Here is a 55226-nt window from a genome sequence, read left to right on the forward strand (position 1 = left end):
TCTGCCCGCCCTGCTCGTGATGGGGACGGGCATGGTCATCATGGTCGCTCCGCTGAGCGTGACGCTGCTGGCCTCGGTCGAGGCCGCCGACGCGGGCCTGGCCAGCGGAATCAACAACGCGGCCGCACGCGCGGCCGGGCTGGTCTCCGTGGCCGCACTGCCGCTGCTGGTCGGCATGAGCCCGGACGCCTACCGCTCCCCCGGCTCCTTCGACACGGCGTTCAACCGGGCCATGCCCCTGTGCGCGGGCCTGCTGGCCATCGGCGCGGTGATGGCCTTCGCCCTGCTGCGCGAAACCGCCGACACCTCTGACGCACGGCACGGCCGGGCTCACGGCTGGCTGATGGAGCCGCCGCTGGTGTCGCGCTTCGCCCATCACCGGGCTCTCGACTAGGTCGAGAGCCGAGATCCCCCGGCCGGGGCGCATTTGCCAGCCGGTTCCCGCCCCTTCCCCGGCGGGAACCGGCTCCGTCCGTAGGCCGGGCCGGTCCTGCGGGTCGGCAGAACATCAAACCCCGCCCCCTCCGTCGCAGGACAGATGAAGCACCGCCACATCGTCCCGTAGCCCACCGAACGGGGCGGCCAGCAGCGATACGCCGCCTACCAAGGCATCGACGAACGTTTGCGCCTCCAGATGCGCAAGCCGACCGGCCAGCCTCAGCAAGCCCTCCTCCCCGAGCCGTCCGCCGGCCGTACGACCTTCGTAGAGTCCGTCGGTGAACAGCACGATGCCGTCCCCGTCCGACATCGCCATCTCGCTCTCGCGCCAGTCCCCTTGCCCGGGGAAGAGTCCCAGCGGGAGACCTGGCGGCGGCTCCACCCAACGGACCTCTCCCCTGTGCCGGTGCAGAAAGCCCGGATGGCCGGCGGTAACCGTCCGCAGGGTGCGGCGGTGGGGCGACAGGACCAGGGACACCACGGTCGCGTAGGTCTCCTCCTCCGCTCGTTCCTCGGTCAGGATGCGTTCGAGCAGACGGAGTTGTTCCAACTGGCTCTGCCCGCACAGCACGGCCGTGCGCCATGCCAGGCGCAGGTGGACACCGAGGGCGGCCGCGGCGGCACCGTGCCCGGACACATCGCCCATGACCACGTGGGCGCTGCCGTCGTCGCCGCGCACCACATCGCAGAAGTCACCGCCCAGCAAAGTGTGCGCCCGACCCGGCGCGTAGTGGAAGGCGGTCGTGAAGCCGTCTGCCTGCAGCGTCAGGTCGGGCAACAGGCCCCGTTCCAGCAGGGCGTTGTCCCGCGCGATCTCCTCGCCCGCCACGGTGCGCCCCGCGACGGCACGTTGCAGCGCCACCCAGATCTTCCGGCAGAACTCGTCTGGAGCGCTGCGGCGGTGATCGGCCCAGCCCTGCACCGAGCCGGCGACAGAGCGGAAGGCGTGGGACGCATACGTGCCCTCAAGAACGAACACGGCCGCGGCGGGGGCGTGGCGGCGTACCCGGGTGACGACGTCGGCCAAGGTCCGTCCGGCCGGTGTGCTGCCCACCAGAACGCACAGCGGGCCGTGGGTGCCGGACGTGCGGCATCCTTCCTCGACGCTCGTGTGCCAAACCAGCGCATCGGCCAGCCGGTCCGGAAGCAGCCGCCGGACGTGGACCGCGTCCTGTTCGTCCTGGGACAGCAGAACCACGCGGAGGTCGCGGCAGAAGGAGAAGTCCCCACGGGGACGGGCCTCGCGAGCCCGATGTCCTCCACAGCGATCGACGGCCGGAACGTCCGGCCGCGGAATGGGGATGCTCATGTGTGGTCTTTCGTGCGGCGAGAGGCGATGGCGGCTCCACGCACGAGTGTCGGCGGCTCGCGGAACGCACACCCTTTTTCTCCTGCCTGGCCCGATCTGTTCGCTCATGAGACAGAGGCACACACGTATCTGTGACACCAAGATCTCCATCCACGAGCCGCGCCACGGCAGTTAAGGGGGACAGCTGCAACAGGCCGATTCGCTGTCACGAACCGGGGCGCTGTCCAGTCAATGAAGAAAGGGCGGAACTCCTCGCGGAGCCCCACCCACCTTTGCCGCCATCGCCGCCGGCAGAGAACGGAGATGAGACCTCATGTTCAGCACGCCCAGAGACTCCCGCATCTGGTTGGTCGGGCTGCCGTGCCGGTCGGACGACTCCCGGATCGTCTGGCTGTACTACGTCGTCCGCGAGGCGCCGGACAGCGCCGAAGCCCTGTGCGCAGCGGTGCGCCGGGCCCACAGCGCCTCCGAGTGGGACGCCCGCGGCCAGGGGCCCGTGGAACCCGATCGCGCCGAGGTGCGGCGAATACGACACCACATCCTGGGCGACTTCGCCCTGGAGGCCTGCTGAACCCAGGACGTGTCAGCCCCGGCCCCGCCCCGGGCCACCCGCCCCCCTGTGGGTACGACGCCTCCGGCTGTCACAAGCGCGCCCCCTGTCCGGTCAGTACGGGGATTGGTGTCCGACATGATCCGAGGAGGATCGGGAAGATGTCCCAAGGCGTTGATCTTCAGGCGGACCCCGCCACGGTCGCGGCGTCGCTCACGGCCGAGGCGACGGCTCTCGAGGGGCGGCTGCGCCAGCTCCGTGAGGCCGTTCACGTCGTGAACACACGTATCGCGTCGATCGCCGAGTCCCTCCAGACCCTGCGCGGCACCGCGACGACACACGGCGCAGGTGAGCGTCACTCCGGATCCCCGGAGGACGCCCTCCCTCGCGATTGAACACTGCACGAGCCTCTCAGGCCCGCGCCGGTACCTCCTGAAGCACCCATTCGTTGCCGTCCGGGTCGCTGAACTCGGCGTAGGAGTGATAGTCACGACGCTGCGGGTCGGGTCCCTCGACCCGCTTCTCGTCGGTGCTGCGGTGGAACACACCGCTCGTGTCATGGAAGATTCCGCCGGTCACCACGCCCCTCGCGTCGAGTTCCCGGCAGGCCTGCTCGATGTCGGAGACGACGAGGTGCAGGCCCCGCACCGAGCCTGGGGCGGCCGTGGTGACTCCGGTCCCGAACAGGATCGAGCACGCCGATCCCGGAGGCGTCATGTGCACCACGCGATAGGAGGCGTCGATGGCATGGTCGGCATCCAGTCGGAACCCGACGGCCTCGTAGAACGACTTCGCCCGGTCGACGTCCGAGACGGGCAGTACCAGGACGGCCAGCTTGAGCTGCATGACGTCGGCGCTCTCGCCGGCGGGCAGGTTGCCCGCCTCGGCTGACGCGCCCTCGCCCGCAGCGCGGGTGTCGGCCTGCGCGGTGTCCTCCACCTCCTCGATCTCCACCCTGTACCGGTGGATCCCGGTCCGCAGGCCGTTGGCCACGACGGTCCAGCCTTCCACCACGCGCCAGATCGCGTCGGTGCCTTGCAGGTACGTGCCGTCCGGCGCGGCGGCAGCTTGCAGTTCGGCATCCAGTGCCGGCTGCCGTTCGTGCGGCACGTGGAGTTCCAGGACGAAGCGGCGCAGCGACCGTGTGCCGTGCGCGGCTTCCGCCGCGGGCAGTGGTACGGCGGCCATCTCGCGGAGCCCGCCGAGCAGGGTGACATGCAGTGTCGTCATGAGACCGTCACCGGTTCCCTTCCGTGCCGGCCCGCACGATCACGAGTGCTCCTCTTCGTTGACCCAACTCATCAGCTTGCGTAGCTCCTTGCCGGTGGTTTCCAGCAGCAGTTCGGAGTCCTGCCGCTTGTACTCGGCGTACTTCTTCAGACCGCCGTGGTACTCGGCCATCCAGTTCCCGGCGAATGAGCCGTCCTGGATCTCGGCGAGGACCTTCTGCATCTCGGCCTTGGTGGCGTCGGTAATGATTCTCGGGCCGGTGACGTAGTCGCCCCACTCGGCGGTCTCGGAGATCGACCAGCGCATCTTCTCCAGGCCGCCCTCGTACATCAGGTCGACGATGAGCTTCAGCTCGTGCAGGCACTCGAAGTAGGCGATCTCCGGCTGGTAGCCCGCCTCGGTCAGCGTCTCGAAGCCCGCCTTGACCAGGGCTGACACGCCACCGGCGAGCACGGCCTGCTCACCGAACAGGTCGGTCTCGGTCTCCTCGGTGAAGGTCGTCCTGATGACACCCGCACGGGTGCCACCGATGCCCTTGGCGTACGACAGGGCCAGCGGGAAGGCGCTTCCTGTGGCGTCCTGCTCGACCGCCACCAGACACGGAACGCCGCGGCCCTCCTCGTACTGGCGACGCACCAGGTGGCCCGGGCCCTTGGGGGCGACCATGCATACGTCCATGTTCGCCGGCGGCTCAATGAAGCCGAAGCGGATGTTGAAACCATGCCCGAAGAACAGCGCGTCGCCGTCCTTCAGGTTCGGGGCGATGTGCTGCTTGTAGATCTCGCCCTGGAGCGGGTCCGGGACGAGGATCATGATCACGTCGGCCTCGGCAGCGGCTTCCGTCACCGTTACCACACGCAGGCCCTGCTCCTCGGCCTTCGCCCAGGACTTGGAACCCTCGTGGAGCCCCACGCACACGTCCACACCCGAGTCACGCAGCGACAGCGCGTGGGCATGACCCTGGCTCCCGTAACCGATGACCGCGACCTTGCGGCCCTGGATGATGGACAGGTCGGCGTCGGTGTCATAGAACAGCTCGGCCATGGCAATCCCTCGCTCGTAGCCGCCCGCATCGCACCGCGGGGAGAAACACCCGCCGTCGAGCGACAGCCCAAACACTATCTCATTCAATGTTGTCACACGTATTGCACTGTGCGAGTTCAGCAAGTAGGCGACGCATCCTCGAAGGAGCGGCGGAGAACCCGCTGAACTCCAGCTTCGGGGGCCGACGGGCGTGCCGACGACCCCGACACACGGTGCTTTCCAGCGCCGCGTTGCCACCACCCACGTCGCGTTGACGAGCAGGCGAGGGCGATGCTGATGTCTTGCGTTCGAGCCAGGACCGTCGTCGCACTGCCCGTCTCCAGGACCGTGCGCAGCGGAACGCCGGTGCGGTGCAGCACGGCCGCCATGCGGGCGTCGTCGGGGTGGATGACGCCGTAGACCTCAGGTACGCCCAACACGACGGCGGACCGGCCGAGTTCTTCCAGGAGCCGGGTGCCCAGCCCCCTGTTCTGCCAGGTGTCCTCCACCAGCAGCGCTGCCGCCAGGTGCACCGAGTGGGGTCGGGACAGCAGCGGCCCCAGGTAGGTGTCGGGGTCGCCCATGGCCCGGTGGTAGCGGTGCCACCGGGCGGCGGCGGAGCACCGGCGGTGCAGAGCGGCCACACGGGGCTCGTCGTCCTGGTCGACGCGTACGATCCGCAGTCCCTGTCGCATGTCCCTCTCCCTCGCCCTCGGCACACCGCCTGTCGGCTTTGGCCCAGTCATCAGACCGGGAGACACGGGCCGTTGTGACGTGTGCCGGTGCCAGGGGCGCTGCCACTTTTCCGCGGGGCTGTCACATACGCCTGCACCCCTCGGTCTTCTCTGCGAGAGCGGGTCGGGCCCGCGGGACCGCCCGGGACGCGCGGCTCTCACGCGTCCGCCCTCAGCGACTTCGAGAAAGGCGGTTCCATGCCGATCGGCTCATTCACCGTTCTGGACGCCGGACCCTTCGACGGGGTGGACCCCGACGACTACGTCAGGGCGGCCATGCAGTGGCACTTCGCTCCCGAGACGGGGTCCCGGTACTGGCTGGAACGGGTCGACCGGCTCGGTTTCGACCCCCGCCACGACGTCAAGGGCGTGGCGGACCTGGCGCTCTTTCCCGATCTGACGGACGAGCTGCGCGATGTGCAGGTGTCCGATCTCGTCCCCCGCGGCTACGGTCCGCAGGCCCGACCACTGCACGTGTTCGAGAGCGGCGGCACGACCGGGGCGCCCAAGCGGGTCGTGCAGATGGACGACTGGGCGCGGCACGGCAGCGAGCAGGTGACCCGCCAGCTCCGGGACCACGCACTGCCGGTCGGCGCGCTGTGGCTGACCGTGGCGCCGACCGGCCCGCACCTCGTGGGCGATGTGCTGCAACGGGCCGCGGCAAGTCTTGGCAGCCCGGGGCTGGGGGTCGACATGGATCCCCGCTGGGTCAAGAAGCTCGTCGCCGCGGGCCGTCGCGACGAGGTCGACGCCTACACCGACCATCTCGTGGACCAGTGCCGGCGCATCCTGCTCGGCCAGGACATCGGTGTCATAGCCGCCACCACCCCGATGCTGGAGCGCCTCGCCCGGGACAGCGACCTCGTGGAGGTCATCAACGGCAAAGCCCAGGCGATCATCTGGGGCGGCACCCACATGGATCCCGACACCCGGGACCTGTTGCGGACCGAGGTGTTTCCCGACGTGCCACTGATCGGCATGTACGGCAACACCATGATGCTCACCGCGCTTATGGAGCGGGTCGGTCTCACGGCGTCGGAGCCGTGTGTGTTCGACCCCGTCTCGCCGTACGTCTTCCTGAGCATCGTGGATCCCGACACCGGGCAACAGGTGGCGGAGGGCGAGCGGGGCCAGGTGGTGGTGAGCCACGTCAGCAAGTCCATGCTGATCCCCAACAACAGGGAGCGGGACACCGCGTTGCGGGTCCGCCCGGCTGACGGCCACGCCGGGGACGCCGTCGCCGACGTCGCGCCGGTTCCCGCGGTCAAGGGTGAGACGGTCATCGAGGGTGTCTACTGATGGCCCCCGTACCGACCTCCGAGCCGCTGCACCTCGACGCCCTGGGCCCGCGGGGCACTTACCGCACACGCGTGCCGAGCACAGTGACCGACGTGGCCGGTGCACCGATCGCGCGGCTGAGTCTGGTTCCCCCGCTGTACGTGGCTCGGGCGATCGACGCCCTGCGCCAAGCACCGCCGATCGCCGCGGCCGACCTGGAGACCGTGTTCGCCACCGCCGGGGAGGCCTTCGCCGCGGGCACCGTGGGGGGCTTGAGCGTCCGGGAATACGAACGTCACGTCAGCCGGACCTCGGGTACACCGCTCGCCGTGGTGCGCGCCGCGACCCGGGGCACGGCGCACTTCGTTCGGCACGCCGCCTCGTCCGCCGACCGTGGAAGGCCGCGCGGCGCCGCCCGCGACCTCAGCGACCCCGTCCTGCATGAGACGCACACGGTGTGGGCGCGTCAGGGCGACGTGTTCGCCGTCAACGCGTCCGGCAACCATCCCGGCGTACACCGTGTCTGGCTGGAGGCACTGGCGCTGGGTTACCGCGTCGCCGTGCGCCCGTCCCGGCGCGAGCCCTTTACCCCCTACCGGCTCGTCGCGGCACTGCGTCAGGCGGGAATCCGGGACGACCAGCTCATGCTGCTGCCCACCGACCACGCGACCGCCGACACGCTCGTCCACGGCGCGGACCGGGCCGTGGTCTACGGCGGCGACGACGTGGTGACCAAGTACGCGCACGACGCGAGGATCCTGCCGCAGGGGCCGGGACGGTCGAAGATCCTCATCACCGCGGACACCGACTGGCGTGACCATCTGGACGCCCTCGTCGCGTCCGTCGCCGGCGAGAGCGGCACCGCGTGCGTCAACGCCACCGCCATCCTCGTCGAGGGCGACCCGGCCCCGCTCGCCGAAGCCCTCGCGGCACGTCTGGCCGTCCTGCCCAGCCTTCCCCCACAAGACGAGAGGGCCCGTCTGCCGGTGTGTCCGAAGGAGCGGGCGCGAACCCTCAGCGCGTTTCTGAAAACGGTGGCGGCCGGGACGCACGCCTGGCTCGGCAGCAACGGGATCGCCGACCATCTCGGAGACGGCAGCGCCGTGCTGCGCCCCGCCGTGCACCAGACCGCGAGCGCCCGCGCCCCTCAACTGCGCACCGAACTGCCCTTCCCCTGCGTGTGGATCGCCCCCTGGACCCGCGCGGAGGGCATGGCACCGCTGCGCAACACGCTGGTGCTGTCGGCACTGACCCGGGACCGGGACCTGTGGGAGGCCCTGGTCGCGGAACCCAGCATCGCCAACGTGTACTTCGGCGATCAGCCGACCCACTGGATGTCGCCGGGCGTCCCCCACGACAGCTATCTCTCCGACTTCCTGATGCGGAGCAAGGCGGTGTACGAGGGCCCGTCCTGAACGGCGCTCGCCTCCTCGGCGCGGGCCTACCGTGAGCGGTGCCCGCCCCTCGGTAGGGCGACGACCGTCGCTCCGACCGTCCGGCGCGGTGGTCCGCGGTCACTCAGCGCATGACCGCGGGCCACCGCGCCTTCGCCGTGCCGGGCGCGCGCCCGTTTTTCTTCCCCGCGCTCAGTGGGGCAGGACCAGCATCACGGCCGTCCCGAGCGCCATCGCCCCTTCACCCACGTGCCGTGACGGCGTCGCCGCCGCGGCACGGCGCGCCGCGCTCACGGCCGAGCGCAGCGAGGGCATGGGGCGGGTCAGCGACCACAGCGCATACGCCAGCAGACAGGACGCCAGCGACAGCGTGATCACGGAGCCGCCGAGGGGGACACCAGCGCCCAGAGCGCCGGGCCCGGTGGAGTGCGCAGCCGACCCGAGGTGTGCGTGCGCCGGTCCGGTCCCGGAGTGCGGCACGCGCAGCATCCAGGCCATCGCGGCCATACCGGCCGCGTGCGGCAGCCGGTGGGTCATCGCCGCCCTCCTCCCGGCCTCCCGACGGCCGACAGGCAGGAGAAACCACACCGCGCCGGCGGTGAAGACACCGCCGGCGACGGCGGCGGGCCCCGCGCGGACGTCGATCCAGGGCATCGCCGCCATGGACACGGCCATGGCGGCGGCCAGCAGCCGGTCCACCCGGACACCGAACCCGGTCCCGGGGGACCCGACGCCCCGCGCCAGCCCATGCAGGAGCACCGCCACAAACAGCAGCGTCAGCAGGCAGTGCACCAGGACGACGGGCGTGCCCATTCCGGCTCCGTGCCCGGTCAGGCGGTGGGGCGCGGTGCCCGCAGGTGGGCGCGCTCCGCCAGTTCCTTCTCGTCGACCAGTTCCAGCATGGGCTTGCCCGGAGCACACATCATGGTCACCACGAACCGGGTCCGCGCGTCGGAAAGCGCGTTGCCGTCCTGGTAGTGGATGGCGTCTCCGCCGGGCTCCCAGAAGGTGCCGCCCGCCTCCACCACGCGCTCGGGCTCGCCCTCGAGCTCGAAACGGACCGCGCCCTCGACGACGTAGCCGAAGGCGGGGCCGGAGTGCCGGTGCGGGGGCGTGCCCGGGTCGCCCGGCTCCCACTCGACGAGAATGGTCATCGCCGACGCCCCCTCCGGGACGGTGATCGGTGCGGCGTCCTGGAGCACCTTCGCCGCCGTCATCCAGCCGGCGGTCCCCTCCTGATCGCCGTGCCCGTGGTGGCCGTGGGCGGAGTGGTCGTGTGCTGTCATGCTGTCCGACACTGTGTTGCACCTTCCGTAGGCGTGAACATCGTTCGTCACTGGTGACCGGGGACCGGGCGCATGTGTGACAACCGGCCTCTCACACCGTCCTTACACCTGTCGATCGCGGTCTTCCGAAGCACGGGGCGGGCAGTGGTCCGGGAGGGCAAACCTGGCGGATCGGGCGCGACGATTGCCACCGTGTGACCGGGGATCGCGAAAGAGATAGCGTGAGCAGATGCGGCCCGCAGCGCGTACCCTCCCCCCTCGCGCGTAGCATGTAGGGCGCAAAGCCAGAAGGGACGACCCATGCGCGCTGGCGCCCACCCCGACACGTTCGACCGCGGTCTCGACGACTTCCTCTCAACCAAACCCCGGTTGTTCGGCATCGCGTACCGCATCCTCGGCAGTGCCGTCGAAGCCGAGGACATCGTCCAGGACGCCTGGCTGCGATGGCAGAACACCGACCGCGCGCAGATCCATGAACCAGCCGCCTTCCTGACCACGGTCACCACCCGGCTCGCGATCAACCTGGCCCAGTCCGCGCGGGTACGCCGGGAGTCCTACGTCGGGCCTTGGCTCCCCGAGCCGGTCGACACCACCCAGGACCCGCACCTGGGGGCGGAACACGCCGAGGCGGTCGAGCTGGCGGTGCTGTTGCTGATGGAGAAGCTCAACCCGATCGAACGCGCCGCCTACGTGCTACGGGAGGCGTTCGACTACCCCTACCAGCGGGTCGCCGACATCCTGGAGACCAGCGACGCGAACGCTCGGCAGCTGGTCAGCCGGGCGCGCAAGCACCTGGGCGCCGAGCGCAAGGAGCGCGTCAGCCCCGCGGCCCACCGGCGTCTGCTCGAAGGCTTCCTCTCCGCCGCGCGCACGGGAGATCTCTCCACCCTGGAGGACCTGCTGACCTCGGACGTCGTCAGCTATTCGGACGGCGGCGGCATCCGCGGCGCGTCCAGGATCCCCGTCATCGGCCGCGATCACGTCTCGCGATACCTCGCTGCCTTCGCCCCGCGGTTCTGGCCGGATGCCGAGACCCGGTTCGTCGAGGCCAACGGCCGGCCCGCCGTGCTCGTCGCACGGGACAACGCCCCGGTGGCCCTGTTGTGCGTGGACGCGTCCGAGGCCGGCATCGAGCGCATCATGTGGGTGATGAACCCGGTCAAGCTGAACCCCTACGTCCTGTCCCTGGGGGCCTGACCCGCCGCACGCCCCGGGCCCGGCCCGCCGCACCGGGCCCGGGCGGTTCACCACGGGAACCACAGGTCGGCGTCGACGGCCTCCTCCTTGCGGGCGGCGAATCCGGACAGGTCGTTCTTGACCGCGTGCTGCGGGGGCAGAGCCGCGACCACCCGATGGTCGGCCCGCGCGGCCCGCCCGGTGCCCTCCCCCGGCGCGTCGCGGAAGTACTCGGCGTTCACGGACCGGTACTGCGCCCACTGTGCCGGCAGGTCGTCCTCGTGGAAGACGGCCTCGACCGGGCAGACCGGCTCGCAGGCGTGGCAGTCGACGCACTCCAAGGGATTGATGTACAGCGTCCGCTCGCCCTCGTAGATGCAGTCGACTGGGCACTCGATCACACACGCCCGGTCCTTGACGTCGACGCACGGCTCCGCGATGACGTAGGTCATCGTCCCCACCTCCTCTTCGCCGGCCGCCGGTTGCGGACCGCACGGCCTTCGTGCGCCCGGCCGGTGTGCGGTATGACCGGCCCGGCCGCCGGGGTGTGACGCCGACAGGCGGGCCCGGGCCAGGGCGGCGGTGTCACAAACCGTCACTCCACCTGGTCGTAGCAGGTGACCACCCCGAGCGATGGGAGCAATCGTGGTTGCCACCGAACAACGTCTTTCCACCACAGTGCTGGTGATCGGCACCGGCGGAGCGGGCCTGCGCGCGGCCATCGAGCTGGCCGAGGCCGGCGTCGATGTCCTCGCAGTCGGCAAGCGCCCCAAGGAGGACACCCACACCTCTCTCGCCGCCGGCGGGATCAATGCGGCCCTGGCCACGATGGACCCCGAGGACACCTGGCAGCAGCACGCCGCCGACACCCTCAAGGAGAGCTACCTCCTCGGCGACCCCCGCACCGCCGAGATCGTCACCCGGGGAGCCGCCCTCGGCATCGACGACCTGGAGCGCTACGGCATGGCCTTCGCCCGGGAGGAGGACGGCCGGATCTCCCAGCGCTTCTTCGGCGCCCACAAGTTCCGCCGCACCGCCTTCGCGGGCGACTACACGGGCCTGGAGATCCAGCGCACGCTCATCCGGCGCGCGAACCAGCTGGACATACCGGTGCTCGACAACGTCTACATCACCCGTCTCCTGGTCCACGACGGCGCCGTCTTCGGCGCCTACGGCTTCGGCCTTGCCGACGGCAGGCGCCACCTCGTGCATGCGGACGCCGTCATCCTCGCGGCCGGCGGCCACACCCGGATCTGGCGGCGCACCTCCTCACGGCGCGACGAGAACACCGGCGACTCCTTCCGGCTGGCCGCGGAGGCCGGAGCCCGGCTGCGCGACCCGGAACTCGTCCAGTTCCACCCCTCCGGCATCATCGAGCCGGAGAACGCGGCCGGGACCCTGGTGAGCGAGGCAGCCCGCGGCGAGGGCGGCATCCTGCGCAACGCGCTCGGCGAGCGGTACATGAACCGCTACGACCCCGTACGCATGGAGCTGTCCACACGCGACCGGGTCGCCCTCGCCTCCTACACCGAGATCAAGGAAGGCCGCGGCACGCCCAACGGCGGGGTGTGGCTCGACGTCTCCCACCTGCCCCGGCAGACCATCATGAACCGGCTTCCCCGCGTCTACCAGACACTGCTGGACTTGCAGATGCTGGACATCACCCGGGATCCCATCGAGGTCGCGCCCACCGCGCACTACTCGATGGGCGGTGTGTGGGTCCGCCCCGAGGACCACAGCACGGACGTGCGGGGCCTGTACGCCATCGGTGAGGCCTCCAGCGGACTGCACGGCGCCAACCGGCTCGGCGGCAACAGCCTCATCGAGCTGCTGGTGTACGGCCGCATCACCGGGCAGGCGGCCGCCGCCTACTCGGAGTCCCTGACCGCGCAGCCGCGCTCGGCCGCCGCGGTGGCCCAGGCGCGTGCGGAGGTCGACGACCTGCTCGCCGCGGACGGACCTGAGAACGTGCGCGCCCTGCAGCGCGCGATCCGCAACACCATGACCGAGCACGCGGGCGTGGTCCGCGACGAGGAGGGGCTGCGCACCGGGCTGGCGGAGCTGGACGCCATCGAGAAGCGCATGGAGAACGTCGGCGTCCATCCGGACATCGCGGGCTTCCAGGACCTCGCCCACGCCTTCGACCTCAAGTCCTCGGCACTGGCGGCGAGGGCCACACTGGAAGCGGCGCTGGAGCGGCGCGAGACGCGCGGATGCCACAACCGCAGCGACTACCCCGACATGGATCCCGCGCTGCAGGTGAACCTCGTCTGGTCCCCGACCGACGGCATCACCCGCGAGCCCATCAGCCCTGTCCCCGACGAGATCGCGGCCCTGATGGAGGACGTCTCGGCGGACGGAAAGCTCGTCGAATAGGAATCACCCTGCCCGGGAGAAGATTTCCGAAATTTGGAGAAAGGTGTCACAGCGCCGATCAATTCCCGGTCATACCTCGTGCAGGCGGCAGATGAGAATGAGTGAAAGGAACGTCCCCATGAAGGTCGTAGTGATCGGCGGCACCGGACTGATCGGCTCGAAGGTCGTCAGCAAGCTCAACGAACACGGCCACGAGGCGGTGGCGGCCGCCCCGAACACCGGCGTCAACACGCTGACGGGCGAGGGCCTGGCCGAGGTGCTGGAGGGCGCGGCCGTCGTGATCGACGTCTCCAACTCGCCCTCCTTCGCGGACGACGCCGTCATGGAGTTCTTCCGTACCTCCACCACCAACCTCCTCAAGGCTGAGGCGAACGCCGGTGTCACCCACCACGTCGCCCTGTCGGTGGTGGGTACGGAACGGCTCCAGGAGAGCGGCTACTTCCGTGCCAAGCAGGCGCAGGAGGAACTGATCAAGGCTTCCGGGATCCCGTGGTCGATCGTGCATGCCACGCAGTTCTTCGAGTTCATGAAGGGCATCGCCGAGTCGGCGACCGAGGGTGACACCGTCAAGCTGGCCCCGGTGAAGATCCAGCCCGTCTATTCGGACGACGTCGCCGCCACTGTGGGCCGCACCGCCGTGGGCACGCCGGTCAACGGTGTGGTCGAGGTGGCCGGTCCCGACACCTTCCAGCTGGACGAGCTGATCCGCAAGGGCCTGGCCGCCAAGAACGATGCGCGTACGGTCGTCGCCGACGTGCACGCCCCGTACTTCGGCGCCGAGTTGCAGGAGACCACGCTGCTTCCCGGCCCGGACGCCCGCATCGGCGAGACCCGTTTCGTCGATTGGCTCGCCCAGCAGCGGTAGGCGCGTCTTCCTGGGCCTGTCGTTCCACACCCCGTGCAACGACAGGCCTATTTTTTGTACGGCGCCGTAGATCAGCCGGCGCGCATGGCCGATTCCGCATCCACGTCGCTGAAAGTGCTCCAAAAAGCACTGTCACAGCGTCCTTGGTCCCTCGGTCTTGAGGGGGAAACGATCGCCGGGTCTGTGAGCGCCTCGTGGCCGCATTCCGACAACCCGGGCCCCGGAGGAATGGAGTCAGAGGGACATGTATCCAGAGACACCTCCCGCGGACAGGAACCTCGCCGAGGCCGTCACCACCTTCGTGGAACTGCGGCCCCGGCTCTTCGGTATCGCCTACCGCGTCCTGGGCAGCGCGACGGAAGCCGAGGACGTCGTGCAGGAGGCGTGGCTGCGCTGGCAGCGGACCGACCGTTCGGCGGTGGTCAGCCCTGCGGCGTTCCTGTCGAGCACGACGACGAGGCTGGCCATCAACGTGGCGCAGTCCGCCCGCGTGCGCCGCGAGACCTACATCGGGCCCTGGCTGCCCGAGCCCATCGACACCAGCATTGACCCGGTGGCCGGCGCTGAACGCGCCGAGGCCCTGGAACTCGCCCTGCTCCTCGTCCTGCAGAAGCTCACGCCCGTCGAACGGGCCGCCTACGTGCTGAGGGAGGCCTTCGAGTACGGCTACTCGGAGATCGCGGAGATACTGCGCCTCACCCCGGTCAACGCCAGGAAGATCGTGAGCAGGGCGCGCAAGCACCTCACGGACGACGAGCGGGACAGTGTCGACGTCCAGGAACACCGCAGGCTGCTCGATGCTTTCGTCGCGGCCGCCCAGGAAGGGGACGTCGCCTCGCTGGAAGCGCTCCTGACGCCCGACGCGGTCAGTCTGTCCGACGGCAACGGGCTGCGCGGCGCGGCCCGCGTACCCGTGGTCGGTCGTGCCCGGGTGGCGAACCTGTCGACCGCCTCGTCACGCTTCTGGCCGACGGTCGAGGTCGCACCCGTGCAGGCCAACGGGCGCGCCGGGGTTCTGCTGTACCGGGACGGCCTGCCCGCCACCTTCATGACCATCGCCGCCACACGGCGGGGGATCCACCGGGTTCTGTGGGTGTTCACCTCCGACAAGATCGCCGCCTTCCTCGGATCCCGCGCCCACTGCGCGCCCCTGCCCTCGCGTCCCGTGGACGCCGTGGCGCGTGAGCTCACCCGGGAAGGGAACGGTTCCAGCTACGCAGCTTGTCGGGGTTGAGAACCGCCCAGACCTGAACGACCAGCGAGTCCGCGATGTCGAGGGTCAGCACCGCGGCGACCTGGTCGTCGCACCGGGCGACGAGGCCGGTGCGCCCGTTGACCGATCCGGTGCACAGCGTCACACGCCGCTGTTCAGCCAGCAGGACCAACAGGCTGCGGGCGACCTGTTCGTCGCCGCGGACGGGCCGGGTCAGCGCCCGGATCTTGCCGCCGCTGTCGAAGAAGGCCGTCGCATCGGGGGCCAGCAGCGACCGCAGTCGGGGGCCGTCCTGATCGCTGCACGCCTGCCGCACGGCAACAGTGATCTCATCCTCGCGACGCGCCGACACAGGCCGCGCACGCCGCGCACCCACACTCAACAGGGCCCGCTCGACCGGTTCCACGTCCTCGTCGCACAACGCCCGCAGGGCCTGGATCTCCCGTTCCTCCCCGCCGGGCCAGGCCGACGCCGGTCGCATCAGACACGCCTCGTCCACGACCTGGGTGAGCCAGACGCGGGGGGACGGCATCCGGACCCGCTCCGGATCGGTAAGGCGGTACCACCGCCGGTAGGCCTCGTCGACGACGCGTTCGGCCGCGACGCGGCTGCCGAGCGCGCGGCAGGCGACGTCCAGCAGGTACCGCCGTTCGTCAAGCGACTCGGCGAGCGGTACCGCGCCAACGACATGATCCATGGAGCGACCCCCACGCCGACGAGAATCCGGAGCCGCAGCCGCCGCGACGGCATGACTCAGACGTTACCCGCCCCCGTCCGTACCCGGCTGGTCGACCGGCCTGATCAAGACAGAAGCTGCGGCATGACTTCACAACACACCGATGGTGTGCCACTTAGTGTCACGTCTTCGTCGGTGCAGAGACGCCCGACGGGTCCGCCATCCGCAGCTGGGCGGGGGGCGGATGCGGCAGGGCCGCGCGGTCACGGGCCCGCAGTCCGTCGAACGCGATCTCCAGGAAGCGTTCCCACGCCCGCGGTTCGCGGTCCAGCAGCGGCTGGGCGGTCTGGTGGATGCCGCCGAGGAGCAGCACGATGTCGGTTCCGGTGATGTCACCGCGGACGGCTTCTTGTTCTCTGGCCCGGGCGGTGAGGTCCTCGACCGTGTCGCAGAGCCGGTCGATGGCCTCGCGTACGTTCGCATGCTGCAGCGAGGGCCGACCGATGACGTCGCAGAACGCGCGGTCGGCGGCGAGCAGGCCGATTCCCTGTCCCATGAAGTCCTTCAGCGCACGGCCGGCGTCATCGGCGCGCAGGAGCCGGTCCGCCGTCTCGAGCAGCCGGTCGAGCAGCTGCATCATGATCGCCGCGAGAAGGTCGTCCTTCGTCGGGAAGTGCCGGAACACCGTGCCCTTGGCGACGCCGGCCCGCTGGGCGATCGTGTGCATCGACACATCCACCCCGCATTCGGCGAAGGCCTCGGTGGCCGCTCGCAGGAGCAGCCGTCGATTGCGCACGCTGTCGGCCCTGGCCTGCGCTGCCGCTGTTCTCCCGGCCATGACGCCTCCCTCTGAGTGTCACAACATTAACACTGAACATGACTCGCGGGTCATTTTCAGTGTTACGCTGGCACAACATGACCCCTCGGTCATCTTCTCGGGCCGCCCTGTCCTGTCCTCTCGCACACGACACGGCCTGCCCGTCTCACCCCACTACCCCTTTCGGAGTTGACATGAGTTCCGTTCTCGACCCCAAGGTCGTCCTTGTCACCGGCGCCTCGTCCGGCATCGGCAGGGCGACCGCACTGGCGCTGTCGAAGGCGGGGGCCACCGTGGCCGTCGGCGGCCGCAGGACCGACCGGCTCGAAGCACTGGCGCAGGAAGCGCCCGGGGAGATCCTCGTCCTGGACATGGATGTCAGCGACCCCGAGTCGGTGCGCAAGGCCGTCGACCGGACCGTCGAACGCTTCGGCACCCTCGACATCGTCGTGAACAACGCCGGCATCATGCTCACCGGCCCCGTCCTTGACGCCAATCCCGCGGAATGGACCCGCATGGTGGAGACCAACCTGCTGGGCTCCATGTACACGGTGCACGCCGCGCTGCCCCACCTGCTGCGCTCCCGCGGCGCGGTGGTCCAGATCTCCTCCACCTCGGGCCGTATCTCCTCGGCTGGCGCCGCGGTCTACTCCGCCACCAAGTTCGGCGTCAACGCCTTCACCGAGGCGCTGCGCCAAGAAGTGACCGAGCAGGGGGTCCGCGTCGTCGTCGTGGAGCCGGGCTTCGTGTCGACCGAGTTGGCCGACCACATCACGGACCCCACCAGGCGTGCCGCGGTCAAGACCATGGCCGAGTCGATGCGGACCCTTCAGCCGGAAGACATCGCGGCCGCGGTGGTCTACGCCGTCACACAGCCCGACCACGTCGCGGTCAACGAGATCCTCGTACGCCCCACCGACCAGTCCCGCTGATCCCCCCTGATCACCCGCGGGGCGGCAACCGCCGCCCCGCACCCCCTGCTTGCAGCCGAGTACGGGCACGCCGGCCGTCACAGTCGGGCGCCCCGCACGGTCTGAGCTTCGGGAGGCACAAGCCGTGCCTCTGCCCGTACCTCGGCTGAGAGGCAAGCATGAACACGCGCATCGTTACCGTGGCCGAAGGAAAGCAGCTCGCGCGCTCCGTGGCGATCGGTACACACCGCCTGACAGCCGACGAGCCGGAGCCCGTCGGCAGCGACACCGGCCCCACCCCGGGCGAACTCCTCCTGGCCGCGCTCGGAGCGTGCACGTCCATGGCGGTGCGGGCCTACGCGCAGCGCCACGAATGGCCGCTGGACCGGGTGGACGTCGCGGTCCGCTTCGACGCACAGGGGCAGGTGGTCAAGAACATCGGGCTCGTCGGGGAGTTGACGCCCGCGCAGCGGGACCAGCTCCTGGCGGTCGCGGGGCGCTGTCCTGTCCATCGGCTGCTGGCCAAGGACGTCACGATCATCACGGTGCCCACCCTGCTCGCGGAGCCCGCACCGCTGCCGTGACGGGTCGGGCTCACACAAGAACGCGGGGTGCGGGGTCCGGCCGTGAAGCCGGACCCCGCACCCCGCGTCCGTCAGGCGCGGGCCTCCGGCGCTCAGGCGGTCGCCTGCGCCGCCTCGTTGATCAGACGGGCCACGTCACCGGGGCGCGAGACGCTGACCGCGTGGGAGGCGGAGACCTTCATGACGGAAGCCCCGGCCCGCTCGGCCATGTAGGTCTGCACCTGCGGGGGGATGTTCCGGTCCTCGTCCGCCACCAGCACCCAGGAGCGAATGTCCCGCCACGCGGGCGCGGACGCGCCCTCCGCCAGCGCGGCATCGGCCACCGGCCGCTGTGTCGCGGCCATGACGGCCGTGGTCTCCTCGGGGACGTCAGCGGCGAACTGATCGTGGAACTTGGCCTGTTCGATGTACAGATCCATGACCTGCCTGCCGTCGGGCAGCGTCACCGGCACGGGCCGGAGCGTGTCGCCGAGGGTGCTGCCGGGGAACTTGCCCGACAGGGTGACGGCGCTCTCGCCCTCCTCCGGCAGGAACGCCGCGACGAAAACGAGCGCCTTGACCTCGGGCAGTCCCTTGGCCGCGTTGCTGATGACGGACCCACCGTAGGAATGGCCGACGAGGACGACGGGGCCCTCGACGGACGTCACGATCTGCCGGACGTAGTCGGCGTCGGTGGTCAGTCCGCGCAGCGGATTGGCGACGGCGATCACCGGATAGTCGTGCGCGAGCAGCTTGTCGACGACGCCGTTCCAGCTGGAGGCGTCCGCGAACGCGCCGTGTACGAGGACGATGGTGGGCTTGTGTGCGCTCATGGAAAATGGCCTTTCGACGTGCCGGGGAAATGTGGTCGGGTGTGCGGTGTCAGTCGGTTCCGAGAGCCTTGCGCAGCACGTGGATGGCCTGCTCGATCGCGGCGGTCGACGCCTGGGTGCGGCGGACCGTGTTCAGCATCATGAAGTCGTGCAGGGAGGCGTTGTAGCGGATGCTGGTCGTCGGTACACCGGCCTGGATGAGCTTGCGGGCGTAGGCCTCGCCCTCGTCGCGCAGCACGTCGTTCTCGTCGACGACGACAAGCGCCGGCGGCAGGTCCCGGAGGTCTCCCAGCGTCGCCCGCAACGGCGAGGCGGTGATCTGGGCGCGCTCGGCGGGGTCGGTGGTGTAGGCGTCCCAGAACCATTCCATGGCCTTGGCCGTCAGATGCGGGCCGTGCGCGAAGGTCCGGTAGCTCTCGGTGTCCTGGGCCGCGTCGGTGACGGGGTAGTACAGCGACTGGTGCACGAAGGCCACGTCGCCCCGCTGCTTGGCCATATGGGTCAGCGCGGCGGTCATGTTGCCGCCGACCGAGTCACCGACGACGGCCAGGCGGGAGGCGTCGAGGCCTTCGCCGGCGCCCTCGGTGGTGATCCACCGGGCGGTCGCGTAGGCCTGCTCGATGGCGACCGGGTACTTGGCCTCCGGGGAGCGGTCATACTCGACGAAGACCAGGGCGGCGTTCACCCCGACGGTCAGCTCGCGCACGAGCCGGTCGTGCGTGCCGGCGTTGCCGAGGATCCAGCCGCCGCCGTGCACGTAGAGGATGACGGGCAGGGGGCCAGAGCTGCCGACGGGCTTGAGGATGCGCACCCGCACGTCGCCGACCTCCGCCGGAACGGTGATCCACTTCTCGTCCACGTCGGGCTTCTCGATGGGCTGGGCCTGCACGTCGTCGAGCAGCTTGCGCGCGCCCTCGACCCCGAGCTCGTACAGCAGCGGCGGCTTGGCGGTCGCGTCGGCGAAATCCTGCGCGGCGGGCTCGAGAACGATGTCGCTCATGGTGTGTTCCTTCTCTGGCGATTAAGGAGGCTTTTCACACCATGGGACCAGCCCCGCAGCAGATGTGTGACACCAAAAGGTCCCGGGCAGTCGAGCGCGGCCCGGGACCGGACTCCGGAGCAGGGGCTAGGAACGGAGTGCGCCGGACTTCGGCAGCGGCTCGCCGTCCACGAAGAGGTCGACATGCTCGTTGTAGAAGGCCGTCAGGCCCGCGATGCGGTTGGCGTGGATGGTCGGGAAGTCGTACGCCCAGGCGATGTCCTCGTGGGCGGCGGTTGCGCCGTCGAACGACCAGTAGCCGCTCGTCGTTCCCTTGTACGGGCAGCGGGTCACCGTGTCGGTCCGCCGCAGTCGGGTCCAGTCGACGTGCGCGCGGTCAAGGTAGTAGCGCGTCGGCAGGCCGGTCTCGAAGAGTTTGACGCACGCCGGCGCCTCCGCCAGGACCACGCCCTCCAGCTCCACGCGGACGCTGCTGGAGGAACGCACGGCGTCCACACGCGAGTACGGGCTCCTGGGGTGGACGAAGACGGGTTCGTCCTCCTCGAACCAGTAGTCGATGGCCGGCCACTCGAAGCGCACTGTGCCCTGGAGCGGCGCCGGTGCGTCCTTCCCCCACACCCACGCGGCACCGGGGCGCGAGTCCCCGCCAACGGACAGAGTGTGCCGGTGCGCCGTGCCCGCGCCGTGCTCCTCGGCGACCCCTTCGTCGTCGAGGACGCCGTCGACGAGGTCCCGCACCGGGATGCTGAACTGCGGATAGGCCTGCCACTCCCAGACGTACAGGGCGCGCCGCGTGTCGAAGACGGTGCGACCGCCGATCACGCCCCTGATACGGCGAGGCACCGGCTCCACGTGCCCGACGGGCACGAGGAAGCTCGGATGCAGAACACTTTCGGTTTCCATGGTCATCACCTAAGTCGGTCGGAGGTTCCGCGCCCGTTCGGACCGGACGCGGAGAGTGTGTGCGCCCGGGACGCCCATCCTCGGGCCGTCACTGTCGCGGGGTTCGTCCGGCGCCGACGCACACAGCGCTGAGCAGGGCTTGCTTCGCTGTCACAGCAGGTGGCGAAGGCCGGTCTGTGCGGGGAGACGGTCCCCCGTGGAGAGGAGATCACGCCGTGCACACGCGTACCCATTATGACGCCAACACGCATGACACTAACAAGACAACCTTCTCATACACACTGTGCACACTGTCACCGAGGGCCGGACCCGGCGGCGGCCGGGCCCGGTAACGCACCCGGCCACACCAGCCGGTACCCCAGCCGCGCCCGACCGGAATCGCGGCTCCCCTCCCCCACCGCTCCTTCGTCGGAGGATTCGCATGTCAGCCCTGCCCCTGCTCGCTCCCCTGCGACGCGTCACGACCGACGTGCTCGAAGTCGCCTACTACGAGACGGGCTCCCCCGACGGTGACACCGTCGTCCTTCTGCACGGTTTCCCCTACGACATCCACAGTTACGTGGACGTGGCCCCCCTGCTGGCCGAAGGCGGATTCCGCGTCATCGTCCCCCACCTGCGGGGGCACGGCCCCACCAGATTCCTGTCCGACTCTCTTCCCCGCTCCGGCCAGCAGGCGGCCCTGGGGGCCGACGTCATCGCGCTCCTGGACGCCCTCGGCATCGAGCGGGCCTACCTCGCCGGCTACGACTGGGGCGGTCGCGCGGCCACGGTCGCCGCGGCGCTGTGGCCCGAACGGGTCCTCGGCCTGGTCTGCGTCAACGGCTACCTGATCCAGGACATCGGCGCCGCCATAAACCCCATCTCCCCCGAACTGGAGGCGGGTTTCTGGTACTTCTACTACTTCCTCACCGAGCGCGGCCGCACCGGACTGGCAGCCGATCCACGGGGCGTCGCCCGGGTCATCTGGAAACGCAACTCCCCCGTCTGGGCCTTCGGCGAAGCCGAACTGGAGCGGGCCGCTGAGGCCTTCACCAATCCGGACTACGTCGACGTCGTCATCCACTCCTACCGGCACCGGCTCGGCCTGGCACCGGGCGCGGACGCCTACGCCGAGCTGGAAGCCCGCCTCGCTGGCCTTCCTCCGATCACCGTCCCCACGGTCACCCTGGACGGCACCGCCGACGGCAACTTCCCGGCGACCGACGGGTCATCGACCGCTCACCACTTCACCGGCCCCCGCCTGCACCTTCAGGTCGCGGACGCGGGCCACAACCTGCCGCAGGAACGCCCCGAGGCATTCGCCGCGGCGGTACGGGACGTACGGGCCCTGCGACGGGGACACCCCCGCCACGACTGCCTCACCCGCTGACACCCGACCGCGCGGCACCGCGGCCCATCGCCGCGCCGACGTCACATCGAACCGTGCCCACCGGTCACAACGAGTACGGGCGGGCACGCGGCCGCCTGACTGCCTCAGGAAAGGAAACCACCATGTCGTACCCCTACCCGGAACAGAAGTACTTCGGAGACAACGGCGAGGTCAGCGCCGTGTTCCGGCCTGCCGACACCCCACCCGACCTCGGCGAGAGCGGGCCGGGCAAGGACGCCATCCACTATCTGGCCACCACCGCGACCACCCGCGGCGAGTTCGGGCTGTACCGCGTCGAGATGAGGCCGCGGGCCGGCGGCCCGAAGACGCACTTCCACAAGCGGATCTCGGAGTCGTTCTACATCCTGGACGGCACCGTGCGCATCTTCGACGGTGTGCGCTGGGTGGACGCCCGCAAGGGCGACTTCCTGCACGTGCCGCAAGGCGGGCTGCACGCCTTCCGCAACGACTCCGACGCACCGGCGGACATGCTCCTGCTGTTCACACCGGGCGCGCCGCGCGAGGAGTACTTCGAGCAGGTGTCGCAACTGGCGCACGCCTCGGAGGAGGAGCGCTCCGCGTTCTTCGACCGGCACGACTCCTACTTCGTGGAGTAGGTCCACCCCTCCGGTGTCCCGAGGCACCCGCGTCCTCCCCGCGGTCGTGGTCGCGGGACACCCGCCGTCGGGACGACCAGGTTCGGGTAACGGGCAGCTTGTCACAACAACACCTTTCGTCCGGTCAACAAGGTAGGGCGCGCGAGCGTATCCGATTTCGTCGCCGCCCTCTCATCACGTCCTGGCCGTCACGCCCGACCGTCCCGCCCCCGGCAAAGGAGACCGCATGAAAGTCGTCGTTGCAGGCGCCACGGGACGGATCGGCTCGAGAGCGGTCACCCGTCTGCGGGACCATGGGGCGCAGGTGGGGCCCCTCTCCCGCGCCCTGGGCGTCAACGTCGGTGACGCTCACGCTCTGCGCCGAGCACTGCGCGGTGCGCAGATCCTGGTGGAGGTCACCGACGCGCCCTCGCGACAGCAGGACGTGAGCACGGCGTTCTTCGGCGACACCACCCGCAGCCTCCTGATGGCCGCCAGGGAGGCCGGCGTCGAGCACTGCGTGGCCCTGTCCGCCGTGGGCGCCGACCGCGTCGCCTCGGGTTGCCTCCGGGCCAAGGCCGCACAGGAGGACTTCGTCCGCCGCTCCGCACTGCGGTATTCCCTGGTGCGCGCCACCCCGTCTTTCGCGTCCGTGGAGAGCGCCGTCTGCGCGGGCGTGCACAGGGGTGCATGTAGCCCCGCTGCTGCTGCGGCCGGTCGCGGCCGACGACGTCGCCGCCCCCTCGTCCACGTCGCCGTCGCGGTGCCGCTGTTCGGCGTCCTGAAGGCCGCCGGACCCCAGGGGCGACCGTTCGGGGACCTCGACGCCGATGTGCTCGCCGCCCAGGCCCGCGTGACTCCCGTGATCGGCGACGCACAGACGCCGTTCTTCAGTGCCCTGATCGGGGAGCGGACCCTGCTGCCCGGACCGGACGCCCATCTGGGCCGTCACACGTTGGCCCAGTGGCTCAAAGGCCGCTGATCCACCCGCGCCGCACCGTCCGACGGCCCGCGGCATCCACCGCCCCCACCCGTCTCCCCCGCCCCATGCCTTGAGGAAGGCCGCCCATGAGTGACCCGTCCCGGCCCACCGCGTCCCCGTCGAGCAGTGAGCTCGACCAGTTTCCCGACCGTGACCGCGAGGAGACCGCCGAGTGGCAGGCCTCCCTCGACGCCGTCATACGCAACGCCGGACCCGATCGGGCGGTGTACCTGATTCGGCGCGTGCACGAGTACGCGGCCCGCGCCGGCCTGTCCGTGCCGGGGCTGCTCACCACGGACTACGTCAACACAGTCCCGGCGGCCGCGCAGCCGGCGTTCGACGGCGACATCGCCATGGAAACCAGGATCACCGCCCTGAACCGGTGGAACGCCGCGGCCATGGTCACCCGCGGCTCCCGGCTCGGCCTGGGCGGACACATCTCCACCTACGCCTCGGCGGCCTGGCTGTACGAGATCGGCTTCAACCACTTCTTCCGTGGCAAGGAACAGGACGGCTCGGGCGACCAGTTGTTCCTCCAGGGGCACGCCTCGCCGGGCATCTACGCCCGGGTGTTCCTCGAAGGCCGCCTGAGCGAGCAGCAGTTGGACGGCTTCCGGCGCGAAGCCGGCGGTCACGGCCTCCCGTCCTACCCGCACCCCAGGCGCCTGCCGTGGCTGTGGGAGTTCCCGACCGTGTCCATGGGCCTCGGCCCTCTTGGCGCCGTCTACCAGGCACGCTTCAACCGCTATCTGCAGGCCCGCGGCATCAAGGACACCTCCGCCTCCCGCGTGTGGGCATTCCTCGGTGACGGGGAGACGGACGAGCCGGAGGCCACAGCCGCCCTGACGCTGGCCTCCCGTGAGGGCCTGGACAACCTCACCTTCGTGATCAACTGCAACCTGCAACGCCTCGACGGACCCGTGCGGTCCAACTCCAAGATCGTGCAGGAGCTGGAGGCCCGGTTCCGCGGGGCGGGCTGGAACGTGGTCAAGACCCTGTGGGGCGAGGCCTGGGACCCGCTGCTGGCCCAGGACACGACCGGCGACCTCGTGCGCCGCCTGGGCGAGGAGCCCGACGCCCAGATGCAGACCTTCGCCGCGCGGGACGCCGCCTACATCCGCAAGAACTTCTTCGTCGGAGACGCCCTGTCCGCACTCTCCGCCACCCTGAGCGACGCCCAGGTGGTGGAGCTCTTCGAGAATTCCCGCGGCGGGCACGAGCCGCTGAAGGTGTACGCCGCCTACCGGGCCGCCGTCGAACACCGGGGGGCACCGACGGTGATCCTCGCCCAGACGGTCAAGGGGCACACCCTCGGGTCGGCGTTCGAGTCCCGCAACGCCAACCACCAGATGAAGAAGCTGACCATGGCGCAGTTCCGCGAGCTGCGCGACGTGCTGGATCTGCCCATCCCCGACAGCGCCCTCGCCGGTGACCTCGTCCCCTTCTGGCATCCGGGGGAGAACTCGTCTGAGGTGCGGTACCTGCGCGAGCGCCGCGCCGCACTGGGCGGTCCCGCCCCCGCGCGCCGTGTGATCCCCAAGCCGCTGCCGGAGCCCGCCGCGCACCCGTTCGAGGCGCTGCTCAAGGGCTTCGGCCACCAGGAGGTCGCCACCACCATGGCCTTGGTCCGCCTGGTGAAGGACCTGATGCGGGACGGCCGCACCGGCGCCCGCTGGGTGCCGATCATCCCTGACGAGGCCCGTACCTTCGGGATGGAGTCGATGTTCCCCACGGCCGGCATCTACTCACCGCAGGGCCAGACCTACGACCCCGTCGACGCCGACCAACTGCTGCACTACAGGGAGAGCGAGACCGGGCAGCTCCTCATCGAGGGCATCACCGAAGCCGGTTCCATGGCCGAGTTCACCGCCGCCGCGACCTCGTACGCCACCCACGGCGAGCCGATGATCCCGTTCTACATCTTCTACGCCATGTTCGGCTTCCAGCGCACCGGCGACCAGTTCTGGGCCCTCGCCGACCAGATGGGCCGTGGGTTCGTCGTCGGCGGCACCGCCGGACGCACCACCATGACTGGCGAAGGTCTCCAGCACGGCGACGGCCACTCGCACCTCCTGGCCGCCACCAACCCGGCGGCCGTCAGCTACGACCCGGCCTTCGCCTTCGAGATCGCGGTCATCGTCCGCGACGGCCTGCGCCGGATGTTCGGGGAGCGGCCCGAGAACGTCTTCTACTACCTCACGGTCTACAACGAGCCGAAGCCCCAGCCACCCATTCCTGCGTGGCCCGGCATCGAGGAGGGCATCGTCCGCGGCCTGTACCCGTTCCGACCCGGCGACCGCGCCGCGTCCGGCCCTCGGCTGCAGCTCCTGGCCTCCGGCACCGCCGTCCACTGGGCACTGCGTGCGCAGGAACTGCTCGCCGCCGACTGGAACGTGCGCGCCGATGTCTGGTCGGTGACGTCCTGGACGGAGCTGCGCCGGGACGCGATGGACGCCGACACCGCCCGCACGCGCGGCGAGACACGTGTGCCCTTCGTAACGGAGGCGCTCGCTGGTGCTCCGGGTCCCGTCCTGGCCGTCAGCGACTGGATGCGCCAGGTCCCCGACCAGATCGGCCAGTGGATCGAGCAGGACTACTACTCACTGGGGACGGACGGATTCGGCCTGTCCGACACCCGCGAGGACGTACGGCGCTACTTCCGCGTGGACGCCGAATCGATCACCGTGACGGCCCTGGACCGGCTGGCACGGGCCGGACAAGTCGACCCCGAAACCGTCGACCGCGCCCGCAAGCACTACGGCCTGGACACCTGAGGGAGCCATACGCCGCCATGACTGTTTCCGTGAGCCTTCCCGCGCTCGGCGAGTCCGTCGCCGAGGGCACCGTGACCCGCTGGCTGAAGCAGCCCGGCGAGCACGTCCAGGAGGACGAACCGCTGCTGGAGGTGTCCACCGACAAGGTGGACACCGAGATCCCCGCTCCCGCCACGGGAGTCCTGCTGACCATCGTCGTCGGCGAGGACGAGACGGTCGAGGTGGGCGCCGAGCTCGCCGTCATCGGCCAGCCCGACGCCGAACCGTCGGCGGCGACCGCGGTCACCGTCGCCCCGGCCGCGCCGGTGACCGCACCGCAGCCCGCCCCCTCATCGGCGCCGGTCGCGCAGCCGCCCGCCGCGGCGCCGATGCCGCACCCCGCACCCGCCGCCCCGGCCCCGGAGCCGCAACCCGCACCCGCCCCGATGCCGGCACCGGCACCCGCGGCCGCTCCGGCTCCGCGCCCCATACCAGCGGCGGCTCCGCCGACGGCTGCCTTGCGCGGGCACACCGCCGCCGTCCCCCGGCTACGCAAGGCCGTCGGCGACAGTCTCAAGCAGGCGCTGCTGGAGCAGGCGCAGCTGACCTCCACCGTCGAGGCCGACGCCACCGGCCTGCTGCGGCTGTGGCGGCGGACAGCGGACGGCTACCTGGCCCGCGAGGGCTTCGCCCTGACACCGTTGCCGTTCTTCGTCCTGGCCGCCGCCCAGGCGCTCAAGGCACATCCCGTCATCAACGCCAGGATCGACACGGGCGGCGCGACCATCACGTACTACGACACCGAGAACGTCGGCATCACGGTCGACACCGACCAGGGGCCGGTGACTCCGGTGGTGCGGGGCGCGGGCGATCTGACCGTCAGCGGCGTCGCCCGTGCCGTCCACGACCTCACCGACCACGCCCTCGCCGGCCGACTCACGCCCGCGGACGTGGCCGGAGCCACCTTCACGGTCTCCGACACCGGAAGACGCGGCGCCCTCTTCGACACCCTCATCGTCCCGCCGCACCAGGCGGCCATCCTGGGCGTGGGAGCCGCGGTCAGACGGCCCGCCGTCGTACAGGACGGCGACGAGGAGCTCATCGGTGTCCGCGACCTGGTCCACCTCTCGCTCTCCTACGACCATCGGCTGGTGGACGGCGCGGACGCCGCCCGCTATCTGACCGCTGTGAAGAAGATCGTCGAGGCTGCGGCGTTCGAGGACATACGCTGACGCGACGGCGGTGGCCACGGATACGCCGGACACGACCGCCGACGGTCCGGCAACACACGCCGGCCGGCCCCGGCCGCGGCTCCACCACGGCCTGGCACGACGCCACCGCCCTGCGTCTCACCCACGAGGTGACCAGCGGCGCAGATGAGTTGTGTGGCCGAAGACCAGATCTATACGCTCGCAGCCGGGGGTGTTCATGAAAGGCAAGAATCCGGGCTTCCTGCACGGGCGGCAGAGCGAGCGAGCGGTGCTGGACCGGCATCTGGCCAAGGTGCGCGACGGCCACAGCGCGGTCCTCGTGCTGCGCGGTGAGGCCGGTATCGGCAAGTCCGCCCTGCTGGAGTACGTGGCCGAGACCGCCGAGGACTGCACCGTGGTGCGCGCGGCGGGAGTCGAGGCCGAGATGGAGCTGGCTTTCGGGGGCCTGCACCAGCTGTGCGCGCCCTTCCTGGATCGCCTCGGGCACCTCCCCGAACCGCAGCGGACGGCCCTGGAGACCGCCTTCGGGCTCAGCGCGGGCACTCCCCCGGACCGGTTCCTCGTGGGGCTGGCGGTCCTCAGCCTGCTCGCCGACGTCGCTGAGGAGACGCCGCTGGTCTGTCTCGTCGACGACGTGCAGTGGCTCGACCGCGTCTCGGCCCAGATCGTCGGGTTCGTCGCCCGGCGTCTGATGGCGGAGCGCGTAGGACTGATCTTCGCCGTCCGCGAGGCGGACGGGGAACGCGCCCTGCAAGGGCTGCCCGAGCTCACCCTCGGGGGTTTGAGCGAGCCCGACGCACGCGCCCTGCTGACCTCGGTGCTTCCCGGCCGGTTCGACGAACCGGTCCGCAGCAGGATTCTCTCCGAGGCGCGCGGCAATCCGCTGGCCCTGCTGGAACTGCCCCGCAGCGCCACCGCGGCCGAACTCGCGGGCGGATACGCCTCACCGTCGATGGGGCCGCTCATCGGCAGGCTCGAGCACAACTTCAAACTGCGCGTCGAGGAACTGCCCCCGCAGACACGGCGGCTGCTGCTGCTCGCGGCGGCCGAGCCCGTCGGCGACGTCTCACTGCTTCGCCGCGCCGCCGACATCCTCGGCGTGTCCATGAGCGAGGTCTCCCCCGCGGTGGCCGCGAACCTGCTGGAAGTACGCTCCCGGGTCCAGTTCCGGCACCCGTTGGTGCGCTCGGCCGTCTACCGCGCGGCGGGACCGGCCGAACGCCGGGAGGCGCACCGGGCACTGGCCGAGGCCACGGATGCGCGGTCCGACCCCGACCGCCGCGCCTGGCACCTGGCCCGCGCCACCGCGGAGCCCGACGAGGCCGTGGCGGACGAACTGGCCCGCTCGGCCGACCGCGCGCAGGCACGTGGCGGCATCGCCGCCTCGGCGGCCTTCCTGGAACGAGCGGCCGAGCTGACACCTGATCCCTCCCGCCGCCGCCGCAGAGCGCTGGCAGCGGCCCGGGCCAAGTACCTCGCCGGCGCGTTCGACGCCGCGCTCGAACTGCTGAACGTGGCCGAGATGGGCGCGCTCGACGATCTGCAACACGCCCAGGCCAGCCTGCTGCGCGGGCAGATCACCTTCGGGTCCCGCAGTGCCGGTGCCACTGTGCCGCTGCTGCTCACGGCGGCCCGGAAGTTCGAGCCGCTCGACGCCGGCATCGCGCGTGAGACCTACCGGGACGCGTTCTACGCGGCCCTCACCGCGGGCCGCCTGTCCAGCGGCCCCGGCCTCGAGGAGGTCGCCCGGGCCGCACGCACCGCGCCCCCGACGGCTCACCCCGGACCCACCGACCTCTTCCTCGACGGCCTGGCCCTGGCCACCACGGACGGCTACGCGGCGGGCGCCCCGATTCTGCGCCGCGCACTGAACACGCTGCGGTGCAGCGACTTCACAGTGGAACAGTCACTCGGCTGGCTCCCGTTCGCCTGCCGCATGGCTCACAACGTGTGGGACTTCGACAGCTGGAGCACCCTGTCGGCCAAGCTCGTCCGTCTGGCACGGGAGACGGGAACACTGTCCGTGCTCCCCTCGGCGCTCCTGCTGCGGCTGGCGAACCGGGTCTTCGCCGGTGATCTGGACGACGCGGACTCGCTCGCCGCGGAAGCGGTGACAATCGGCGAGGCCACCGGCAGCCACTTCCTCGCACACTACGGGGCGTTGGTGATCGAACCCTGGCGCGGCCGCGAGACCGAGACGCTGCGGGCGATCGGGACGATCACCGGCGACCGGACCCTCAGCGGCGAGGGAAAGGCGCTCACGGCTCCCCAGTGGGCGCTGGCCGTGCTGTACAACGGCCTCGGGCGGTACGAGGAGGCCTGCGCCGCCGCCGCCAAGGGCTGCGAGTATCCGCAGGAGCTGGGGCTCGCCCTCTCCTCCCTGGTCGAGCTGGTGGAGGCGGCGGCCCGCAGCGGGCAGCGGGACCTCGCCGTCGAGGCCGCCGACCGCCTCGCGACCATCTGCCAGGCCAGTGGCACGGCATGGGCGACGGGCACCTCCGCGGCGGCCCGTGCCCTGATCAGTGAGGGGGACACGGCCGACGCCCTGTACCGGGAGGCGATCGCCCGGCTGGAGAGCTCCCCGGTGCGAACGGCGCTCGCACGCACCCGGCTGCTGTACGGCGAATGGCTGAACCGCGAGAACCGCCGCGCCGAGGCCCGGAACCAGCTGGCCCGCGCCTACGAGATCCTCGACCGGGCCGGCGCGGAGGCCTTCGCCGAGCGCGCCCGCCGGGAGCTGGAGGCCGCCGGGGAGACGGTGCGCATGCGCGACACCGGCACCGACGAGGCGCTCACGCCTCAGGAGGCCCAGATCGCCCGGCTGGCCGGCGAAGGGCTGACCAACCTCGAGATCGGCGCGCAGCTGTTCCTCAGCCCGCACACCATCGAGTGGCATTTGCGGAAGGTGTTCACGAAGCTCGGGATCCGGTCCCGCAAACAGCTGGGCGCCGTGCTGCCGGGCGGGGCGGCGACCCCCGCCTGACCCCCGGGTGCGATCCGCGTGCCGCGCCGCGCCCAGCCAGGAGCCCGCGCGGGCCGCACAGGCGGCCTCCCCGCCTCACGGTGCGCCCACGAACTCCTCTCCGGCCATGGCCGTGGCTCCGGGCCGTCCGGGGCAGGTCCTGTCGAGGTCCGGTCCCATTGAGGTCCGGTCCCGGCCAGGGGCCGAGGCGTGGGGGCCCGGGGGGGCAGGCCCCAGGGGCGTGGGGGTCCGGGGGCGTCCGGGGCCAGGGGGTGGCGGGCCCCGGGGGCCTGCGGGCCAGGGGGTGGCGGGCCCCGGGGGCCTGCGGGCCAGGGGGTGGCGGGCCCCGGGGGCCTGCGGGCCAGGGGGTGGGAGGCCCTGGCCACGTGGCGGCCACGGTACGACCACGGGGTGCCCCACGGTCTATCAGGGGCGCGGCAGTGCCCTTGTCGGCGCGAAGTTGGTGTCGGTGGCGAGGGAAGCCGCCGATCCCCAGCCAACAAAGGAGCCGATCGTGGACACATCTGTGATCGCAACCCGGCCTAGTCCGCAGCCGGTGATGGTGACCATCACTGCCGCGCCCGTGGAATTCAACGACGCGGTCTTCGTGTTCGGCCGCATCCGGCCCGGACTGCTCAAGATCGCCAACCGGATCCTCCGAGATCCCGGCGAAGCCGAGGACGTCATCCAGGAGGCGTGGCTGCGCTGGCAGGGCACGGACCGCACCGTCGTCGCCGACCCCGGTGCGCTGCTCCGCACGACGACCGTCCGGCTCGCCATCAACGTGTTGCAGTCGGCACGCAGACGCCGCGAGTCCAGTGCCACCCCCTGGCTGCCGGAGTCCACGGACACCGGGATGACACCGGAGGCCCTGGCCGAACGCCAGGACTCGGTGGAGCATGCCGTTCTGCTGCTTCTGCAGACCCTGACCCCCAACCAGCGCGCGGCGTACGTGCTGCGCGAGGCGTTCGGCTATTCCTACGACCAGATCGGCGACCTGCTCCGCCTGTCCGTGGCGAACGCTCGGCAGCAGGTCTCCCGCGCGCAGGAAAGACTGAACAACCGGCGGCACCGGCAGCACGTGGACGCGGCCACGCATCGGCGGCTCGTCCAGGCGATCTTCACCGCCGCCCGCACAGGAGACCTCGACCGCCTGGAGCACGTGCTGACCGGCCAGGACGCGCCGTACTCCGGCGAGGGGAGGGCCACACGCGACGGCGCGCCTTCCTACCGGGCCACCGCATGACCGGCACGTCGCACGGCGACGTGGTGTGCGAGGTGCGCGCCGACTCTGCCGACGATCGCACGCACTCCGGCGCGACCGACCGGTGGGACGCCCTCGACCGCCTCCACCGCCGGTTGCAGGGGACGGTGGAGCGGCGGCTGCGCGAGGAGACCGGGTTCGGGTTGAGTGAAGTACAGGCCCTGCGTTACTTGGGAAGGAGCTTTGCCGCGGACGCCGGCGCCGAATTCACGCGGCTTGGGGATGTGGCCGACGGGCTCGGCCTGAGTCAGTCCGCCACGAGCAGGCTGATGGCACGCCTGCGCCGACAGGGCCTGATCATCTCGAGCGCCGTCGACCACGACCGGCGCGGCGTGCAGGTGCTGCTGCCCCCGGCGGGGCACGCCGCGCTGCGCCGTACCGCGTCCCGCTACGAACAGGTCGTCCGGGACGCGGTCCGCGATCTCGGCTCCCAGGACGCGGATCCCCTCCTGTGGCATTTCCTCATCGCCGAGAGCGACGCCCGCACGGTCATCCGTTGAGGAAGTCGCGCACGGCCGCCGTGAACTTCTCGGGACGCTCGATGTGCCCGAGATGGCCGGTCTCCTGCAGGATCACCAGCCCGGCGTCGGGAATGAGCTGGTGCATCATGTGCGCCCAGCGCGGCCCGCAGATGAAATCGTCCCCGCCGACCAGGACCAGGGTCGGGACAGTGAGCCGGGGTAGTTCCTCGCGGACGTCGAACGGGGGCTCCACCCCCCAGGCCGGTGCCGCGAACATCCGCAGGGATGCCCGCCCCGCGGCGAACTCCTCCTCGCGGCCCCAGTAGTCGTGGAAGTAGGCGGGCGAGATGGTGCGCAGCACCTTCGTCGCGCCCTCGTCGTCGGACCGGTCGAGTCGCGTGGTGAGACCCGCGACGTAGGTGACCACTTCCGGCCGCTCGTCGGCGTGCCGCTGGACGAAGCTCTGCATGTTGGCCACGGCGGCCGCCCAGAACTCCTCTCCCGTCATCGGTGAGGTGTCGTACAGGACGAGGGACGCCAGGCGCTCGGGGTGGTCGAGGGCGTAGCGCTGCGCGACGAAGCCGCCGTGGGAGTGGCCCAGTAGGGCCACCTTGGCGAGGCCCAGGTGCCCGATCACCGCGTGCAGGTAGTGGGTGTAGGTGGCGAGGGTGTAGTCGCGTGGGTCGGCCAGCCGGCCGGACTCGCCCGTGCCGACCGGCTCGAGGTAGACGACGGTCATGCTGCGCTCCAGCTCGAGCATGCGCAGGTACTCCCAGCCGATGCCCGGCCCTCCGGAGTGGGCGACGCACACCGGGCCGGTTCCGGCGACGTGGTAGCGCTGGTCGACGGCGGCCGTGCCGTGCTGGACGACGAGGGTGTGGGTGCCCGGGGAGAGGGGGTCCCGGGGATCGACGGCTGGGCTGGGTAGGGGCCTCGGGCCCTGTGTGGCGTTCACAACTCACAGATGGTGCGACGGCCCGGAGCCCCGCTCAAGACATTGTGTCTGTTGTCACACTGTATTTCACACCGTTGCTCTCCGCCATGGAATGTCACAGGAACTCCCTTCGGACGGTCAGATACATGAGAGGCATCCGCGACGAGTAAGGAGGCGCTGCCATGAGTTGGCGCGAGAGAGCGGCCTGCCGGGATGTCGACCCCGACCTGTTCTTCCCCATCGGCACCGCGGGTCTGACGCTGGTCCAGATCGACGAGGCGAAGGCCGTGTGCGCCCGGTGCCCCGTGCGGGAGTTGTGTCTGCAGTGGGCGCTGGACGTCGGGCAGGTCGAGGGCATCTGGGGCGGCACGACGGAGAGCGAGCGCCGCGCGACGCGACGACGCTCGGCACGTAAGGACGTCGAGCGGATCGGCGCGAAGGCGTCCTGACCCGGACAACCTCGGCTTGATCCTGTCTTGCGGTTATGTCACACCTTCACCACTTTCTCGGTCCCTTCTGATGAGGGCAACGAGCCCCGGTGCGGCAGCTCGTCGCCATGCACCGTTTCGTTGCGCAGACCCGGCCGCAAGGCGCTCCCGGTGATGTGTTGATGGTGGTAATGACAGGAGCGACGCAATCGAACCGGTCACTACGGCGGGCAGCCGCAGCGGTGACAAAATCGCCGACTGGGCGAGAACACGGATGGGCATCGGGCCCACCACCACGACCGGCACACGCAGGGCCCGTCCGGAGCACTGGTCGTTCCTGCTGGGCGAGATCTGTCTCTACAGCTTCGTCGTCCTGGTCGTCACCGGCGTGTATCTGACGTTCTACTTCCATCCGTCGTCGAACGAGGTCGTCTACGAAGGCAGTTACGCTCCGCTGCGCGGCCAGTTGGTGTCCGAGGCGTTCGACTCGACGATGCACATCTCCTTCGACGTACGCGGCGGCCTGCTCATCCGTCAGGCCCACCACTGGGCGGCACTGATCTTTGTCGCCGCCCTGCTGGCCCACCTGATGCGTGTGTTCTTCACCGGCGCCTTCCGCAAGCCGCGCGAGCTGAACTGGATGGCCGGTTTCGGCCTGCTCGTCCTCGGCATGTTCGGTGGTCTGACCGGCTACGACCTCCCCGGCGACCTCCTGTCGGGGACCGGGCTCGCCGTGGTGGACGGGACACTTCTGTCGGTACCGGTCGTCGGCACCTACCTGTCGATGTTCCTGTTCGGCGGCGAGTTCCCCGGGGACGACCTGGTGCCCCGCTTCCACGTGATCCATGTCCTGGTCATTCCGGCGCTGATGCTGGCGCTCGTCGCCTTCAACGCCTTCCTCGGGCACCGGCACCGGCACACCCAGTACCCGGGACCCGGCCGTACGGAGCGAAACGTGGTCGGCCTGCCGACGCAGGTGTACGTGGTCAAGGCGGGTGGCTATTTCTGCATGGTCGCCGGGGTCGTCTTCACCATCGCCGCGATCGCCCAGATCAACCCCGTCTGGGAGTTCGGCCCCTATCGCGCCGATCAGGTCTCCGCGGGATCCCAGCCCGACTGGTACATGGGCATCGCCGACGGGCTGCTGCGTGTCATGCCCGGGTGGGAGGTGAACTTCTGGGGCCACACCCTGGCCCTGGACAATCTGATCCCTCTCCTCGCCGGCTTCGGCTTCTTCCTCGTCATGGGCGCCTACCCGTTCATCGAGGCCTGGGTCACCGACGACGACCGCGAACACCACCTGCTGGAACGGCCACGCAACCGGCCCGTGCGCACGGCGTTCGGCGTGGCATGGCTCGGCGTGTACCTGGTGGCACTCCTCGGAGCCGCGAACGACATCATCGCCGTGACCTTCCACATGTCGGTCAACACGATCACCTGGACGGTCCGCATCGCCCTGTTCGTCGTGCCGGTCGTCCTCTTCCTCGTGACCAAGCGCATCGCCCTGGGTCTGCAACGCCGCGATCGCGACAAGGTCCTGCACGGCCGCGAGACAGGCGTCATCAAGCGCCTGCCGCACGGCGAGTACGTCGAGGTGCACCAGCCCCTCGACCCTTACGAACTCCACGCCCTCACGGCACACGAGCAGTACCGGCCCCTCGACCCGGGACAACGCGACGCAGACGGCCACGCGAGCGGCAAGGCGCGACGGCTGCGCGCGCGGCTCAGCCGCGGCTTCTACGGCGAGGGGACACAGATCCTCAAGCCCACCGTCCAGGAGTACAAGGAAATCACCGGCGAACATCACTCCACCAGCAAAATGGACTAAGAAACATAAAGTGTCACACTCACGACACACACACGGTCCTTGAAGGTGATAGCACACTGTTTCCCGAAAGGGCCTCCCATGAACCGCAGTTCCACCTACCAGCGGGTCCGCACCCCGCTGTCCCTGCTGGCCACCGCCTCCGTCGCCACTGCCCTCATCGCCACGGCGGTCGCCCCCGCCCACGCGGACAGAACCACATCCGTACCGGACGGCGAGAAGAAGCCCACGGTGGTGCTCGTGCACGGCGCGTTCGCCGATTCCACCAGCTGGAACGGCGTCATCAGGAGGCTGAGACACGAGGGCTACCCCGTCGTCGCCGCGGCCAACCCGCTGCGCGGGCTTAGCAACGACGCCTCCTACCTCAAAGAGGTCCTGGCCGGCATCGACGGCCCGGTGGTCCTGGCCGGACACTCCTACGGCGGATCGGTGATCAGCGACGCCGCCCACGACGCCGACAACGTCAAGGCCCTGGTGTTCGTCGCCGCCTTCCTCCCCGAAAAGGGAGAGAGCGCGGTCGAGTTGTCGGGCAAGTTCCCCGGCAGCACCCTCGGCGACGTTCTGCACTCCGTGCCGGTCACCCTGCCGGACGGCTCCCGCGATGCGGACCTGACCATCGAACCGAGCAAGTTCCACCAGCAGTTCGCCGCTGACGTCCCCCGCAACACCACGGACCTCATGGCCGTCACGCAGCGCCCGATCACCAATGCCGCGCTGGCGGACGACGCCTCCGAGCCCGGCTGGAAGAACATCCCGTCCTGGGCCGTGGTCGCCACCCAGGACCGCAACATCCCGGCGCAGGCCCAGATCTTCATGGCACAGCGCGCACACGCCCACATCACGCGCATACGAGCTTCACACGCCGTGAGTGTCTCCCACCCTGCCGACGTCGCCAGGATGATCGAGGCAGCCGCTCGGACCGTGCGCTGACCCACCGGTGCCGCGGGTCAGGGGGCGTGCAGGCTCCGACCCCCTGACCCCCGCACACATGGTGGCCCCCTGGACCGTCGGTCCAGGGGGCCACCATGTGTGCGGGGGTCAGCCGCGATCTTCCGGAGCGACGTAGTCGAAGGTCGGGCCCGCGGTCAGGCCCTCGCCGTCGGGCATCGACATCAGGCTCTGTGCCTGCCCCTTGAGCGCGTACATCGTGCCCACCGACACCCCGAGCATCGCGGGATTGCCGTTGAACGCCTGCTCCAGGAGCTGCAGCAGCTTGCCGTACGCGATGTTGAACGTCTCCTGCGCCGTGCGGATCGCGCTGCCCTCCGGATGGTCCTCCAGCCGCGGGTTGGGCCGCATCGGGCGCACCCCGGCGGGGTCGACGGTGAGCGTCTCGCCGGTGGGCCCTGTCTCCGGAGTGTCCCCCGGCTGGTAGCGCCGGCCCTGTGCGAGCTCCTGGAAGCGGTAGTAGTGCGAGACCGCCTTGGTCTGCGGATGGAACATGTCCATGTCCCCGTCCCACACGTCGACGCGTGCCGCGCCTTCGCCCTGCTCAACGATCTCCTCCAGGGCGGAGAGCGCCGAGGCGAGGTCGGTGACCGGGCTCAGCCGCCCGCCGGTGTGCCCGAAGGGTCCTGCGGCCACCTGGCGGGCGGGATCGCCGGTGAAGACCTGTTCCTCGCCGAGCTCGGCGCACAGGTGTCGCAGGCCCTTCTCGATCGCGTCGTAGAACTGGCCGATCGTCATGTAGGCGTCGCCCTCGGCCGGGTCGCCCGGGTGGGCGGGTTGTTCGAGGCGGAGGAACATGGTGAGCGCCTCCTGACCGAACGGCAGCAGGGACAGCTGCATGGAGGGGTCGGCGTGCGGCATGGGCCGCGGATGCGGCGACAGTATCTGCGGGGTGTCGACGCGAGGTTGCCCGCCGACCGCGTTCAGGAGGTTCGCCACCAGCGCGAGGTGGATCATCTCCTCGACGAACACGCTGCTGACCACCTCGACGGCGTGGGCGTTCCGCTCGGGGTCGAGGGAGTAGAGGGCTGTGAGGTAGGGCGGCAGCGTGGCGTGTTCCAGCTCGATGGCCCACTGCAGGTGCTCTCGCAGGTCCTCGATCGTCGTGATCGAGCGGAACCGGGTCTGGCCGGTGGGGTCTTGATGATTCATGGGGGGGGTCTCACCTGGGTTTCGTGCGTACGGTTCGGCCGCGGTTGCGGACCGACCTGTGGTCACCGGCATCGCTGCCGGCGGGGACCGCGTAGGCGGTCGGTGTTGTGGCGCGGGGTTGGTCAGGCGGCATACGAGCGGGAGAGGCGGACGGCGGAGATGTCGAAGTTGAGCCTGACCTTGTCGCTGATGAGGACGCCGCCGGTTTCGTCGGGCGTGTTCCCGCCGAGTCCCCAGTCGGAGCGGCGCACCAGGGCGGTGCCGGAGAAGCCGAGACGGTGGTCTCCGCTCTCGTCCTGCGTGGCCCCGTCGAAGGCGAGGTGGATGTGGAGAGGGAGTTCGACGTCCTTGATCCTGAGGTGGCCCGTCAGACGGAACTGGCCGTCTCCGCGGTCGGCGAGGCCGGCGGAGCGGAAGACCATCAGCGGATAGGTGGCGGCGTCGAGGAAGTCCGGACCCGCGAGATGGGTGTCCCGGTCAGGGCTGCTGGTGTCGATACTGCCGGTCTGGACGCTCAAGTAAGCTTCGGAGCGGCTGAGTTGGTACCCGTCCAGCTTGACCAGCCCCTCGAACGCGCCGAAGCGCCCGCGCACGTTCGCGATCACGGCGTGCCGGACGGAGAAGCCGATGGTGCTGTGTGCCGGGTCGATGGTGTAGACACCTGTCAGCGCTGTGTACGGGACGACGGTCGACATATGTGGGTCCTTGCGGTCGCTGGTCACGACGATCAGTCGTTGCGAGCCGTCGCCGTGTGCCTGCCGATGGTGGAGCGGACCGCAGCCGAGGAGGCCCGGGCAAGGTCCGCAGAAGGACAGACAGGTGAGGGCCCGCGCGTGTGACACTGGGCCCGCCGCGGGACGGCGTTCTGTGTGTCACAGCGTGTCGACGCGTCAACGGGTCGCCGTCACTCGCGTCGTACGGTCAGCGCCGCGGGATCGCCCGCGTCGGGCACCGGGGTGATCCGTGCTGGGCCAGCTCCGCGACGATGTCGTCCCGGGAAGCCGACCACATCCAGAAGGTCTCGGTGTACTCGCGCAGCACACCGGTCACGTCCCGCACCCAGTAGTCGAAACGGGTTCGGAGGCGGCCGGCGCCGGCCGACAGCCCCATGGCGCCCGCCGTACTCGTGACGCCCGAGTGTCTGGGCGGGCAGCGGGTGGACGGTGCGCAATCGCGGAAGGCGTGCCAGGGAAAGCTGCAGCAGGAAGACACCGCCGGAACAGAGCGCTTCGGCGACGGCGGGGTGGAGCCGGCGGCGCGAGGAAGGATCGAGGCACGCCAGGGTGTTGTGGCAGACGGCGACACCCGCGACACCGCGCAGACCGGTCTCAGGGAGGGTGCAGGGTGGACGGTGGCCCGTTCGCGCACGTCGGCGGGCAAGGACGCGAGCCGGGTCATCAGGGCGGCGCGCATGGACCGCGCGGGCTCGAGGGCGTGCACGCTGACGTCGGCCCCGGCGAGGCCCAGCGGGGTGACACGGCCGGTGCCCGTGCCGATGTCCAGCACAGCGACCCGCGCGTTGCCCACCGCTTCTCCGTACAGTTGCCGCACGTGCGCGGCATCGGCCTCGCCTTGCAGCACGTCGTAGAACTCGGCACTGACGGCGTAGGCCTCTCCGGAGGGCGCGCTCATCGGATGCGCGGGCGAACGGGACGAAAGCAAGTACATGCCCCACTTGACAGGTCCGGCGCCTCATCTGTGACGGGATGTGGGCCCCGGACCGGTAGCACGTGCCCCCGGCGCGGGATCTCCCCCTGCTCGCTCCCCTCACCCGACTGAACGGCGAACACCCGTGACACTGTGTGCCACTATGTTGGGAGCATCCGGCGCAGCACACGATGCTCGTCGTCCCGGCCCGCCGCGGCCGCACAGCCTCCCCGGATCCCGGCCGCGGCCCCTATCACGAGGGATGTACCGACCATGCCCGCCATCCTCATCCACGGCGTTCCCGACACCCACCGCGTGTGGAACGGCGTACGCCTTCACCTGACCCGCTCCGACGTCGAGGCCTGGGACCTGCCCGGATTCGGCACCCCCCGCCCCACCGGCTTCGGCTCCAGCAAGGAGGAGTACGTCGACTGGCTCGTCGAACGCCTCGAGCGCGTCGGCGAGCCCGTGGACCTGGTCGGTCACGACTGGGGCTGCATCCTCACCGCCCGCGTCGCCTCCCTCCGCCCCGACCTGGTGCGCACCTGGGCCGGTGGCAACGGACCCATCAGTTCCCGCTACGTCTGGCACCCGCTGGCCGAGACCTGGCAGGACCCCGTCGCCGGCGAGCGGTTCATGGCCGAACTGGACCCTGAGTCCTTCGCGAAGGACCTGGTGAACGGCTTCGACGCGCCCGCCGAACCGGTGGAGGAGATGGTCCGGCACGTCGACGGCACGATGAAGGACAGCATCCTGCGGCTGTACCGGTCCGCCGTGACCATGGGGACGGAGTGGGAACCGGCCCTGTCGAACGTCACCGCACCCGCGCTGGTGTTCTGGGGCGAGCGCGACCCGGCCTGCCAGATCGAGTTCGGCGACGAACTCGGCGCCGCCCTGCGCGCCACCCGCGTCCTCCATCTCGACTGCAACCACTGGACGGTGCTGGAGCGGCCCGCGGAGGTGGCCGCCGCCCTCGAGGCGCACTGGGCGCAGGGCACCGGACGCTAGCCCGCGCCGGCAAGCGACGAGAGGCGCGGACCTGCGGACCGCCTCGGCCACGGTCGTGGAACACGGACGTCGTCCGCGCCCTCGTCGCACTGCTCCGCTCTGCCCTCGCAGGCCCTCACGCTGGCTCCGCGGCGCGGGCCGGTGTCACAACCTGCAGGTTCTCACGGTCTCTCCGCACGAGGGCACACCAGTGTCCGGTCCGCGCGAGCGGAGACGGGAACATCATGTCGCGAGAAAACGGGTTCGTGATCGTCGGGGGCGGCCTCGCCGCGGGCAAGGCCGCCGAGGAACTCCGGCAACAGGGCTACGACGGCCCGCTCGTCCTCATCGGGGACGAAGCGGAGCGCCCCTACATCCGACCGCCGCTGTCCAAGGGGTACCTGCTCGGCAAGGAGGACCGCGAGTCCATATTCATGCATCCGGAGAACTGGTACCGCGAGCACGACGTCGACCTGATGACCGGAACGCGCGTGACGGCCGTCGACGCACACACCCGCCAGGTCGAACTCACCGGCGGACGCCGGATGTCCTACACCAAGCTGCTCCTGGCGACCGGATCGTCCCCCCGCCGGCTGACGGTGCCCGGGGCGGACACGGACAACGTGCTGTACCTGCGCCGCGTGGGAGACAGCGAGCGGCTCAAGGCAGCCTTCACCCCCGGGGCCCGGATCGTGGTCGTCGGCGGCGGCTGGATCGGCTTGGAGACCGCCGCGGCGGCCCGGACGGCCGGGGACCTGGTGACCATCCTGGAGCACTCCGAGCTGCCGTTGCTGAAAGTACTCGGCCGGGAGGCGGCCGAGGTCTTCGCCGACCTGCATCGGGATCAAGGGGTCGTCCTGCGGCCCCACGCCGCCGTCGAGCGCATCACCGGTGACGGCACCCGCGCCGACGGCGTCCGGCTCGCCGACGGAACCCGACTGCCCGCCGACGCCGTGGTGGTGGGCATCGGCATCACCCCCAACGTCCAGCTCGCCGAGGCGGCGGGACTGGAGGTGCGCAACGGCATCGTCACCGACGAGCGTCTGCGCACCTCGGCCCAGGACGTGCATGCCGCGGGGGACGTCGCCAACGCCCACCATCCCCGGCTCGGCCGGCATCTGCGGGTGGAGCACTGGGCCAACGCCCTGCACCAGCCCCGTACGGCGGCATTGGCCATGCTCGGCAAGGAGGCCGCGTACAACCGGCTGCCGTACTTCTACACCGATCAGTACGACCTCGGGATGGAGTACACGGGATACACCGAGCCCGGCGGTTACGACCGCGTCGTCTTCCGCGGGAATCCGGCCGAGCGGCGGTTCATCGCCTTCTGGTTGGCCGGTGGCCGGGTCCTGGCAGGCATGAGTGTGAACGTGTGGAACGCCATCGACTCCGTCCGCGCCCTCGTCGAGTCCGGTGCCTCCGTGGCGGACGCGGGCCTGTCCGATCCCGACGTGCCCCTCGACAGCCTTCTGCCCTGACGACCACCGCGAAGGTGACCGCGGCTCGCCGGAGCACGGGGAGGTGCCGCTGCGTACGACCGGGAAACCGTGTCACATGATCTGTCCCTGTCCGGTCAGCAGTGCATCGGTACGACCCGCCGGACGAAAGCGGACTGCCCCTTTCCCGGGAGCCGCGGCGGACATCGGCCGGAATCAGGGGTGGCACCGCCTTGTCGGGTGCTGTGCGAAGGGGTGATGCCAGATGGACCGGGAACAGGACGACGAGACGGTGCCGATCGCGGAGCTGCTCGACGAGCGACGGCGGCTGCTCAACGTGGCCTACTGGATGCTGGGCCGGAGCCAGGATGCCGACGACGTCGTGGCGGAGACCTACCGGCGCTGGTACGGCCTGTCCGACGACCACAGGACCCGCATCGCCGAACCCCGGTCCTGGCTGGTGAAGACCGTCGGCGGCATCTGTCTGGAGCGCTTGGCGCCGACCGGACGGTCGCACCCGGGCCCGGTTGGCGCGGCGCCCCCTCATGACCTGGACGAAGAGGTGAGCCAGGCCCTTCTCGAGGCGCTGGACACGCTGTCACCGGCCGAGCGGGCCGCATTCGTCCTCAACGACGTGTTCGGGATGGCTCCCGGGACGGTCGCCGCCATTGTCGGACAGACGGAACAGGAATGCGGCGAACTCGCCGCCCGGGGCCGGCACAGCCTTCGGACCAGGTGGGCACACCCCACTACACCGCAGCAGCACGACCGTGTGGTGCGAGCGGTCCGACAGGCCTGCGTGGCGGAGAACCCCGACCGCCTGAGGTCCCTCCTGGCACCGGACGCCACCGTGTTCTTCGACGGAGGCGGCAAGGTCAGAACCTTGACCCGACCCGTCCACGGCGCACGGCGCGTCACCCGCAGCCTGCTGACCCTCCTGGCCGGGCGCCCCGGCACCACACTGCACTGCCAGTCCGTCAACGGTCGCACCGGGATAGTGGTGCGCTATGGCGACGAGGTCGCCGCGGTCATCAGTCTTGACGTCGCGGGCGACCACGTCGTGCAGATCTGGGCGGTCCTCAACCCTGACAAGCTCCGCCACTGGAACCGGGCGGCCACGCAGGAGAAATGAGGACAACGCATGGGCCAGGACCTCGATCCGCGTGCCGTCGGCGACTTTCTGACCGCGGAAGCGGCCCTTCCCGAGGCGCGGATCCGCATCCTTCAAGAAGCGATTGACGACGTCGGCACCCGCATCGAACGATCGGCGGAGCGACTGCGCCGCCTTCGCGAGCAGTCCCCATGGCAATCCGGCCGAACGCCCGAGGAACCGCCGACCACGGCCGATCCCGCCCTCCCCGACCCGGAGTCCCGTCACGAACGACCCGAGCGGTCCGCACCCTGTCCACACCGCCGAGGTGTCGCTCACCAAAGGGTGAAGACAGTGGCAGGCACCTCATTAGACGGGGGCCTCGCATCACCATCTTTTGCATCTTCCGGGTTCGGAACTCGTACGCTGTGACATACGATGCACCCACATACATCCCCGGGTCCGAGCCGAGCGGCACCGCGGCTGACTTCAGCGAGGCGCGGCACGGAGGGTTGAGGATGAGAGGAAGACATGGTCTCGGCAACTCGCGCAGCGCATGAGATTGAGGTCACTGCGGAGAGCCTCCAGGAGGACCTCGCCCGCCTGGAGATTCAGAAGCGGGCACTGGAGAGGGAGCTGGCCGCCGTGGCCGCCCACCTCGACTCCGTCCAGCGCGCCCTGAGCGCCCTGACGGTCCTGATGGCCGAGCCGTCCGGCCGCCGCGCCGCCGAGCAACCCGAACAGGCGAAGGCCGACACTCCGGCCGTCGCGCCCGCCCGCACGACGCGGAAGCAGTCCGCACCGCGACAGGCGGAGCCCACACAGAAGGAGAAGCCGACGCCCTCCTCGCGTGCAGAGGCCGACGAACCGCGCAGCTACGGCGCGCTCACGGAACAGATCCTGGACTTCTTCGCCGGCGTCGGTGACGCGGAGGTCCGCGCGCGCGACGTGGCCGCGGCGCTCGGCCGAGACACCGACTCCGGGAGCATCAATGCGGTGCGCAGCACGCTCGACCGACTGGTCGGCACCTCCCGCGTACGCCGGGCCGGCCGCGGTCTCTACCGCGCCCAGAAGTCCTGAGCGGAGCTCCTTCGGCTCTGAGCACTGAAAGTCATGCAGTTGCCTCGGGCGCCTGCTCGCGGGGGTTCGCGCAGGTGCCCGAGGCACGCACCCGCTGACGGACGGTCCGCGGGTGGGCGAGCGATCCCACACCGGCACCTAAGCATTGGCACACGGTGTCGAGTTGCTGTCAAAAGTGTATAGCACTCCACACTGTCTTTGAATCCAACGTCCCGCTACCGGCCCCCGCTCGGACGCCTAGGGCCACGCCTGGTCCCTCACCTTCGCGGCGACCCCTCCCCCGCCGGAACTCTCCGACAACTTGTGTTCCAGTAAAGGCTGTTAAGCCCTTTCCGCACAGCTCAGTCACAACACACGTGTGACGGAAGCAGTTACTCTTTCCGTGGCCACTGCAGCAAACATGGCCCTATAGTCATCCCCGCATCGAGTTGTCGCCCGGGCCTTCCCCCACACGAGCGGCCATGCCGCCGGCGCACCTTGATGCCCATGTTTCTTCCTCTGAGGAGCATCACCTTGCACAGAAGAAAGAAGGCCCTTGGCGTGCCCGTCGGCATCGCCGTGAGCGCGTTGGTCGCGGGCTCCCTGCTCACCCTGCCCGGCCACGCACTCGCCGACGGCCCGAGCGCGACCGCGGACTCTCGCCAACAGGCGCTGCTGGCCGCTGCCGATGAGTTCGACATCCCGTCGAGCGTGCTGCTCGCCCTCTCCCACCAGGAGTCGGCATGGGAGGGCCACGGCGCCTTGCCGAGCACCGACGGCGGTTACGGACCTATGAACCTCACGGACGTCACCCCCACCATACTGGCGGGCGGTGCCGCGGGCGCGGCGGGCCGCACCGACCTCGACTTCCTCTCCGCGGACCCCGCCCTGCACACCCTGCGCCAGGCGGCCGAGCTGACCGGGCTGTCCGTCAAGTCCCTGCGCGAGGACGACACCGCGAACATCCGCGGGGGTGCCGCCCTGCTCGCCTCGTACGAGAAGGAGTTGGTCGGGGCGACCCCCGCGGACCCCTCCCAATGGTACGGAGCCGTGGCCCGGTACAGCCAGGCCAAGCAGAAGCAGGCGGCTACCTCCTTCGCCGACCGCGTCTTTCGCACCATCCGCAGCGGCGCCTCGGCGACGACCCAGGACGGCCAGCGCGTACGTCTGGCCGCCGGACCTACCGTCAATCCCGCCCGGGAGCAGATCAACTCCCTACGTCTGAAGTCCTCTTCGACGGCGGCCGCCACCGAATGCCCGACGACCGTCGCCTGCACTTTCGTCGCCGGATCACCGGTCGGCCGTCAGGTCGCCGACCGACCGACCAACGGCATCCGCATTGACACGATCGTCATCCATGACCTGGAGTCCACTTACGACGCCGGCGTGGCGGGCCTGGCCAACCCCACGAACCCGGGCGCGACCCACTACGTGATGTCCTCGACCGGCGCGGTCACTCAGATGGTGCCCACCAAGGACATCGCCTTCCACGCGGGGAACTACTCGACCAACCTGCACTCGATCGGCATCGAGCACGAGGGGTACGCCGCGCACGGCGCCGCCTGGTACTCGGAGGCGCAGTACCAGTCCACCGCGGACCTGGTGAAGTACCTGGCCGATCGGTTTGACATCCCGCTGGACCGGCAGCACGTCATTGGCCATGACAACGTTGCCGGGCCCAACTCCGCCCTGGTCTCCGGTATGCACTGGGACCCGGGTTACGCCTGGGACTGGAACCACTTCATGAGCCTGCTCGACGCCCCCGTCAGCGGCGTATCCGAGGTGCCGCAGACCGGCTCCGTCGTGTCGATCAAGCCGTCGTTCGCGGACAACGTACAAAACCTCCAGATCTGCCCCTCCGACGACCCGACCGGCCAGACGATCACCTGCACCGAGCAGCAGCACCCGACCAACTTCGTCTACCTGCACACCGCCCCGAGCGAGACGGCACCGCTCTTCGGCGACCAGGCGATCCACGGCACCGCGCCCGGCACCGGCCGGGTGAACGACTGGGGCAGCACGGCTCAGGCCGGGCAGCAGTTCGTCGTCGCGGACGTCCAGGACGACTGGACCGCGATCTGGTTCAGCGGTGCGAAGGTGTGGTTCCACAACCCCGGCGGCGTCAACACCCGTACCAGCTACGGAGTGAAAATCATCAAGCCCGCGGGCACCGCTCCGGTGTCCCTCTACGGCTCCAGCTACCCCGACAAGGCCGAGTACCCGGCCGGCCTGGGCGCCTCCACGCAGGCACCGCTGAACATGTACGACATCCCGACCGGACAGGCATACGTGGCCACGCGGGAAGCGGCCGCCACCGACGATTACTTCCCCTCCAGCGGAGCGGTGGTCTTCGGAGGCAAGAAGATGTACACCATCCAGTACAACCACCGTGTCGCCCTGGTCTACGCGAACGACGTCAGCGCGACCACAGCCGTCCACCACTGGGAGAACGACGGCAACTGATCCTGCCGTCCCGGTAGTTGACCGACCCCAGAGGGCCCTCACGCGAAGGGCCGTCGGGCAACCCCCGCATGAGGGCCATCACCTCGCCTGTTCCGCCCTCATCGACTCGAGCACTCACTTCGGCACCCGCCGACCGGTCACAGACGCGAGGCGTCGTCGGTCAAGAGGGGCATGAGCCATTCCCTCGCATCGAAGACCAGCACCGACGGGCCTGTCACCGTCATCAAGAGCTACATCGTGCCGACGGACGAAGCCGACCACTTCACCGCCGTGTACCAGGAGAACGCCCGGATCATGGCGGCCCAGCCCGGCTTTGTCCGCTCCCGCCTGCACCGGCCCCTCACCGAAGGCCCGGAGACCCGCTTCGTCCACATCGCGGAGTGGACGTCGGGGACCGCGCTCGACAAGGCCACCGACAATCCCGAGTGGCATGCCTCGCTGCAGCGCATGTTCGACGACCCCGACCTGCACATCACCTCAGAACCGGCGAGCTACCGCGTCGTCGTCGAACTCCACCCCTCCTGACAACGCGTCACTCGGCATCCTGACCTCGAGGGATACTTCCGTCGTCTGCAGCTTGCCGACGTGCTGGGCGTCGGCCCGCCAAGGAGCAGGCGTCTTCTTGCGGACCGGGGCCGCCCCCGCAGGGGGAGCCGCGGCAGCCCGGACCTTGTCCTCGCGACCGGTTCGCGCGGCGTCCGGCGCTGGGGTCGAGGCTGACCATGCGCAGGGCCTTGAAGGTCGTTTTGAGCAGGGAGTTGGCGCGCTCGCAGACGCCGTGGATGCTGCGGATGACCTTGTTGTATGCCTGTTGCTCCGTGGTCAGCTCGCCTCCGGCGGGCTTCTTGACGGGGTGACGGAAACCGTCGCCGGCGTTCTCGTAGCCGAGGTCGACCAGGGTCGGCATGTCCAGCTCGGCCGCGATGAGGTTGAGGGTGTCGATCAGGCCGTGGTGTCGTGCTCCCGGCCCGGCCGTACTGGCGAGACCCAGATCGGCCAGCCGTCCGGGGTGGTGATGACCTGCACGTTCCCACCATGGTGCGTGTGTTTTCCGGACCACCAGAGGTCTGCGCCGTTGGGGCCCGGAGCGGCGACACCGTCGGTTCGGACGACAGTGCCGTCGAGGTTCAGATGCGTCAGCCCGGTCTCCTTCGCACGCTCCAGCGCGGTGGACAGGTCCGGTGCACCGGCGGCCAGGACGGCCAGTCCTTCGTGGAGGTAACGGTATGCAGTGGAAGCCGGCATGCCGTTGTCACGGGCGAGTTGGGCCAGTCGGGTGCCGTCGAGGAACCAGCGGAGCACGAGCACGGCCTGCTTGAAGCAGCCCAGCGCACGTCGCCCCTTGCGGGTCCTGGCCGCGATCCGGTGGTCGCGCAGGAGGCCGGCCAGGTGTTCGACGGTGGACCGCTTCACATCGAGCACGGCGGTGTATGTGACACTGGTCGGCACGTGAGGTCCCTCGGTCGGATCTTTCTGTCGATAGATCGTTCCTACCAGGGGCCTTGCGCTTGACCGGACTTGGGGATACCGCGGACCGTGCGACGCGCCTCGCGCCCACGAACGGTGGCCGGCGGTTACTGGGAAGTGCCCATCGCGTCAGGGTTTTAGAGTTCCCGGCGCAGCCGGGCCTGGTCATACTACGGGGGTGACGCTACCCCGCGATCCTGGTGCGCCGCCGGCTACGCCGCTGCGCGTGAGCACGTGCTGGACCATATTCGAGTTCGACGGCCACGCTGTCGAACTGACGCGGAGGGCCTGGCTCCTGCCCTGGGGCCGCACCACGCGGTTCGCGTTGGACTCGCTGCTGGTTCTGGACATCCCCCTGGGCCGGTCACGTGACAACGCGCGCGACAACAACGTCCTCGTCCTGCACGGTGAGGACGGCGGCCGAGCGTGGACACAACAGATCCTTCTGGGGAGGTCGGCACGCCGGCTCGGACGCTTCGCGTGGTTCATGTACTGCGTCAACGAGGCGCTCGCCGAACGCGCCCGACTCCTCCTTGCGGCCCGGGGAACGGCCACGTCGGGCGGCCCCGCATGGGACGCCGAGTACACCGAGATGATCACCCGTCTGCTCTACGGCCCCCCACCTCGGTGGAAGCATCGTGGTGGGCCGCCGTCCGCCGCCCCCTTGGACTCCCTCACCGCGCCTCCTTCTGGGCATCGGCCGTTGCGTCAACTGCTCGCGGACGGCCGGCTGAACGAATTCTGGCTGTTCGTGCGAAGCCCGCCTGCACCGGTGAACTGGGAACCGCGCGCGGAGTTCGTCCTGCGCTGGGGCCGCGAGCTCTACCACGCCGACTTCAGACCCAGCGTCGCTTGGGACCTGAACTACACAAGTGCCGACTGGGGCCGGGTTCTCGGCAAACTACGGCATCGACTCCTCAAAGCGGCCGCCCGGCACGCCGTCGACCATCCCGACCTCGATGTCGAAGACCGCCCGCGCTTGCTGCGCCTGCTGTGGCGGTGGGCGGGATTCGACGAGTACACCGTCGCCCGACACGCCCGTGATCGACTCAGCGTGATGACTGATCTGGCCGGTTCGTGACCCGCTCCGTGTTCAGGGGCGTGGTGGGTGTTGCGGCGTTGGCGAAGGAGACCGGGTTGACGCATCTGCTGTCGCAGTTGCAGACCGACATCGATCACCTCGTCCGCGCCGTCAACCAACTGACCGTGGAGAACCGGCAACTACGCGGTGCGCTGTCGCAGCCCAGCTCCCCGGTCAGAGCACTGCCGACGCAGCCGCGGCCCCATCGGATCCCGTGAACCGCGCTCAGGGGCCCAGCTCGGCCGTGGGGAACATCGTTACAGCCGTTGGCAAGAACCCTCATCGTCCTGGGCCGCTACAGCTTCAACGCCTCCCTTCCGTGCGAGGGCCCACGTCCGCCGCGTGACCCGGACGCGATCGAGCTCGACGAGGACGGCGCGGAGGAGTAAAGCCCTCAACCAGGTCAGGCCGATCAGCCTTGTAGGGAGCGTGTCCATTCCTGCGCCTGTCGGGGCCGGGCCGTCTATCGCGAACGCCTCAGCTCCACGTCCCGCAGCGGCCCTGAATCGCATCAGTCGAGGGCGTGGCTGCGGCCGGTCTGCAGGATCTCGTCGGAGAGCTCGGGCTCGACGTGGCGTACGGCGCGGGCGAGCATCAGCGCGCCGACCATTTCGCTGAGCAGGCGGATGGCCCTGTGGCGGGCCTCGGCCGGGTCGAGCTCGTGGCCCTTCTCCTCGGCTTCGCGCAGGAACTCCGCGGCGAAGCCGGTGAGGTAACCCTCGACGCCTTCGGCGTACGCGCTCTGCACGGCTTCGCTGTGCCGTCCGGCGTCGGTGGCCAGGGAGGCGGAGGGGCAGCCGCCGTCCGGGGCGTCACGGTGCGAGGTGGACAGGTACCCGGCCACGACCTGCTCCAGCGGAGAGCCGGCCTGGCCCGGACCGTCCTCGATCGTCCGGGCCAGGCCCCCGAGCGAGGCGGCGTAGGCGGCGCCGCACACCTCCACGGCCAGGTCGTTCTTGGAGGCGAAGTGGTTGTAGAAGCCGCCGTGGGTGAGTCCGGCTTCCTTCATCAACTCGGCGATGCCGACCGCGTCGATGCCCCGCGAGCGAAACATGCGGCTCGCCGCTTCGAGGATGTTCTGCCGGTTGCGGGCCTTGTCCTGCTTGGTGATCCGCGGCATGGCCGTCCTCTCGCGTCGCTCTCGATTTGACATTTTTAATGATGCCTCTCATCATAGCAGAAGTTCCAATGATGGCCATCATCAATAGTTCGTGGAAGGGGAGCGTCATGCGCGCCATCGCCTACGACCAGCACGGAGAAGCCGGGCAGGTACTACGCCTGAGCGAGCAGCCGGCCCCTGCTGCGCCCGCGGCCGGGCAGGTGCAGGTGCGGGTGCTGTCCCGGCCGATCCACCACGGCGACCTGGCGGGAGTGGAGAGCCTTGCGGGTGGGCTGCGGCAGCGGTTCGTCACGCCACGGATTCCCGGCGTGGAGGGAATGGGCGTCATCGAGACAGTCGGCGAGGGCGTGCAGGATCTGCGGGCCGGTCAGCGGGTGGCGTTCTTCCCGGTGCCGGGCGCGTGGAGCGAGCTCGTCACGGCGCCGACCGATCTTGTGGTGCCGGTGCCCCAGGGCCTCAGCGACGAGACCGCGGCTTTGATGCTGGTCAACCCGCTGACCCTGCTCTCCTTGCTGCGGGCGGTCGAGGACGCCCAGCACGGCCAGGCCGGTACGGTGGTGCAGACAGCCGCCGGTTCGTCGGTGGGAAAGCTGGTCAGCGCCGCAGCACTCAAGCACGGCATCCCGCTGGTCAACCTGGTACGCAGCGCCACGGGGGCGCAGACCTTGCGCCAGCGCTTCCCCGGACTGCCGGCCATCTCGACGGCCGACGCGGACTGGTGCACTCAGGTCCAGGACGCGACCGGCGGCCGGGGTGCCCAGGTCATACTGGACGCGGTGGGCGGATCCCTGACCGGTGAACTGGCCGGGCTGCTCACCGACGGTGGCACGCTGATCACCTACGGACAGCTCGGTTCCGGCAGCACGCCGCTGGAGTCGCTCGCGCTGACCCCGCGGGCCCTGACCGTGCGGGGCACTTCCATCTTCCAGTGGATGGCCGCCCGCACGCCTGAGGAACGGGCCGAGGACGTCGCCTTCGCCGCCCGTCTGGCCGCGACCGCCCCGGAACTCTTCGAGGTCGCCGCCCGCTACGACCTCGCCGACTTCGCGAAGGCCATCGACCATGTCCGCCGCCCCGGCAAGAGCGGAACCGTCCTGCTCACCAGCCCCGCACCCTGAACCCCACGAAGGGCACCGCCATGAAGATCGGAACCCTCGGCGCCGGAACCGTCGCCCAGGCCATCGCCCGTCACGCCGTGGCCCACGGCCACCAGGTCGTACTGAGCAACAGCCGCGGCCCCGCCTCCCTGGCCGGCCTCGCCGACGAACTCGGACCGCTCGCCCACGCCGGCACCCCGGAGGAAGCCGCCGCGGCGGAACTCGTCGTGCTCGCAGTCGGCTGGCCCCAGATCCCGGGCGCGGTAGCCGGCCTGCCACCCTTCGACGGGCGCATCGTCATCGACGCCACCAACCAGTTCGCCTCCCCGCCCCCGCCCACGAAGATCGCCGACCTGGGCGAGCTGACCGGCAGCGAACACGTCGCCTCACTGCTGCCCGGAGCCCGCGTCGTCAAGGCGTTCAACACCCTCTACGGCCAGTACATCGCCGCCGACCCGCGCCACCAGGCCGGACGCCAGGTGCTGTTCCTCGCCGGTGACGACGCCGACGCCAAGACCACCGTCAAGGACCTCACCGCCGCCTTCGGCTTCGCCCCCGTCGACCTCGGCTCCTTGCGGGAGGGCGGACGCCTTATGCAGCTCGGCGGCCCGCTCTCCGGCCTCCACGCCCTCAAACAGGACTGAGCCGGGCCCTCGCCCATTCCTCGCTCTCCTCCTCATCCACCCCTCAGCACAAGGAAGTTGCTCATGACCACCACCCAGCCCCTGCTGCAGCCCGTCCGCCTCGGCGCGCTGGAGCTCCCCAACAGCGTCGTCATGGCCCCCATGACCCGCGCCCGCGCTCAGAACGCCGAGCTGGCCCCCACCAACCTCCATGCGACCTACTACGCACAGCGCGCCGGCGCCGGCCTGATCGTCACCGAGGGAACCTGGGTCAACCCCGACGCGATCGGCTTCATCCACGCGCCCGGCATCTACACCGACACGCAGACCGCCGGCTGGGTGAAGGTCACCGAAGCCGTCCACGAGGCCGGCGGGCGGATCGTCTCCCAGTTCGGCCACCTCGGCACGGCCTCCCACCCCGACCACCTCGGCGGCCGCCTGCCCGCCGGCCCCTCTGCCATCAACCCCGGCGAGAAGTCCTTCACCCCCTCCGGCCCGAAGGACACCGTCACCCCGCGCGCCTACACCGCCGCCGAGATCGCCGCCACCATCGCCGACTACCGCCATGCGGCCGAGAACGCCCGCCGCGCCGGCTTCGACGGCGTGGAAATCCACGCCCAGCAATCCCACTTGATCCCGCAGTTCCTCAACCCACGTCTCAACCAGCGCACCGACGCCTACGGAGGCAGCAGCGAGAAGCGGGCCCAGTTCCTCCTCGACATCCTCGACGCCGTCAGTGACGTGTGGGACAGCGACCGCATCAGCGTGAAGATGTCCCCGGGCTGGAACAACGGAACCACGTTCACCGCGGACGAGGAGACACTCGCCGACTACGACCAGCTGCTCAAGAAGCTCAACGACAGCAACCTGGCCTACCTGCACCTCCTGGGCACCCCCGGCACCATCGAGGAGCGCATCGCCCTCTTCTCCCGCTACCGCGCCCACTACCTGGGCAACATCGTCGCCAACCTCGGCTTCACCCAGGCCCTCGGCAACGAGATCCTCGACCACGGGATCGTCAACGCGGTCTCCTTCGGCGCCCCCTTCATCGCCAACCCCGACCTGGTCGAGCGCTTCGCGCAGGGCCACCCGCTGGCCGACGGTGACCGGGACACCTACTACGCCGGTCACACCGAGGGCTACACCGACTACCCCGCCTTCACCGCCAACTGAGCAAAGAAGATCTCCGTGAGCGGCAACATCCGAGCAATGATCGCAAACGTCGAAGTAGAGAACCTCGAAGACGCAATCCCGCTCTACCAGGACCTGGCCGGGGACGCGGAAGTCCGCCGCTTCCCCTACCGAGAAGTGGAGGTGGCACTGGTAGGACCCTTCCACCCTGGCCCAGGCGCGGCGGGGCCGTCGTCTCATAGGTCCAGTACAACCCCTCCTGCGGGTTTGGAGCAGCAGATGAGGATGTTGCCCTCGGCGGGAGGTTCGACGGGGTCGGGTGAGTAGTTGACGGTGCCGGACATGAGGGCGAGTTCGCAGGTGTGGCAGACCCCGGTGCGGCAGGACCATTGGACGGGGACGTCGCAGGCTTCGGCGAGTTCGAGCAGGGACTCCTGGGCGTCGTTCCAGGGGACGGTGAGTCCGCTGCGGGCGAAGGAGACCTCGGGTCCGGTGCCGGGCGGGCCCGCGGGCTGGTGGGGCGCGGGCCCGGTTGCCGAGCTCTTGATCCCGGGGGTGATGGCGGGGCCCGCGCCGAAGATCTCAGTGTGGACGCGGGAGGCGTCGAGACCGCAGTCCACGAGCGCGGCGGTGAGGCTGTCCATGAATGCGGTGGGGCCGCACAGGTACGCGTCGGCATCGGTCGGTAGGCCAAGCCGGCGGACGGGCTCGGCCGAGAGGCGGCTCGCTTCCAGGTAGTCGATGCCCTGGCGGTCGGTGTCGGTGGGTCTGCTGTAGTAGACGGTCGACTTTGCGTTGGGGAGTGCCGCGATCAGGTCGCGGCTTTCCTTGGCGAAGGGGTGCTCGGTGCCGTCGCGGGCGCCGTGCAGCCACCACACCTGGCGGGTGGAGCGGTCATGCGCGAGGGCGTGCAGCATGGCCAGGACGGGGGTGACGCCGACCCCGGCCGACAGCAGCACCACCGGGTTGTCGCCGCCGGTCAGGCGGAAGGTGCCGCGGGGCGCGGCGGCCTCCAGGTGGTCGCCGACATGGATGTGGGCGCGCAGCTCGTTGCTGGCGGCGCCGTGCGGTTCGACCTTCACGCTGATCCGGTACGTGCCGGTGCCTGGCTCGCCGGACAGGGAGTAGCTGCGGATCAGGGGTGGAACGTCTCCCTCGGGCTGGACTTTGACGGTGAGGAACTGGCCCGGCAGCGCGGCCGGCAGCGCCGAGCCGTCTGCGGCGGCCAGGTGCAGGGAGAACACGCTGCGGCTCTCGGACTGGATATGCGTGACAGTCAGCGGGCGGAAGCCCGCCCAGGCAGGCGGCGGTGCGGTGGCCGCGGTGTTCAGTCCGGCGCTGCCCGAGGAAGCACCACCCTCGCTGTCGGCCTGGTCCAGCAGGGTCCGCATGGAACCCTGCCAGCCGGGGCTCAGCGCGGGGATCCGCAGGGCCCGTTCGACCTGTTCACGGGTGTGTCCGGGCAGGTAGAGCACCCGATCGATCTCCTCGACCGTCATCGCCTCCGGACCGGCGGAGACCTTGACGATCTTTTGCCCGGCCTCGACCTCGCCTTCCTCGATGACGCGTAGGTAGAAGCCGGGGCGGTGGTGCGCCACGAGCAGTGCGGCCATCTGTGGCTCGCCCATGCGCAGCCCCACCCGGTAGCAGGTCACCCGGGGTTGAGTGACCTCGAACAGGGCGTCCCCGATGCGGTAGCGGTCCCCGATGCAGACCTCGTCGTCGGGCAACCCGTCCACGGTGAAGTTCTCGCCGAAGTTCCCGGGGGTGAGGTCGTCGCGGCCCAGCTCGTTCGCCCAGAAGCGGTAGGAGTCGAGCTGGTAGACCAGCACCGCCCGCTGCTCACCGCCGTGCCCGCCCAGATCTCCCTGGCCGTCCCCGTCGATGTTCAGCCGCCGCACCATCCGCGGCCCGGCCACGGTCTGCTTGTAGACGCCGGTGTACACGGTCTTTCCGTGCCAGGGAACGTCCTTAGGCATCCCGACATTCACTGCTGTCAATGTGGCCACCACGCCGCCTCTCTTGGGGGCGCTTCCCATGCCGCTCCGACCGGGAAGCACGTCGCATCAGCCGCCGCATCCGCTGAGGGGGCGTGGGTCTCGCTACGCTTCATGTGAGGACGCGCCCGAGGAATCCGTGGATGTATCCGCTGATGGCGTCCAGGTGCGTCTCCAGGGCGAAGTGCCCGGCGGGCAGCAGGTGGACTTCCGCCTCCGGCAGGTCACGGGAGAACGCCTTCGCGCCGTCCGGCCCGAAGATCTCATCCCGCTCGCCCCAGACCGCGAGCAGGGGCACTTGGCTGGTACGGAAGTACTCCTGCAGTTTCGGGTATCCGTCGATGTTCGTCGGGTAGTCGCGGAACAGCGCCAGCTGGATCTCGTCGTTGCCGGGCCGTTCCAGCAGCAGCTGGTCCAGGGTCCAGGTGTCGGGGCTGACCAAGTTGATGTCGGTGGCGCCGTTCTCGTACTGCCAACGGGTCGTACTGGGACTGAACTTGGCCCGCGCGCCCGGTTCCGTGTCGCGGCCGGGGTCGGTGGCGTACGCGAACAGGTCGTCCCAGAAAGG

At 70.0% G+C, this 55226-nt stretch carries 52 protein-coding genes and 2 pseudogenes (2 of these 54 cut by a window edge); 34 read left to right on the forward strand and 20 right to left on the reverse strand.

Annotation, left to right across the window (positions count from 1 at the left end; genetic code table 11):
• Window positions 1-394 carry the 3' portion of an MFS transporter gene (locus tag ACZ4UV_RS49265; RefSeq protein ID WP_451018801.1) on the forward strand. The gene continues 1139 nt to the left of window position 1, outside the view, so only the last 394 of its 1533 coding nucleotides appear in the window; the start codon falls outside the window, past its left edge; its stop codon occupies window positions 392-394.
• Window positions 395-508: 114 nt separating this feature from the next.
• Here ACZ4UV_RS49265 and ACZ4UV_RS49270 read toward each other — a convergent pair whose 3' ends face one another.
• Complete coding sequence (locus ACZ4UV_RS49270) at window positions 509-1747, reverse strand: PP2C family protein-serine/threonine phosphatase (protein WP_467848775.1); 1239 nt, start codon at window positions 1745-1747, stop codon at window positions 509-511.
• 313 nt (window positions 1748-2060) lie between these two features.
• Between ACZ4UV_RS49270 and ACZ4UV_RS49275 the strand changes: the two genes are divergently transcribed.
• Both ACZ4UV_RS49275 and ACZ4UV_RS49280 read left to right on the forward strand, forming a co-directional pair.
• A complete protein-coding gene (locus ACZ4UV_RS49275) occupies window positions 2061-2318 on the forward strand; it encodes a hypothetical protein (protein ID WP_467848778.1) in 258 nt (85 codons plus the stop codon).
• Between the two features lie 140 nt (window positions 2319-2458).
• Window positions 2459-2692: a hypothetical protein gene (locus ACZ4UV_RS49280; RefSeq protein ID WP_451018804.1), complete on the forward strand. Its 234-nt coding sequence runs from the start codon at window positions 2459-2461 to the stop codon at window positions 2690-2692.
• 16 nt (window positions 2693-2708) lie between these two features.
• Here ACZ4UV_RS49280 and ACZ4UV_RS49285 read toward each other — a convergent pair whose 3' ends face one another.
• The 3 genes from ACZ4UV_RS49285 to ACZ4UV_RS49295 all read right to left on the reverse strand — a co-directional run bounded on the left by ACZ4UV_RS49285 (window position 2709) and on the right by ACZ4UV_RS49295 (window position 5245).
• Window positions 2709-3143: a VOC family protein gene (locus ACZ4UV_RS49285; protein ID WP_351603610.1), complete on the reverse strand. Its 435-nt coding sequence runs from the start codon at window positions 3141-3143 to the stop codon at window positions 2709-2711.
• A 423-nt stretch (window positions 3144-3566) separates the two neighbouring features.
• Window positions 3567-4571 carry a ketol-acid reductoisomerase gene (ilvC, locus tag ACZ4UV_RS49290; protein ID WP_467848782.1) on the reverse strand — a complete coding sequence of 335 codons (1005 nt, stop codon included), beginning with the start codon at window positions 4569-4571 and terminating at the stop codon, window positions 3567-3569.
• A 116-nt stretch (window positions 4572-4687) separates the two neighbouring features.
• Window positions 4688-5245 (reverse strand): GNAT family N-acetyltransferase, encoded by a 558-nt coding sequence (locus ACZ4UV_RS49295; protein ID WP_451023179.1) that lies wholly within the window; start codon window positions 5243-5245, stop codon window positions 4688-4690.
• A gap of 237 nt (window positions 5246-5482) precedes the next feature.
• Here ACZ4UV_RS49295 and ACZ4UV_RS49300 point away from each other — a divergent pair, with 237 nt between their 5' ends.
• Together ACZ4UV_RS49300 and ACZ4UV_RS49305 are read left to right on the forward strand one after the other, a co-directional pair.
• The gene (locus ACZ4UV_RS49300) at window positions 5483-6583 is read left to right on the forward strand and encodes a phenylacetate--CoA ligase family protein (RefSeq protein WP_451023178.1); all 1101 of its coding nucleotides are present in this window, start codon (window positions 5483-5485) and stop codon (window positions 6581-6583) included.
• Window positions 6583-7977 (forward strand): aldehyde dehydrogenase family protein, encoded by a 1395-nt coding sequence (locus tag ACZ4UV_RS49305; RefSeq protein WP_467848789.1) that lies wholly within the window; start codon window positions 6583-6585, stop codon window positions 7975-7977. The genes ACZ4UV_RS49300 and ACZ4UV_RS49305 overlap by 1 nt, the downstream gene beginning before the upstream one ends.
• Window positions 7978-8148: 171 nt before the next feature.
• Here the strand turns inward: ACZ4UV_RS49305 and ACZ4UV_RS49310 are convergent, their stop codons facing one another.
• Both ACZ4UV_RS49310 and ACZ4UV_RS49315 read right to left on the reverse strand, forming a co-directional pair.
• Entirely contained in the window at window positions 8149-8769 is a 621-nt protein-coding gene (locus tag ACZ4UV_RS49310; protein ID WP_467848793.1) for a DUF5134 domain-containing protein, read from the reverse strand.
• 17 nt (window positions 8770-8786) lie between these two features.
• Entirely contained in the window at window positions 8787-9173 is a 387-nt protein-coding gene (locus tag ACZ4UV_RS49315) for a cupin domain-containing protein (RefSeq protein ID WP_229878697.1), read from the reverse strand.
• 369 nt (window positions 9174-9542) lie between these two features.
• Between ACZ4UV_RS49315 and ACZ4UV_RS49320 the strand changes: the two genes are divergently transcribed.
• Window positions 9543-10439, forward strand: a complete 897-nt coding sequence (locus ACZ4UV_RS49320) for an RNA polymerase sigma-70 factor (RefSeq protein ID WP_467848795.1) — start codon at window positions 9543-9545, stop codon at window positions 10437-10439.
• Window positions 10440-10567: 128 nt separating this feature from the next.
• Here ACZ4UV_RS49320 and fdxA read toward each other — a convergent pair.
• Window positions 10568-10870, reverse strand: a pseudogene (gene fdxA, locus ACZ4UV_RS49325) (ferredoxin); the annotation flags it as partial.
• Window positions 10871-11051: 181 nt separating this feature from the next.
• Here fdxA and ACZ4UV_RS49330 point away from each other — a divergent pair.
• The 3 genes from ACZ4UV_RS49330 to ACZ4UV_RS49340 all read left to right on the forward strand — a co-directional run bounded on the left by ACZ4UV_RS49330 (window position 11052) and on the right by ACZ4UV_RS49340 (window position 14893).
• Window positions 11052-12794 carry an L-aspartate oxidase gene (locus tag ACZ4UV_RS49330; protein ID WP_467848799.1) on the forward strand — a complete coding sequence of 581 codons (1743 nt, stop codon included), beginning with the start codon at window positions 11052-11054 and terminating at the stop codon, window positions 12792-12794.
• Window positions 12795-12912: 118 nt separating this feature from the next.
• A complete protein-coding gene (locus ACZ4UV_RS49335) occupies window positions 12913-13659 on the forward strand; it encodes an SDR family oxidoreductase (RefSeq protein WP_467848801.1) in 747 nt (248 codons plus the stop codon).
• Window positions 13660-13903: 244 nt separating this feature from the next.
• Window positions 13904-14893 carry a sigma-70 family RNA polymerase sigma factor gene (locus ACZ4UV_RS49340; protein WP_467848804.1) on the forward strand — a complete coding sequence of 330 codons (990 nt, stop codon included), beginning with the start codon at window positions 13904-13906 and terminating at the stop codon, window positions 14891-14893.
• Here ACZ4UV_RS49340 and ACZ4UV_RS49345 read toward each other — a convergent pair.
• Window positions 14847-15569: a sigma-70 family RNA polymerase sigma factor family protein gene (locus tag ACZ4UV_RS49345; RefSeq protein ID WP_467848807.1), complete on the reverse strand. Its 723-nt coding sequence runs from the start codon at window positions 15567-15569 to the stop codon at window positions 14847-14849. The genes ACZ4UV_RS49340 and ACZ4UV_RS49345 overlap by 47 nt on opposite strands.
• 160 nt (window positions 15570-15729) lie before the next feature.
• A complete protein-coding gene (locus ACZ4UV_RS49350) occupies window positions 15730-16386 on the reverse strand; it encodes a TetR/AcrR family transcriptional regulator (RefSeq protein WP_467848811.1) in 657 nt (218 codons plus the stop codon).
• Between the two features lie 173 nt (window positions 16387-16559).
• Here ACZ4UV_RS49350 and ACZ4UV_RS49355 point away from each other — a divergent pair, with 173 nt between their 5' ends.
• Together ACZ4UV_RS49355 and ACZ4UV_RS49360 are read left to right on the forward strand one after the other, a co-directional pair.
• Complete coding sequence (locus ACZ4UV_RS49355) at window positions 16560-17297, forward strand: SDR family NAD(P)-dependent oxidoreductase (RefSeq protein ID WP_467848816.1); 738 nt, start codon at window positions 16560-16562, stop codon at window positions 17295-17297.
• Window positions 17298-17455: 158 nt separating this feature from the next.
• The gene (locus ACZ4UV_RS49360) at window positions 17456-17860 is read left to right on the forward strand and encodes an OsmC family protein (protein ID WP_467848820.1); all 405 of its coding nucleotides are present in this window, start codon (window positions 17456-17458) and stop codon (window positions 17858-17860) included.
• A 92-nt stretch (window positions 17861-17952) separates the two neighbouring features.
• Here the strand turns inward: ACZ4UV_RS49360 and ACZ4UV_RS49365 are convergent, their stop codons facing one another.
• The 3 genes from ACZ4UV_RS49365 to ACZ4UV_RS49375 form a co-directional block, all read right to left on the reverse strand.
• Window positions 17953-18672 carry an alpha/beta fold hydrolase gene (locus ACZ4UV_RS49365; protein WP_388929294.1) on the reverse strand — a complete coding sequence of 240 codons (720 nt, stop codon included), beginning with the start codon at window positions 18670-18672 and terminating at the stop codon, window positions 17953-17955.
• Window positions 18673-18721: 49 nt separating this feature from the next.
• On the reverse strand, window positions 18722-19672 hold the full coding sequence (locus tag ACZ4UV_RS49370; protein WP_467848826.1) for an alpha/beta hydrolase: 951 nt from the start codon (window positions 19670-19672) through the stop codon (window positions 18722-18724).
• Between the two features lie 126 nt (window positions 19673-19798).
• Complete coding sequence (locus ACZ4UV_RS49375) at window positions 19799-20575, reverse strand: DUF427 domain-containing protein (protein WP_467848830.1); 777 nt, start codon at window positions 20573-20575, stop codon at window positions 19799-19801.
• A gap of 421 nt (window positions 20576-20996) precedes the next feature.
• Here ACZ4UV_RS49375 and ACZ4UV_RS49380 point away from each other — a divergent pair, with 421 nt between their 5' ends.
• The 8 genes from ACZ4UV_RS49380 (at window position 20997) to ACZ4UV_RS49415 (ending at window position 32212) form a co-directional block, all read left to right on the forward strand.
• Window positions 20997-21944, forward strand: a complete 948-nt coding sequence (locus tag ACZ4UV_RS49380; protein ID WP_457736995.1) for an alpha/beta fold hydrolase — start codon at window positions 20997-20999, stop codon at window positions 21942-21944.
• A 122-nt stretch (window positions 21945-22066) separates the two neighbouring features.
• Complete coding sequence (locus ACZ4UV_RS49385; protein ID WP_467848836.1) at window positions 22067-22561, forward strand: cupin domain-containing protein; 495 nt, start codon at window positions 22067-22069, stop codon at window positions 22559-22561.
• A gap of 226 nt (window positions 22562-22787) precedes the next feature.
• On the forward strand, window positions 22788-23522 hold the full coding sequence (locus ACZ4UV_RS49390; RefSeq protein WP_467848840.1) for an SDR family oxidoreductase: 735 nt from the start codon (window positions 22788-22790) through the stop codon (window positions 23520-23522).
• An 86-nt stretch (window positions 23523-23608) separates the two neighbouring features.
• Entirely contained in the window at window positions 23609-26296 is a 2688-nt protein-coding gene (gene aceE / locus ACZ4UV_RS49395) for a pyruvate dehydrogenase (acetyl-transferring), homodimeric type (RefSeq protein ID WP_467848844.1), read from the forward strand.
• 17 nt (window positions 26297-26313) lie between these two features.
• Window positions 26314-27507, forward strand: a complete 1194-nt coding sequence (locus ACZ4UV_RS49400) for a 2-oxo acid dehydrogenase subunit E2 (RefSeq protein WP_467848846.1) — start codon at window positions 26314-26316, stop codon at window positions 27505-27507.
• Between the two features lie 196 nt (window positions 27508-27703).
• Complete coding sequence (locus tag ACZ4UV_RS49405) at window positions 27704-30469, forward strand: ATP-binding protein (protein ID WP_467848850.1); 2766 nt, start codon at window positions 27704-27706, stop codon at window positions 30467-30469.
• A 538-nt stretch (window positions 30470-31007) separates the two neighbouring features.
• A complete protein-coding gene (locus tag ACZ4UV_RS49410) occupies window positions 31008-31694 on the forward strand; it encodes a sigma-70 family RNA polymerase sigma factor (protein WP_467848855.1) in 687 nt (228 codons plus the stop codon).
• The gene (locus ACZ4UV_RS49415; RefSeq protein ID WP_467848859.1) at window positions 31691-32212 is read left to right on the forward strand and encodes a MarR family winged helix-turn-helix transcriptional regulator; all 522 of its coding nucleotides are present in this window, start codon (window positions 31691-31693) and stop codon (window positions 32210-32212) included. The genes ACZ4UV_RS49410 and ACZ4UV_RS49415 overlap by 4 nt, the downstream gene beginning before the upstream one ends.
• Here ACZ4UV_RS49415 and ACZ4UV_RS49420 read toward each other — a convergent pair.
• A complete protein-coding gene (locus ACZ4UV_RS49420; protein WP_467848862.1) occupies window positions 32202-33128 on the reverse strand; it encodes an alpha/beta fold hydrolase in 927 nt (308 codons plus the stop codon). The two genes, ACZ4UV_RS49415 and ACZ4UV_RS49420, sit on opposite strands and share 11 nt — an antisense overlap.
• A gap of 161 nt (window positions 33129-33289) precedes the next feature.
• On the opposite strand from ACZ4UV_RS49420, the gene ACZ4UV_RS49425 reads away from it, so the two are divergent.
• The 3 genes from ACZ4UV_RS49425 to ACZ4UV_RS49435 all read left to right on the forward strand — a co-directional run bounded on the left by ACZ4UV_RS49425 (window position 33290) and on the right by ACZ4UV_RS49435 (window position 36290).
• The gene (locus tag ACZ4UV_RS49425; protein WP_451023121.1) at window positions 33290-33556 is read left to right on the forward strand and encodes a WhiB family transcriptional regulator; all 267 of its coding nucleotides are present in this window, start codon (window positions 33290-33292) and stop codon (window positions 33554-33556) included.
• A gap of 253 nt (window positions 33557-33809) precedes the next feature.
• Window positions 33810-35363, forward strand: a complete 1554-nt coding sequence (gene qcrB, locus ACZ4UV_RS49430; protein ID WP_467848865.1) for a cytochrome bc1 complex cytochrome b subunit — start codon at window positions 33810-33812, stop codon at window positions 35361-35363.
• Window positions 35364-35441: 78 nt separating this feature from the next.
• Window positions 35442-36290: an alpha/beta fold hydrolase gene (locus ACZ4UV_RS49435; RefSeq protein WP_467848869.1), complete on the forward strand. Its 849-nt coding sequence runs from the start codon at window positions 35442-35444 to the stop codon at window positions 36288-36290.
• A gap of 108 nt (window positions 36291-36398) precedes the next feature.
• On the opposite strand, the gene ACZ4UV_RS49440 is transcribed toward ACZ4UV_RS49435, so the two are convergent.
• From ACZ4UV_RS49440 to ACZ4UV_RS49450, 3 genes are all read right to left on the reverse strand, one after another.
• Window positions 36399-37460 carry a ferritin-like domain-containing protein gene (locus ACZ4UV_RS49440; protein WP_467848874.1) on the reverse strand — a complete coding sequence of 354 codons (1062 nt, stop codon included), beginning with the start codon at window positions 37458-37460 and terminating at the stop codon, window positions 36399-36401.
• Between the two features lie 122 nt (window positions 37461-37582).
• Window positions 37583-38155: a YceI family protein gene (locus tag ACZ4UV_RS49445; RefSeq protein ID WP_451023161.1), complete on the reverse strand. Its 573-nt coding sequence runs from the start codon at window positions 38153-38155 to the stop codon at window positions 37583-37585.
• Between the two features lie 226 nt (window positions 38156-38381).
• Window positions 38382-39092, reverse strand: coding sequence for a class I SAM-dependent methyltransferase (locus tag ACZ4UV_RS49450; RefSeq protein WP_467848876.1), 711 nt, complete (start codon window positions 39090-39092; stop codon window positions 38382-38384).
• 288 nt (window positions 39093-39380) lie between these two features.
• On the opposite strand from ACZ4UV_RS49450, the gene ACZ4UV_RS49455 reads away from it, so the two are divergent.
• The 6 genes from ACZ4UV_RS49455 (at window position 39381) to ACZ4UV_RS49480 (ending at window position 46667) form a co-directional block, all read left to right on the forward strand.
• Window positions 39381-40115: an alpha/beta fold hydrolase gene (locus tag ACZ4UV_RS49455; RefSeq protein WP_451017739.1), complete on the forward strand. Its 735-nt coding sequence runs from the start codon at window positions 39381-39383 to the stop codon at window positions 40113-40115.
• 224 nt (window positions 40116-40339) lie between these two features.
• Window positions 40340-41572, forward strand: a complete 1233-nt coding sequence (locus ACZ4UV_RS49460; RefSeq protein WP_467848883.1) for an NAD(P)/FAD-dependent oxidoreductase — start codon at window positions 40340-40342, stop codon at window positions 41570-41572.
• 223 nt (window positions 41573-41795) lie between these two features.
• Entirely contained in the window at window positions 41796-42662 is an 867-nt protein-coding gene (locus ACZ4UV_RS49465) for a sigma factor (RefSeq protein ID WP_451017737.1), read from the forward strand.
• 489 nt (window positions 42663-43151) lie between these two features.
• Entirely contained in the window at window positions 43152-43700 is a 549-nt protein-coding gene (locus tag ACZ4UV_RS49470; RefSeq protein WP_451017736.1) for a hypothetical protein, read from the forward strand.
• Window positions 43701-44213: 513 nt separating this feature from the next.
• Entirely contained in the window at window positions 44214-46142 is a 1929-nt protein-coding gene (locus tag ACZ4UV_RS49475) for an N-acetylmuramoyl-L-alanine amidase (protein WP_467848891.1), read from the forward strand.
• 171 nt (window positions 46143-46313) lie between these two features.
• On the forward strand, window positions 46314-46667 hold the full coding sequence (locus tag ACZ4UV_RS49480) for an antibiotic biosynthesis monooxygenase family protein (protein ID WP_451017734.1): 354 nt from the start codon (window positions 46314-46316) through the stop codon (window positions 46665-46667).
• Between the two features lie 178 nt (window positions 46668-46845).
• Here ACZ4UV_RS49480 and ACZ4UV_RS49485 read toward each other — a convergent pair.
• A pseudogene (locus ACZ4UV_RS49485) lies at window positions 46846-47591 on the reverse strand (HARBI1 family protein); the annotation flags it as partial.
• A gap of 244 nt (window positions 47592-47835) precedes the next feature.
• Between ACZ4UV_RS49485 and ACZ4UV_RS49490 the strand changes: the two are divergent.
• The 3 genes from ACZ4UV_RS49490 to ACZ4UV_RS49500 are packed head-to-tail and all read left to right on the forward strand — an operon-like array spanning window position 47836 to window position 49079.
• Complete coding sequence (locus tag ACZ4UV_RS49490; protein ID WP_451017733.1) at window positions 47836-48690, forward strand: hypothetical protein; 855 nt, start codon at window positions 47836-47838, stop codon at window positions 48688-48690.
• Between the two features lie 56 nt (window positions 48691-48746).
• Entirely contained in the window at window positions 48747-48908 is a 162-nt protein-coding gene (locus ACZ4UV_RS49495; protein ID WP_467848899.1) for a hypothetical protein, read from the forward strand.
• A 48-nt stretch (window positions 48909-48956) separates the two neighbouring features.
• Window positions 48957-49079, forward strand: a complete 123-nt coding sequence (locus ACZ4UV_RS49500; protein WP_451017731.1) for a hypothetical protein — start codon at window positions 48957-48959, stop codon at window positions 49077-49079.
• A gap of 122 nt (window positions 49080-49201) precedes the next feature.
• Here ACZ4UV_RS49500 and ACZ4UV_RS49505 read toward each other — a convergent pair whose 3' ends face one another.
• Window positions 49202-49810, reverse strand: coding sequence for a TetR family transcriptional regulator (locus ACZ4UV_RS49505; RefSeq protein ID WP_451017730.1), 609 nt, complete (start codon window positions 49808-49810; stop codon window positions 49202-49204).
• A 107-nt stretch (window positions 49811-49917) separates the two neighbouring features.
• On the opposite strand from ACZ4UV_RS49505, the gene ACZ4UV_RS49510 reads away from it, so the two are divergent.
• The 3 genes from ACZ4UV_RS49510 to ACZ4UV_RS49520 all read left to right on the forward strand — a co-directional run bounded on the left by ACZ4UV_RS49510 (window position 49918) and on the right by ACZ4UV_RS49520 (window position 52703).
• On the forward strand, window positions 49918-50928 hold the full coding sequence (locus tag ACZ4UV_RS49510; RefSeq protein WP_467848907.1) for an alcohol dehydrogenase catalytic domain-containing protein: 1011 nt from the start codon (window positions 49918-49920) through the stop codon (window positions 50926-50928).
• Window positions 50929-50948: 20 nt separating this feature from the next.
• Window positions 50949-51551, forward strand: a complete 603-nt coding sequence (locus ACZ4UV_RS49515) for an NADPH-dependent F420 reductase (protein ID WP_451017728.1) — start codon at window positions 50949-50951, stop codon at window positions 51549-51551.
• A gap of 63 nt (window positions 51552-51614) precedes the next feature.
• Window positions 51615-52703, forward strand: a complete 1089-nt coding sequence (locus ACZ4UV_RS49520) for an alkene reductase (RefSeq protein WP_467848914.1) — start codon at window positions 51615-51617, stop codon at window positions 52701-52703.
• Window positions 52704-52897: 194 nt separating this feature from the next.
• Here ACZ4UV_RS49520 and ACZ4UV_RS49525 read toward each other — a convergent pair whose 3' ends face one another.
• Both ACZ4UV_RS49525 and ACZ4UV_RS49530 read right to left on the reverse strand, forming a co-directional pair.
• Window positions 52898-54640, reverse strand: a complete 1743-nt coding sequence (locus ACZ4UV_RS49525) for an MOSC domain-containing protein (protein ID WP_467848918.1) — start codon at window positions 54638-54640, stop codon at window positions 52898-52900.
• 130 nt (window positions 54641-54770) lie between these two features.
• On the reverse strand, window positions 54771-55226 hold the 3' portion of the coding sequence (locus ACZ4UV_RS49530; RefSeq protein WP_451017725.1) for an alpha/beta fold hydrolase. 411 nt of this gene lie beyond the right edge of the window; 456 of the gene's 867 nt are visible here — the last part of the coding sequence; its start codon lies off the right edge, out of view; its stop codon occupies window positions 54771-54773.

It is taken from the genome of Streptomyces sp. NPDC028289 (assembly GCF_055565975.1).

What these genes read in the sequence shown, in the direction of transcription:
- ACZ4UV_RS49370 (WP_467848826.1), bottom strand. Translation starts at nt 19,672, where the DNA reads ATGAGCGACATCGTTCTCGAGCCCGCCGCGCAGGATTTCGCCGACGCG.
- ACZ4UV_RS49310 (WP_467848793.1), bottom strand. Translation starts at nt 8,769, where the DNA reads ATGGGCACGCCCGTCGTCCTGGTGCACTGCCTGCTGACGCTGCTGTTT.
- ACZ4UV_RS49400 (WP_467848846.1), top strand. Translation starts at nt 26,314, where the DNA reads ATGACTGTTTCCGTGAGCCTTCCCGCGCTCGGCGAGTCCGTCGCCGAG.
- ACZ4UV_RS49295 (WP_451023179.1), bottom strand. Translation starts at nt 5,245, where the DNA reads ATGCGACAGGGACTGCGGATCGTACGCGTCGACCAGGACGACGAGCCC.
- ACZ4UV_RS49270 (WP_467848775.1), bottom strand. Translation starts at nt 1,747, where the DNA reads ATGAGCATCCCCATTCCGCGGCCGGACGTTCCGGCCGTCGATCGCTGT.
- ACZ4UV_RS49405 (WP_467848850.1), top strand. Translation starts at nt 27,704, where the DNA reads ATGAAAGGCAAGAATCCGGGCTTCCTGCACGGGCGGCAGAGCGAGCGA.
- ilvC (WP_467848782.1), bottom strand. Translation starts at nt 4,571, where the DNA reads ATGGCCGAGCTGTTCTATGACACCGACGCCGACCTGTCCATCATCCAG.
- ACZ4UV_RS49445 (WP_451023161.1), bottom strand. Translation starts at nt 38,155, where the DNA reads ATGTCGACCGTCGTCCCGTACACAGCGCTGACAGGTGTCTACACCATC.
- ACZ4UV_RS49480 (WP_451017734.1), top strand. Translation starts at nt 46,314, where the DNA reads ATGAGCCATTCCCTCGCATCGAAGACCAGCACCGACGGGCCTGTCACC.
- ACZ4UV_RS49515 (WP_451017728.1), top strand. Translation starts at nt 50,949, where the DNA reads ATGAAGATCGGAACCCTCGGCGCCGGAACCGTCGCCCAGGCCATCGCC.
- ACZ4UV_RS49360 (WP_467848820.1), top strand. Translation starts at nt 17,456, where the DNA reads ATGAACACGCGCATCGTTACCGTGGCCGAAGGAAAGCAGCTCGCGCGC.
- ACZ4UV_RS49470 (WP_451017736.1), top strand. Translation starts at nt 43,152, where the DNA reads ATGGTCTCGGCAACTCGCGCAGCGCATGAGATTGAGGTCACTGCGGAG.
- ACZ4UV_RS49335 (WP_467848801.1), top strand. Translation starts at nt 12,913, where the DNA reads ATGAAGGTCGTAGTGATCGGCGGCACCGGACTGATCGGCTCGAAGGTC.
- ACZ4UV_RS49300 (WP_451023178.1), top strand. Translation starts at nt 5,483, where the DNA reads ATGCCGATCGGCTCATTCACCGTTCTGGACGCCGGACCCTTCGACGGG.
- ACZ4UV_RS49275 (WP_467848778.1), top strand. Translation starts at nt 2,061, where the DNA reads ATGTTCAGCACGCCCAGAGACTCCCGCATCTGGTTGGTCGGGCTGCCG.
- ACZ4UV_RS49505 (WP_451017730.1), bottom strand. Translation starts at nt 49,810, where the DNA reads ATGCCGCGGATCACCAAGCAGGACAAGGCCCGCAACCGGCAGAACATC.
- ACZ4UV_RS49455 (WP_451017739.1), top strand. Translation starts at nt 39,381, where the DNA reads ATGCCCGCCATCCTCATCCACGGCGTTCCCGACACCCACCGCGTGTGG.
- ACZ4UV_RS49390 (WP_467848840.1), top strand. Translation starts at nt 22,788, where the DNA reads ATGAAAGTCGTCGTTGCAGGCGCCACGGGACGGATCGGCTCGAGAGCG.
- ACZ4UV_RS49385 (WP_467848836.1), top strand. Translation starts at nt 22,067, where the DNA reads ATGTCGTACCCCTACCCGGAACAGAAGTACTTCGGAGACAACGGCGAG.
- ACZ4UV_RS49440 (WP_467848874.1), bottom strand. Translation starts at nt 37,460, where the DNA reads ATGAATCATCAAGACCCCACCGGCCAGACCCGGTTCCGCTCGATCACG.
- ACZ4UV_RS49345 (WP_467848807.1), bottom strand. Translation starts at nt 15,569, where the DNA reads ATGGATCATGTCGTTGGCGCGGTACCGCTCGCCGAGTCGCTTGACGAA.
- ACZ4UV_RS49285 (WP_351603610.1), bottom strand. Translation starts at nt 3,143, where the DNA reads ATGCAGCTCAAGCTGGCCGTCCTGGTACTGCCCGTCTCGGACGTCGAC.
- ACZ4UV_RS49280 (WP_451018804.1), top strand. Translation starts at nt 2,459, where the DNA reads ATGTCCCAAGGCGTTGATCTTCAGGCGGACCCCGCCACGGTCGCGGCG.
- ACZ4UV_RS49435 (WP_467848869.1), top strand. Translation starts at nt 35,442, where the DNA reads ATGAACCGCAGTTCCACCTACCAGCGGGTCCGCACCCCGCTGTCCCTG.
- ACZ4UV_RS49380 (WP_457736995.1), top strand. Translation starts at nt 20,997, where the DNA reads ATGTCAGCCCTGCCCCTGCTCGCTCCCCTGCGACGCGTCACGACCGAC.
- ACZ4UV_RS49410 (WP_467848855.1), top strand. Translation starts at nt 31,008, where the DNA reads ATGGTGACCATCACTGCCGCGCCCGTGGAATTCAACGACGCGGTCTTC.
- ACZ4UV_RS49315 (WP_229878697.1), bottom strand. Translation starts at nt 9,173, where the DNA reads ATGACGGCGGCGAAGGTGCTCCAGGACGCCGCACCGATCACCGTCCCG.
- ACZ4UV_RS49460 (WP_467848883.1), top strand. Translation starts at nt 40,340, where the DNA reads ATGTCGCGAGAAAACGGGTTCGTGATCGTCGGGGGCGGCCTCGCCGCG.
- ACZ4UV_RS49305 (WP_467848789.1), top strand. Translation starts at nt 6,583, where the DNA reads ATGGCCCCCGTACCGACCTCCGAGCCGCTGCACCTCGACGCCCTGGGC.
- ACZ4UV_RS49340 (WP_467848804.1), top strand. Translation starts at nt 13,904, where the DNA reads ATGTATCCAGAGACACCTCCCGCGGACAGGAACCTCGCCGAGGCCGTC.
- ACZ4UV_RS49510 (WP_467848907.1), top strand. Translation starts at nt 49,918, where the DNA reads ATGCGCGCCATCGCCTACGACCAGCACGGAGAAGCCGGGCAGGTACTA.
- ACZ4UV_RS49365 (WP_388929294.1), bottom strand. Translation starts at nt 18,672, where the DNA reads ATGAGCGCACACAAGCCCACCATCGTCCTCGTACACGGCGCGTTCGCG.
- qcrB (WP_467848865.1), top strand. Translation starts at nt 33,810, where the DNA reads ATGGGCATCGGGCCCACCACCACGACCGGCACACGCAGGGCCCGTCCG.
- ACZ4UV_RS49355 (WP_467848816.1), top strand. Translation starts at nt 16,560, where the DNA reads ATGAGTTCCGTTCTCGACCCCAAGGTCGTCCTTGTCACCGGCGCCTCG.
- ACZ4UV_RS49375 (WP_467848830.1), bottom strand. Translation starts at nt 20,575, where the DNA reads ATGGAAACCGAAAGTGTTCTGCATCCGAGCTTCCTCGTGCCCGTCGGG.
- ACZ4UV_RS49520 (WP_467848914.1), top strand. Translation starts at nt 51,615, where the DNA reads ATGACCACCACCCAGCCCCTGCTGCAGCCCGTCCGCCTCGGCGCGCTG.
- ACZ4UV_RS49525 (WP_467848918.1), bottom strand. Translation starts at nt 54,640, where the DNA reads ATGCCTAAGGACGTTCCCTGGCACGGAAAGACCGTGTACACCGGCGTC.
- ACZ4UV_RS49465 (WP_451017737.1), top strand. Translation starts at nt 41,796, where the DNA reads ATGGACCGGGAACAGGACGACGAGACGGTGCCGATCGCGGAGCTGCTC.
- ACZ4UV_RS49415 (WP_467848859.1), top strand. Translation starts at nt 31,691, where the DNA reads ATGACCGGCACGTCGCACGGCGACGTGGTGTGCGAGGTGCGCGCCGAC.
- ACZ4UV_RS49450 (WP_467848876.1), bottom strand. Translation starts at nt 39,092, where the DNA reads ATGAGCGCGCCCTCCGGAGAGGCCTACGCCGTCAGTGCCGAGTTCTAC.
- ACZ4UV_RS49350 (WP_467848811.1), bottom strand. Translation starts at nt 16,386, where the DNA reads ATGGCCGGGAGAACAGCGGCAGCGCAGGCCAGGGCCGACAGCGTGCGC.
- ACZ4UV_RS49330 (WP_467848799.1), top strand. Translation starts at nt 11,052, where the DNA reads ATGGGAGCAATCGTGGTTGCCACCGAACAACGTCTTTCCACCACAGTG.
- ACZ4UV_RS49425 (WP_451023121.1), top strand. Translation starts at nt 33,290, where the DNA reads ATGAGTTGGCGCGAGAGAGCGGCCTGCCGGGATGTCGACCCCGACCTG.
- aceE (WP_467848844.1), top strand. Translation starts at nt 23,609, where the DNA reads ATGAGTGACCCGTCCCGGCCCACCGCGTCCCCGTCGAGCAGTGAGCTC.
- ACZ4UV_RS49320 (WP_467848795.1), top strand. Translation starts at nt 9,543, where the DNA reads ATGCGCGCTGGCGCCCACCCCGACACGTTCGACCGCGGTCTCGACGAC.